This window comes from Streptococcus mitis (assembly GCF_002096845.1).
GTDB classification, from domain to species: domain Bacteria; phylum Bacillota; class Bacilli; order Lactobacillales; family Streptococcaceae; genus Streptococcus; species Streptococcus mitis_A.
Genome location: NZ_NCVK01000018.1, coordinates 115,344 through 164,048 on the forward strand (window position 1 = coordinate 115,344; position 48,705 = coordinate 164,048).

The 48,705-nt window shown below is 40.1% G+C and carries 44 protein-coding genes, 1 tRNA gene and 2 pseudogenes (1 of these 47 cut by a window edge); 6 read left to right on the top strand and 41 right to left on the bottom strand.

The window, feature by feature from the left end; all coding sequences use genetic code 11:
- Positions 1-265, bottom strand: partial view of an excinuclease ABC subunit UvrB gene (gene uvrB / locus B7695_RS05585; RefSeq protein ID WP_084890296.1) — the beginning only. The gene continues 1,724 nt to the left of window position 1, outside the view; the window shows 265 of its 1,989 coding nt (coding positions 1-265); the start codon lies at positions 263-265; the stop codon falls past the left edge of the window.
- Between the two features lie 76 nt (positions 266-341).
- Positions 342-1,295, bottom strand: a complete 954-nt coding sequence (locus B7695_RS05590; protein WP_084890299.1) for a CPBP family intramembrane glutamic endopeptidase — start codon at positions 1,293-1,295, stop codon at positions 342-344.
- A 171-nt stretch (positions 1,296-1,466) separates the two neighbouring features.
- On the opposite strand from B7695_RS05590, the gene B7695_RS05595 reads away from it, so the two are divergent.
- The 3 genes from B7695_RS05595 to zwf all read left to right on the top strand — a co-directional run bounded on the left by B7695_RS05595 (position 1,467) and on the right by zwf (position 6,011).
- Positions 1,467-3,632, top strand: a complete 2,166-nt coding sequence (locus B7695_RS05595; RefSeq protein ID WP_084890301.1) for an ABC transporter substrate-binding protein/permease — start codon at positions 1,467-1,469, stop codon at positions 3,630-3,632.
- Positions 3,632-4,372, top strand: coding sequence for an amino acid ABC transporter ATP-binding protein (locus tag B7695_RS05600; RefSeq protein ID WP_084887071.1), 741 nt, complete (start codon positions 3,632-3,634; stop codon positions 4,370-4,372). The genes B7695_RS05595 and B7695_RS05600 overlap by 1 nt, the downstream gene beginning before the upstream one ends.
- A 151-nt stretch (positions 4,373-4,523) precedes the next feature.
- On the top strand, positions 4,524-6,011 hold the full coding sequence (gene zwf, locus B7695_RS05605) for a glucose-6-phosphate dehydrogenase (RefSeq protein WP_084890303.1): 1,488 nt from the start codon (positions 4,524-4,526) through the stop codon (positions 6,009-6,011).
- A 42-nt stretch (positions 6,012-6,053) separates the two neighbouring features.
- Here zwf and ftsY read toward each other — a convergent pair whose 3' ends face one another.
- The 24 genes from ftsY to B7695_RS05730 all read right to left on the bottom strand — a co-directional run bounded on the left by ftsY (position 6,054) and on the right by B7695_RS05730 (position 30,168).
- The gene (ftsY, locus tag B7695_RS05610) at positions 6,054-7,343 is read right to left on the bottom strand and encodes a signal recognition particle-docking protein FtsY (RefSeq protein WP_084890305.1); all 1,290 of its coding nucleotides are present in this window, start codon (positions 7,341-7,343) and stop codon (positions 6,054-6,056) included.
- Between the two features lie 3 nt (positions 7,344-7,346).
- Positions 7,347-8,165 (bottom strand): Cof-type HAD-IIB family hydrolase, encoded by an 819-nt coding sequence (locus B7695_RS05615; protein WP_084890308.1) that lies wholly within the window; start codon positions 8,163-8,165, stop codon positions 7,347-7,349.
- Positions 8,165-8,959: a Cof-type HAD-IIB family hydrolase gene (locus B7695_RS05620; RefSeq protein ID WP_084890310.1), complete on the bottom strand. Its 795-nt coding sequence runs from the start codon at positions 8,957-8,959 to the stop codon at positions 8,165-8,167. Before B7695_RS05620 ends, B7695_RS05615 begins: the two co-directional genes overlap by 1 nt.
- Positions 8,956-12,495, bottom strand: a complete 3,540-nt coding sequence (gene smc / locus B7695_RS05625) for a chromosome segregation protein SMC (RefSeq protein ID WP_084890313.1) — start codon at positions 12,493-12,495, stop codon at positions 8,956-8,958. The genes B7695_RS05620 and smc overlap by 4 nt, the downstream gene beginning before the upstream one ends.
- Entirely contained in the window at positions 12,486-13,184 is a 699-nt protein-coding gene (gene rnc / locus B7695_RS05630) for a ribonuclease III (protein ID WP_084890315.1), read from the bottom strand. Before rnc ends, smc begins: the two co-directional genes overlap by 10 nt.
- Before the next feature lie 183 nt (positions 13,185-13,367).
- A tRNA-Arg gene (locus B7695_RS05635) sits at positions 13,368-13,439 on the bottom strand.
- Positions 13,440-13,505: 66 nt separating this feature from the next.
- Entirely contained in the window at positions 13,506-14,492 is a 987-nt protein-coding gene (locus B7695_RS05640; RefSeq protein WP_084890318.1) for a GMP reductase, read from the bottom strand.
- Between the two features lie 199 nt (positions 14,493-14,691).
- Positions 14,692-15,471: an L-threonylcarbamoyladenylate synthase gene (locus B7695_RS05645; RefSeq protein ID WP_084890320.1), complete on the bottom strand. Its 780-nt coding sequence runs from the start codon at positions 15,469-15,471 to the stop codon at positions 14,692-14,694.
- A gap of 27 nt (positions 15,472-15,498) precedes the next feature.
- Positions 15,499-16,092, bottom strand: a complete 594-nt coding sequence (gene leuD / locus B7695_RS05650) for a 3-isopropylmalate dehydratase small subunit (protein ID WP_084890322.1) — start codon at positions 16,090-16,092, stop codon at positions 15,499-15,501.
- A gap of 9 nt (positions 16,093-16,101) precedes the next feature.
- On the bottom strand, positions 16,102-17,484 hold the full coding sequence (gene leuC, locus B7695_RS05655; protein ID WP_084890324.1) for a 3-isopropylmalate dehydratase large subunit: 1,383 nt from the start codon (positions 17,482-17,484) through the stop codon (positions 16,102-16,104).
- A gap of 3 nt (positions 17,485-17,487) precedes the next feature.
- On the bottom strand, positions 17,488-17,757 hold the full coding sequence (locus tag B7695_RS05660) for a DUF1294 domain-containing protein (RefSeq protein WP_084890327.1): 270 nt from the start codon (positions 17,755-17,757) through the stop codon (positions 17,488-17,490).
- Positions 17,754-18,791, bottom strand: a complete 1,038-nt coding sequence (leuB, locus tag B7695_RS05665) for a 3-isopropylmalate dehydrogenase (protein ID WP_084890330.1) — start codon at positions 18,789-18,791, stop codon at positions 17,754-17,756. Before leuB ends, B7695_RS05660 begins: the two co-directional genes overlap by 4 nt.
- Before the next feature lie 11 nt (positions 18,792-18,802).
- Positions 18,803-20,365: a 2-isopropylmalate synthase gene (locus B7695_RS05670; RefSeq protein WP_084890332.1), complete on the bottom strand. Its 1,563-nt coding sequence runs from the start codon at positions 20,363-20,365 to the stop codon at positions 18,803-18,805.
- A gap of 313 nt (positions 20,366-20,678) precedes the next feature.
- Positions 20,679-21,335 carry an MmcQ/YjbR family DNA-binding protein gene (locus B7695_RS05675; protein WP_084890335.1) on the bottom strand — a complete coding sequence of 219 codons (657 nt, stop codon included), beginning with the start codon at positions 21,333-21,335 and terminating at the stop codon, positions 20,679-20,681.
- Positions 21,336-21,378: 43 nt separating this feature from the next.
- Positions 21,379-22,011 carry a copper homeostasis protein CutC gene (locus B7695_RS05680; RefSeq protein WP_084890338.1) on the bottom strand — a complete coding sequence of 211 codons (633 nt, stop codon included), beginning with the start codon at positions 22,009-22,011 and terminating at the stop codon, positions 21,379-21,381.
- 93 nt (positions 22,012-22,104) lie between these two features.
- On the bottom strand, positions 22,105-22,464 hold the full coding sequence (locus tag B7695_RS05685; protein ID WP_084890341.1) for a YbaN family protein: 360 nt from the start codon (positions 22,462-22,464) through the stop codon (positions 22,105-22,107).
- A 12-nt stretch (positions 22,465-22,476) separates the two neighbouring features.
- Positions 22,477-22,623: a hypothetical protein gene (locus B7695_RS11440; RefSeq protein ID WP_084890343.1), complete on the bottom strand. Its 147-nt coding sequence runs from the start codon at positions 22,621-22,623 to the stop codon at positions 22,477-22,479.
- A gap of 98 nt (positions 22,624-22,721) precedes the next feature.
- The gene (gene topA / locus B7695_RS05695; protein WP_084890345.1) at positions 22,722-24,809 is read right to left on the bottom strand and encodes a type I DNA topoisomerase; all 2,088 of its coding nucleotides are present in this window, start codon (positions 24,807-24,809) and stop codon (positions 22,722-22,724) included.
- 232 nt (positions 24,810-25,041) lie between these two features.
- Complete coding sequence (gene dprA, locus B7695_RS05705; RefSeq protein WP_084890347.1) at positions 25,042-25,890, bottom strand: DNA-processing protein DprA; 849 nt, start codon at positions 25,888-25,890, stop codon at positions 25,042-25,044.
- Positions 25,891-25,978: 88 nt separating this feature from the next.
- Positions 25,979-26,668: a sugar phosphate nucleotidyltransferase gene (locus tag B7695_RS05710; protein WP_000643959.1), complete on the bottom strand. Its 690-nt coding sequence runs from the start codon at positions 26,666-26,668 to the stop codon at positions 25,979-25,981.
- 11 nt (positions 26,669-26,679) lie between these two features.
- Positions 26,680-27,558: a DMT family transporter gene (locus B7695_RS05715; protein ID WP_084890349.1), complete on the bottom strand. Its 879-nt coding sequence runs from the start codon at positions 27,556-27,558 to the stop codon at positions 26,680-26,682.
- Positions 27,548-28,417: a phosphotransferase family protein gene (locus tag B7695_RS05720; protein WP_084890351.1), complete on the bottom strand. Its 870-nt coding sequence runs from the start codon at positions 28,415-28,417 to the stop codon at positions 27,548-27,550. The genes B7695_RS05715 and B7695_RS05720 overlap by 11 nt, the downstream gene beginning before the upstream one ends.
- Positions 28,418-28,433: 16 nt before the next feature.
- Positions 28,434-29,456 carry a ribitol-5-phosphate dehydrogenase gene (locus B7695_RS05725; protein WP_084890353.1) on the bottom strand — a complete coding sequence of 341 codons (1,023 nt, stop codon included), beginning with the start codon at positions 29,454-29,456 and terminating at the stop codon, positions 28,434-28,436.
- A 4-nt stretch (positions 29,457-29,460) separates the two neighbouring features.
- On the bottom strand, positions 29,461-30,168 hold the full coding sequence (locus tag B7695_RS05730; protein ID WP_084890355.1) for an IspD/TarI family cytidylyltransferase: 708 nt from the start codon (positions 30,166-30,168) through the stop codon (positions 29,461-29,463).
- A gap of 334 nt (positions 30,169-30,502) precedes the next feature.
- Between B7695_RS05730 and B7695_RS05735 the strand changes: the two are divergent.
- Positions 30,503-30,742 (top strand): annotated as a pseudogene (locus B7695_RS05735) (lipopolysaccharide biosynthesis protein); the annotation flags it as partial.
- A 55-nt stretch (positions 30,743-30,797) separates the two neighbouring features.
- Positions 30,798-32,145, top strand: a pseudogene (locus tag B7695_RS10815) (IS3 family transposase).
- A gap of 89 nt (positions 32,146-32,234) precedes the next feature.
- Here B7695_RS10815 and gla read toward each other — a convergent pair.
- The 5 genes from gla to B7695_RS05775 form a co-directional block, all read right to left on the bottom strand.
- On the bottom strand, positions 32,235-33,104 hold the full coding sequence (gla, locus tag B7695_RS05755) for an aquaglyceroporin Gla (protein ID WP_084890364.1): 870 nt from the start codon (positions 33,102-33,104) through the stop codon (positions 32,235-32,237).
- 263 nt (positions 33,105-33,367) lie between these two features.
- Positions 33,368-34,051, bottom strand: a complete 684-nt coding sequence (locus B7695_RS05760; protein ID WP_192855738.1) for an MgtC/SapB family protein — start codon at positions 34,049-34,051, stop codon at positions 33,368-33,370.
- A gap of 303 nt (positions 34,052-34,354) precedes the next feature.
- Positions 34,355-35,584 (bottom strand): tetratricopeptide repeat protein, encoded by a 1,230-nt coding sequence (locus B7695_RS05765; RefSeq protein ID WP_192855737.1) that lies wholly within the window; start codon positions 35,582-35,584, stop codon positions 34,355-34,357.
- The gene (locus B7695_RS05770) at positions 35,574-36,740 is read right to left on the bottom strand and encodes an AI-2E family transporter (RefSeq protein WP_084890369.1); all 1,167 of its coding nucleotides are present in this window, start codon (positions 36,738-36,740) and stop codon (positions 35,574-35,576) included. The genes B7695_RS05765 and B7695_RS05770 overlap by 11 nt, the downstream gene beginning before the upstream one ends.
- Before the next feature lie 113 nt (positions 36,741-36,853).
- Positions 36,854-38,836, bottom strand: coding sequence for a peptide ABC transporter substrate-binding protein (locus B7695_RS05775; protein ID WP_084890372.1), 1,983 nt, complete (start codon positions 38,834-38,836; stop codon positions 36,854-36,856).
- 170 nt (positions 38,837-39,006) lie between these two features.
- Here B7695_RS05775 and B7695_RS05780 point away from each other — a divergent pair, with 170 nt between their 5' ends.
- Positions 39,007-40,020, top strand: coding sequence for a lactonase family protein (locus B7695_RS05780; RefSeq protein WP_084890374.1), 1,014 nt, complete (start codon positions 39,007-39,009; stop codon positions 40,018-40,020).
- Between the two features lie 44 nt (positions 40,021-40,064).
- Here B7695_RS05780 and B7695_RS05785 read toward each other — a convergent pair whose 3' ends face one another.
- From B7695_RS05785 to B7695_RS05835, 10 genes are all read right to left on the bottom strand, one after another.
- Positions 40,065-40,484, bottom strand: coding sequence for a F0F1 ATP synthase subunit epsilon (locus tag B7695_RS05785; protein WP_000068043.1), 420 nt, complete (start codon positions 40,482-40,484; stop codon positions 40,065-40,067).
- A gap of 10 nt (positions 40,485-40,494) precedes the next feature.
- Positions 40,495-41,901: a F0F1 ATP synthase subunit beta gene (atpD, locus tag B7695_RS05790; RefSeq protein ID WP_000094357.1), complete on the bottom strand. Its 1,407-nt coding sequence runs from the start codon at positions 41,899-41,901 to the stop codon at positions 40,495-40,497.
- A 199-nt stretch (positions 41,902-42,100) separates the two neighbouring features.
- The gene (locus B7695_RS05800) at positions 42,101-42,979 is read right to left on the bottom strand and encodes a F0F1 ATP synthase subunit gamma (protein ID WP_000301220.1); all 879 of its coding nucleotides are present in this window, start codon (positions 42,977-42,979) and stop codon (positions 42,101-42,103) included.
- Between the two features lie 15 nt (positions 42,980-42,994).
- Positions 42,995-44,500, bottom strand: coding sequence for a F0F1 ATP synthase subunit alpha (atpA, locus tag B7695_RS05805; RefSeq protein ID WP_084890376.1), 1,506 nt, complete (start codon positions 44,498-44,500; stop codon positions 42,995-42,997).
- Between the two features lie 14 nt (positions 44,501-44,514).
- Entirely contained in the window at positions 44,515-45,051 is a 537-nt protein-coding gene (locus B7695_RS05810) for a F0F1 ATP synthase subunit delta (RefSeq protein ID WP_084890378.1), read from the bottom strand.
- The gene (atpF, locus tag B7695_RS05815) at positions 45,051-45,545 is read right to left on the bottom strand and encodes a F0F1 ATP synthase subunit B (protein WP_000558549.1); all 495 of its coding nucleotides are present in this window, start codon (positions 45,543-45,545) and stop codon (positions 45,051-45,053) included. The genes B7695_RS05810 and atpF overlap by 1 nt, the downstream gene beginning before the upstream one ends.
- Positions 45,546-45,558: 13 nt before the next feature.
- Positions 45,559-46,272: a F0F1 ATP synthase subunit A gene (gene atpB / locus B7695_RS05820; RefSeq protein WP_084890380.1), complete on the bottom strand. Its 714-nt coding sequence runs from the start codon at positions 46,270-46,272 to the stop codon at positions 45,559-45,561.
- A gap of 32 nt (positions 46,273-46,304) precedes the next feature.
- On the bottom strand, positions 46,305-46,505 hold the full coding sequence (locus B7695_RS05825; RefSeq protein WP_001054559.1) for a F0F1 ATP synthase subunit C: 201 nt from the start codon (positions 46,503-46,505) through the stop codon (positions 46,305-46,307).
- A gap of 346 nt (positions 46,506-46,851) precedes the next feature.
- Positions 46,852-47,163, bottom strand: a complete 312-nt coding sequence (locus B7695_RS05830; RefSeq protein ID WP_084890382.1) for a CHY zinc finger protein — start codon at positions 47,161-47,163, stop codon at positions 46,852-46,854.
- Positions 47,164-47,177: 14 nt separating this feature from the next.
- The gene (locus B7695_RS05835; RefSeq protein WP_049503610.1) at positions 47,178-48,464 is read right to left on the bottom strand and encodes a peptidase U32 family protein; all 1,287 of its coding nucleotides are present in this window, start codon (positions 48,462-48,464) and stop codon (positions 47,178-47,180) included.
- Positions 48,465-48,705: the final 241 nt, after the last annotated feature.

The window sequence follows — 48,705 nt, forward strand, 5'->3', positions numbered from 1 at the left end:
TTTCAGGGAAAAATTCTTTAAACTCCCCATAGAGCTGTCCTGCCAGAGTCTTATTGTGGGCGATGACCAGAGTTGGTTTATTGGCTTTGGAAATAACCTGACTCATGGTATAGGTCTTCCCTGTTCCAGTCGCCCCCATCAGAATCTGAGCTTTTTCTCCACCCTCGATATTATCAACCAACTGCTCAATAGCTTGAGGTTGGTCTCCTGATGGTTGATATTTTGATACTAGTTTAAATTGATTATCTGTAATGCGATTGATCATAAGAATCCTCTTTCGATGTGCTATTCCTATTTTAGCATACTTGTAGCATTTTCACGAAGAAAAGGACAGACCGAAGTCACATCCTTTCATTTTCTTTCTTAAATTGGTAAGCGAGATAGACAATCAGCAGTAGCAAGACCAGACTTGTCATGATAGATCCTTCTATCCCAAAAGAGCCACCTGATAGCCAGCCTTGATCGCCTTGTGGTAAAAAGGTCATTAGCGATGTTCCCGACGGCTGACCACTAACTAAAATCCCAAATAAATTTCCTTGAGCAAAATTCCAAGCCCCATGAATACCTGCAACACCCCAAACTGTATCGGTTTTGAGGAGGTAAAGTGACATGGCAACTCCGAATAAGAAGAGATTCACTAGAGATAGTGGTGTTAGACCAGAATTTCCCACATGAAGCAGGGTAAAAAGTACGCTAGATATGACAACAGCAAGTTTTAAATTGGTTCTTGAAGCCAACTGAGGAAGGAGCCATGCACGGGACACCACTTCTTCTGCTGTTCCCTGTAAAATCCAAAATGGGATAGTAAAGACAACAAAGGCAAGCGAATACGGATTCAAGTGAATGGACTCCAAACGATATTGCCCCAAGGCCACTAAACCTAACAAAGTAAGAAGAAAAAGTGCCAGACCTAGCCCAAATCCCTTAAGGAGATTACTGAGGAAATTTTCTCTATAAAATCCCAAGGTTCGAATAGGTCTTTTCTCAACTTTTCTAGTCCATCTGAACACAGTGTTGAGAATAAAACCAAAGGCCAGCAATTCTAAAATTAAACGAAAATCACCTGTTTTATCCGTCAAGCTCTGATGCAAGGTCTGCAAGTAGGTTGCAAGATTTTGACCAGCCTCTCCAAAATTTCTAGCAAGTCCGATGAGAGCTAAGAAACTAATACCATACAGAGTATAAGCCACAAACTCTCCTATGAAGACAAAAGCAAAGGCTAACAAGGGGCTTGTGTAAATGTTTAAACTCATTTTTGAAGCTTGGAAGTCTTTAAATATTCTTTTGTTCTTCATATCCTCGTCCTCTTTTCTTCTATATATACTATTATTATAGCACTTTTTAATAGCAATTCAAGAAAGAAAAGGAAAAACCAATGTTATATTTTCTGACACAAAAATATAAAAATTTGCCTTTTTTTAATTTTTCTGATATAATGGGAAAATATTCGGAAAAGGAGACTAAAAATGAAGAAAAAATTTCTAGCATTTTTGCTAATTTTATTCCCAATTTTCTCATTAGGTATTGCCAAAGCTGAAACGATTAAGATTGTTTCTGATACCGCCTATGCACCTTTTGAGTTTAAAGATTCAGATCAAACTTATAAAGGAATTGATGTTGACATTATCAACAAAGTCGCTGAGATTAAAGGGTGGAACATTCAGATGTCCTATCCTGGATTTGACGCAGCGGTCAATGCGGTTCAAGCTGGTCAAGCTGACGCTATCATGGCAGGGATGACAAAGACTAAAGAACGTGAAAAAGTCTTCACCATGTCTGATACTTACTATGATACAAAAGTTGTCATTGCAACTACAAAGGCACACAAGATTAGCAAGTACGACCAATTGTCTGGCAAAACTGTTGGTGTTAAAAACGGAACAGCCGCTCAACGTTTCCTAGAAACGATTAAAGATAAATACGGCTTTACTATTAAAACATTTGACACTAGTGATTTGATGAACAACAGCTTGAGTGCTGGTGCCATCGATGCCATGATGGATGACAAACCTGTTATCGAGTATGCCATTAACCAAGGGCAAGACCTTCATATTGAAATGGATGGGGAAGCTGTAGGTAGCTTTGCTTTCGGTGTTAAAAAAGGAAGCAAATACGAGCACCTAGTTACTGAATTTAACCAAGCCTTGGCTGAAATGAAAAAAGATGGTAGCCTTGATAAAATCATCAAGAAATGGACTGCTTCATCATCTTCAGCAGTGCCAACTACAACTACTCTAGCAGGATTAAAAGCCATTCCTGTTAAAGCTAAATACATTATTGCAAGTGATTCTTCTTTTGCACCTTTTGTTTTCCAAAATTCAAGCAACCAATTTACTGGTATTGATATGGAATTGATTAAGGCAATCGCTAAAGACCAAGGTTTTGAAATTGAAATCATCAACCCTGGTTTCGATGCCGCTATCAGTGCTGTTCAAGCTGGACAAGCTGATGGTATCATTGCTGGTATGTCTGTTACAGATGCTCGTAAGGCAACTTTTGACTTCTCAGAATCCTACTACACTGCTAATACTATCCTTGGTGTCAAAGAATCAAGTACCATTACTTCTTATGAAGATTTGAAAGGGAAGACAGTTGGTGTTAAAAACGGAACTGCTTCTCAAACCTTCCTAACAGAAAATCAAAGCAAATACGGCTATAAAATCAAAACCTTCGCTGATGGTTCTTCAATGTATGACAGTTTAAACACTGGTGCCATTGATGCCGTTATGGATGATGAACCTGTTCTCAAATATTCTATCAGCCAAGGTCAAAAATTGAAAACTCCAATCGCTGGAACTCCAATCGGTGAAACAGCCTTTGCCGTTAAAAAAGGAGCAAATCCAGAATTGATTGAAATGTTCAACAACGGACTTGCAAACCTTAAAGCAAACGGAGAATTCCAAAAGATTCTTGACAAATACCTAGCTAGCGAATCATCATCTACTTCAACAAGCACGGTTGATGAAACAACTATCTGGGGCTTGCTTCAAAACAACTACAACCAACTCCTTAGCGGACTTGGTATCACTCTTGCTCTAGCTCTTATCTCATTTGCTATTGCCATTGTTATCGGGATTATCTTCGGTATGTTTAGCGTTAGCCCATACAAATCTCTTCGCATCATCTCTGAGATTTTCGTTGACGTTATTCGTGGTATTCCATTGATGATTCTTGCAGCCTTCATCTTCTGGGGAATTCCAAACTTCATCGAGTCTATCACAGGCCAACAAAGCCCAATTAACGACTTCGTAGCTGGTACTATTGCCCTCTCACTCAATGCAGCGGCTTATATCGCTGAAATCGTTCGTGGTGGTATTCAGGCCGTTCCTGTTGGTCAAATGGAAGCCAGCCGAAGCTTGGGTATTTCTTATGGAAAAACCATGCGCAAGATTATCTTGCCACAAGCAACTAAATTGATGTTGCCAAACTTTGTCAACCAATTCGTTATCGCTCTTAAAGATACAACTATCGTATCTGCTATTGGTTTGGTTGAACTCTTCCAAACTGGTAAGATTATCATTGCCCGTAACTACCAAAGTTTCAAGATGTATGCAATCCTTGCTATCTTCTATCTTGTAATTATCACACTTTTGACTAAACTAGCGAAACGCTTAGAAAAGAGGATTCGTTAATGGCAAAATTAAAAATTGATGTAAATGATTTACACAAAAGCTACGGAAAAAATGAAGTTTTAAAAGGAATTACGACCAAGTTCTATGAAGGAGATGTTGTTTGTATCATCGGTCCTTCAGGTTCTGGTAAGTCAACCTTCCTTCGTAGCCTTAATCTTCTAGAAGAAGTTACGAGCGGTCACATCACTGTGAACGGTTATGACTTAACTGAAAAAACAACTAACGTTGACCACGTCCGTGAAAATATCGGGATGGTGTTCCAACACTTCAATCTCTTCCCACACATGTCTGTTTTGGACAACATCACCTTTGCTCCTATTGAGCACAAGTTGATGACTAAGGAAGAGGCTGAGAAATTGGGAATGGAGTTGCTTGAAAAGGTTGGACTAGCAGATAAAGCTAATGCCAACCCAGATAGCCTATCAGGTGGTCAAAAACAACGTGTGGCCATCGCTCGTGGACTAGCAATGAATCCAGACATCATGCTCTTTGATGAACCAACTTCTGCCCTTGACCCTGAAATGGTCGGAGACGTACTAAACGTTATGAAGGAATTGGCTGAACAAGGCATGACCATGATTATCGTGACCCATGAGATGGGATTTGCTCGTCAGGTTGCCAACCGTGTTATCTTTACTGCAGATGGCGAGTTCCTAGAAGACGGAACACCTGACCAAATCTTTGATAACCCTCAGCACCCTCGTCTGAAAGATTTCTTGGACAAGGTCTTAAACGTCTAATACTCAAACTGTAAGGATTTCCTTGCAGTTTTTTTCTATCTCGTATTGGATTTTTTGATTTTTAGGAAAATTATGTTAGAATTAAGTTTATGAAATGAGGTTTCCTCATACCTAGCAAGACTAGGAATAAAAATAGAAATTAGGTAGCTAGATGTCATCTAAGGTTATTGTTACAATTTTCGGTGCGAGTGGAGACCTGGCTAAACGCAAGCTCTACCCTTCCCTATTTAGACTATATAAATCCGGCAATCTTTCCAAGCACTTTGCAGTCATTGGAACTGCTCGTCGTCCTTGGAGCAAGGAATATTTTGAATCTGTTGTAGTCGAATCCATCCTTGATTTGGCAGATAGTACCGAACAGGCTCAAGAGTTCGCTAGCCACTTCTACTATCAAAGTCATGATGTCAATGATACAGAACACTACATTGCTCTACGTCAATTGCAGGCTGAACTAAATGACAAGTACCAAGCTGAACACAACAAGCTCTTCTTCTTGTCTATGGCACCTCAGTTCTTTGGAACTATCGCAAAACACCTCAAGTCTGAAAACATTGTGGATGGTAAAGGTTTTGAACGCTTAATCGTTGAAAAACCATTTGGTACAGATTACGCAACTGCAAGCAAGTTGAATGACGAGCTCCTAGCAACATTTGACGAAGAACAAATTTTCCGTATTGACCATTATCTTGGTAAGGAAATGATCCAAAGCATCTTTGCAGTCCGCTTTGCAAACTTGATTTTTGAAAACGTTTGGAACAAGGACTTTATCGACAATGTTCAAATTACCTTTGCGGAGCGCTTGGGTGTAGAAGAACGTGGTGGCTACTATGACCAATCTGGTGCCCTCCGCGACATGGTACAAAACCATACACTACAACTGCTTTCTCTCCTTGCCATGGACAAACCAGCAAGCTTCACAAAAGATGAAATTCGTGCTGAAAAGATTAAGGTCTTTAAAAACCTCTATCATCCAACTGATGAAGAGCTTAAAGAACACTTTATCCGTGGTCAATACCGCTCTGGTAAGATTGATGGTATGAAATATATCTCTTATCGTAGCGAGCCAAATGTCAATCCAGAATCTACAACAGAAACCTTTGCATCTGGTGCCTTCTTTGTAAACAGCGATCGCTTCAGTGGTGTTCCATTCTTCTTCCGTACTGGTAAACGACTGACTGAAAAAGGAACTCATGTCAACATCGTCTTTAAACAAATGGATTCTATCTTTGGAGAACCACTTGCTCCAAACATTTTGACCATCTATATCCAACCAACAGAAGGCTTCTCTCTTAGCCTAAATGGAAAGCAAGTAGGAGAAGAATTTAACTTAGCTCCGAACTCACTGGATTACCGTACAGATGCGACAGCAACTGGTGCTTCTCCAGAACCATACGAAAAATTAATTTATGATGTCCTAAACAACAACTCAACTAACTTTAGCCACTGGGATGAAGTTGGTGCGTCATGGAAATTGATTGACCGTATCGAAGAACTCTGGGCTGAAAATGGTGCCCCACTTCATGACTATAAAGCTGGAAGCATGGGACCTCAAGCAAGCTTTGACTTACTTGAAAAATTCGGTGCCAAATGGACTTGGCAACCAGATATCGCCTATCGTCAAGATGGTAGACTAGAATAAAAAATTTCCTGCAAGATAACCTTGCAGGATTTTTGCTTCTGATTAGATTAAGCCTTCCAAGAGACCTTTCATAAAGTTTTCTGAGTTAAATTCTCCAATATCATCGATTTTTTCACCAAAACCAATCAATTTTACAGGAATATTAAGTTCTTCACGGATGGCTAAAACAACACCACCTCGAGCAGTTCCGTCAATCTTAGTCAAGACAATTCCTGTTAAAGGAGTGATTTTTGAAAATTCTTTGGCCTGTACCAGGGCATTTTGACCTGTTGATGCATCAAGAGCCAAGAAGGTTTCATGCGGTGCTTCTGGCACCACACGTTTGATGATGCGACCAATCTTTTCCAATTCTGCCATTAAGTTTTCTTTGTTTTGCAAACGACCAGCAGTATCAATCATGAGAATATCGATACCTTCAGACACGGCACGTTCCATTCCATCAAAGACTACACTAGCTGGGTCAGCTTTTTCAGGTCCAGTCACAACTGGAACGTCAACACGACGGCCCCATTCAGCAAGCTGGGCTACTGCTCCTGCACGGAAGGTATCTGCCGCAACCAACATGATCTTCTTACCAGCTTGTTTGTAGCGGTGGGCTAGTTTCCCGATAGAGGTTGTTTTCCCAACACCATTAACCCCAACAAAGAGCATAACTGTCAATCCCTCTTGGAAGTGGATATTTTCATTGTAGTTGCCATCCTTTTCATAAAGCTCAACCAATTTCTCAATGATGACACGACGAAGTGCGTCAGGTTTCTTGGCGTTTTCAAGCTTGGCTTCGTAGCGTAACTCCTCTGTTAAGTTAGAAGCGACCTGTACACCAACGTCACTCATGATCAGCAACTCTTCCAGTTCCTCGAAGAATTCCTCGTCAACAGAACGGAAATTAGCAAAGAAGGCATTCAAGCGAGCTCCGAAGTCTGTACGAGTTTTCTTGAGACTGCGGTCATATTTTTCCTGAACACTTTCTTCTGCTTGAGACTTTTCTGCTTCAAGAACTTCAGAATTATTTTCGTTTGCAATCTCTTCAAGCTCAGGATTCTCTTCCTCTGGGACTTCTTGTGAGTTTGGCAATTCTTCTATTTCTTCTTGTTGAACTTCTACAGCTGGCTCTGAATCCTTATTTTCTTCAACTGTGTCTTGGATTTCCTCTTCTTGGAGCGCAACTTCTTCAGAACTTTCAATTTCTGCTTCTTCTTGAGAAACTTCCTCAGCTTCTGTAAGGGCAGGTTCAGTGTCTTCAGACAAATCAAGATTTTCCAGAGCTTCTTTTACAACTTCTTCGATTTTAGGTTCTTCTTTTTTTCCGAATAGACGGTCAAACAATCCCATATCTTAGTTCTCCTTTAGCACATATTCTTCGATAGCCCAGGCGACAGCTTCCTCATCATTGGTCATTGGAGTTACCACATTTGCGACTGCCTTGACTTCAGGAACAGCGTTTTGCATGGCAACACCGAGCCCTGCCCATTCAATCATAGAGAGGTCATTGGCCTCGTCACCACAAGCCATGACTTGGCTTTGGTCGATTCCAAGATGGCTGATTAGTTTTGCTAAACCTGTTGCTTTATGAACATTCTTTGGTGACCACTCTAGCAACATTTCACGTGATTTAAAGATTTCATATTGGTCAAACAATTCTGGAGAAATCTTCTGAATAGCTGCATCCAAGGGTTCTTGAGCAAAGGCAGTCACACATTTATTGTAAGTCATTTGACTAGACAAGTCTGCAAAGTCCACTGGAACAAAGGTCAAAGCTGGATTGAATTTGGCATAAAGACTTTCTTGGTCAGATTGGATTTGATAAACAGTTCCTTCTGAGATGGCGTCAAGAGGCAGTGATAATTTCTCTGTTTCCTCATACAAGCGTGCTACATCATCATATGAAAAGACTGTCTTATCAAGGATTTCACCTGTATTTTTCTGAACCAAACCACCATTAAAAGTAATCGTATACTCATCTTCGTGGCCGTCAGTCCCTAGCTCATGGAGAAAGAAAGCCATAGCTTTTAAAGGGCGACCAGTTGTCAATACGACCTTGATACCACGATCACGCGCAGCTTTCAAGGTTGCCTTGGTGCGATCCGTCAGCCTTTTATCAGTAGTCAGCAAGGTCCCATCCAAGTCCAATGCAATCAATTTTATATCTGCCATTATAAGCCCTCCATATAAGCTATAACCGACTGGTTCTTATGGTGACCAATCACAGTCTCTGCTAATTCTAAAATCTCTGGTCGTGCATTTTCAGGAGCCACAGGATGTCCCACAACCTGCATCATATGCAAGTCATTTAGATTGTCTCCAAAAGCCAGAACCTGATCCATTGTGATACCAAGTTTTTTAGCTAATTCAACAATGGCCACTCCCTTATCGACATAGTCCAGAACAATATCAATGGATTCAAAACCAGTTGTCATGGCCTTGACACCAGGAACATGTTCATTAACCCAAGCTTCTCCAGCTTCTAGCGTTTCTTCTGTGAAGTTGGTTGTAAATTTGAAAATGTCATCTGTGATATCTTCCAAACTCGCTACTTTTTGGATATTTTCATTATAGTGCTGACTCACTTTCAAATAGGTCTTATCAACCGTATCTAGCACATAAGATCCTTTTTTGCCCGTCAAGAGCAGTTTATTTATATCTACATAAGGTGACGTTTTCAGCTTTTCAAAAGTCGTCAAATAAAAATCACGAGACATGGTCGCTTCATACAAGTCCTGACCTCGATATTCTACCAAACTGCCATTTTCCGCAATGAAAATAATATCATCTCGAACATCAGCAAATAATTTTTCTAAAGACAGAAATCCACGCCCCGAAGCCACCGCAAAGTAAATCCCTTTTTCCTTGTAGGAAACCAAGAGAGACTTAAGGCGGTCCATATCAAAGTGCCCATTCCCATCTAGGAAGGTTCCGTCCATATCTGTTGCTACTAGTTTAATTGTCATCCTTCAATACTTTCTAAATCTTTTAACTTAACTGAAACAATTTTTGAGACACCTGATTCTTGCATAGTCACTCCATAGATAGAATCAGCCGCCGCCATGGTTCCCTTACGGTGGGTTACGACGATAAACTGGCTGTCCTTGTCAAAGCGGTTGAGGTAATCCCCAAAACGCTTAACATTAGCTTCATCCAGTGCAGCCTCTACCTCATCCAAGATAACAAACGGGATAGTCTTAACTCGAATGATAGAGAAGAGCAAAGCAAGAGCTGATAAGGCTTTTTCACCACCACTCATGAGGTTAAGCGACTGAATTTTCTTACCTGGTGGTTGGACTGAAATCTCAACCCCAGCTGTCAGCAAGTCTCCCTCAGTCAAAATCAGGTCTGCTTGACCTCCACCAAACATCTGCTTGAAGGTCACTTTAAAGGATTCACGAATAGCTTCAAAGGTTGATTTAAAGCGTTCCTTGACCTCATCATTCATCTCTGTAATGGTTTCAAGCAGCAAGTTTTTCGCTGATAAAATGTCATCTCGCTGACTATTGAGGAAATCCAGACGACTGTGAACTTCTTCGTACTGTTCAATAGCATCCAAATTGACAGGACCCAGTGAGCGAATAGCCTTCTCTAATTCCTGCACCTCTTGCTCCGCCAGATTGAGATTTTCCAACTCATGTGCTTTTTCTAGAGCTTCAGTATAGCTAATCTGATACTGGTCTGTTAATTGGCTTTGTAAATGGCGTAAGCGCTCGCTGACCTTTTCTTTCTTAGCTTCAGCACGTGTTTGCTTGCGAATCCACTCTTCATTCTGCTGACGTGCCTGGTCCAAATGACTGGAAATATCATCCAGCTGTCCTTCAATATCATCTAATTCAAACTGCTTGCGAATCAAACCTTGTTGAAGATTTGTTTTTTTCATTTTAGCTTCTTCGGCCTGCTGACTGAGCAAATCCGTATCAACTTTCTCAAGATTGTCAACCTTTTCTTGAAGAAGGCGCTGGATTTCCTCTTGCTCGATATCTAAATTGTCCAATTCCTTGCCTAAGCGCTCAATATCAGATACTTCATAACGTTTTTGCCCTTGCAGTTCTGTCTTAACCAAACGAGCTTGCGCTACCTCTTCCTGCAAGTTTTGATAGCGTTCTTGGATGGCGTTTTTGTTAGACTTAATCTCTTCAATCTCAGCTTCCAGATTTTGCTTGTCACTGGCGATTGTAGCAAGACGCTCTTGGCATTTTTCCTTATCTGCTTGCCAATCTCCCTCAGAAAGACGATTTAATTCCTCTTCTTGGAGTTTCCAAAGAGTTTCCAGTTCTTCAACTTGCTGACTGGTCTGCTGATAAGCGAGGGACAAGCCTTGCTCTTGAATACGTGCCTGCTCTCCTTGAGATTTAATAGCTTCTAATCTTTCTGTCAATCTAGCCATCTCCTCTTGCAAGGTCTTCAAACTCGCTTCTTCAGAACGCAAGCTTGCTTCTTCTTCAGCAATTTCTTTTTGCAATTGTTCCAGTTCTGGCTTGATGAAAATGCTGTTATTCTGGCGATTGGCACCACCTGCATAAGAACCACCTGTGCGCAACTCTGTGCCGTCCAAAGTGACCATACGAACCTGATAACGAACCTGGCGAGCAGCTGCACGCGCATGTTCTACTGTATCAAAAATCGCTGTCGTGGCTAGCAAGTTCTTGAAAATGGCTTCCAGTCTAGTATCGAAAGTAACTAACTCATCTGCCATGCCCAAAAATCCCGGACTTGCAGCAATAGCATCTTGGTTCTGGCTAGAAATCGTACGAGCCTTGATTGTTGTCAAAGGAAGGAAGGTTGCACGACCTGCTCTGTTTCGTTTGAGAAAATCAATCGCCTTGGTTGCCGACTCTTCATCTTCTACGATGATATGCTGACTGCTGGCTCCAAGCGCAATTTCTAGGGCAGTTTGATAATGCACATCAAAAGTCAGGTGCTCACTGACTGCACCAATAATCCCACCAAGACGGTCTTTTTCTTGGAGAACACTCTTAACACCTGCATAAAAGTTACTATGATTTCTCAGGATATTTTCCAAACTCTGAGCTCTGGCCTGCTTGTTTTTGAGATTATCCAGACGGTCAAAGAGTTGACTTTGTTGACCTTGATAGGAAGTTTTCTGCTCCTCTTGGTCCTTGGCAATAGCTTGATAGTCAGCCAATAATTTCTGAACCTGCTCCTTGGCAGTTTCAAGTTCAGCCTCTTGCTGACTCGCCTTTTCTTTAACTGTAGCCAGCTGTTCTTTCAGCTTTTCTAATTGATCTGCTTGTTTTTGAGAAAGCTGACGACTATTTTCCAACTCATTCTCGATACGGGTCAACTGGTTTGAAACATCGGCTTCTTCCTGTAAAAGCGCCACAAAGCGTTCACGTAATAGCTCAATCATCTGATCAGGATCATCTGAAAAAGCTAGTAATTCAGCCTCTAATCGATTGAGTTTTTTATTATTTTGGACTAGATTTTCATCTAACTGTGCCAAATTCGCTTCTTTTTCAGCTTTTTCCTTACTTAGAGACTTTCTCTTATCCTCTAAAGCAGCCAAACGGGCTTGTGCTTCCTGTTGATTCAGGGCTACTTGCTCAGATTCTAATTTCGATAAGGCTAATTTTCTCTCTAAATCACTAATCAGACTGGTCAAGTCCATCAAACTGCCTTGGTCTTTGGCCATTTCAGCCTGTAAATCTTGGCGTTGCTTTTTAAGAGTTTGATTTTCTTCTTCTAACTCTTCACGTTTTTGGTAATAACTAGTCAATAGTTCCTGAACCTGCGCCAACTCTTCTTCTGTAGAGTCTAGTTCAGCCTTATTTTCCTTGATTTGAGCAACCAATACATCCAAGTAAATAGTCTTACGTTGACCTTCCAAGTCTAGAAACTTACGGGCATTCTCAGCCTGCTTCTCAAGAGGCTTGATTTGATTGTCCAACTCGTAGATAATGTCCTCTAAGCGGTCTAGATTATCTTGAGTTTGCTGCAGCTTGCTCTCAGTTTCTTTTCTGCGAGTCTTGTATTTCAAAACTCCTGCAGCTTCTTCGAAAATAGCACGACGTTCTTCAGGCTTGGAATTGAAAATCTCCTCAACCTTCCCTTGGGAAATGATGGAGAAAGAATCTCGTCCCAAACCTGTGTCCAAAAAGAGGTCATGAATATCACGCAGACGGACTTTCTTGCCGTCAATCTTGTATTCGCTATCTCCACTACGATAGATATGGCGTTCCACCCTGATTTCTTGACCAGCATCCTTGATAAATCTGTCATGATTATCCAAAGTCACAACTACAGAAGCATAATTGAGCGGTTTGCGACTTTCAGTTCCAGCAAAGATGACATCTGGCATCTTGCCCCCACGGAGACTCTTAACACTTGATTCCCCCAAGGCCCAACGCAAACTTTCTGTAATATTCGACTTTCCAGATCCATTGGGTCCAACGACTGCCGTCACACCTTGATCAAAAACGACCTTGGTCTTGTCAGCAAAAGACTTGAATCCCTGAATTTCAATTTCCTTTAAATACATGAATCCAGCCCTTTCTCAACGGCATTTTTGGCAGCTTCCTGCTCTGCTAGTTTCTTAGAACGACCTTGACCTTGACCAATGCTCTTACCTTCGACAAGAACTTCCACATCAAAGACCTTATCATGGGCAGGACCCGTTTCAGAAATCACCTGATAACGGATAGCCACATCGCCATTGACCTGAAGTAACTCTTGGAGATGGGTTTTGTAGTCTGTAATCATCTCAAACTCGCCTGCTTCAACCTTAGGAATCATGACTTGATAGATAAATTCCTTGACCTTGGCCACATCCTTATCCAAAAGAAGGGCACCAAGAAAGGCTTCAAAGGCGTCACCAAGAATGGTGTCACGATTGCGACCACCAGATTTTTCTTCTCCCTTACCAAGTTTGATAAACTGATCAAACTGGCAATCACGCGCAAAACCAGCCAAACTCTCCTCGCGGACAATCATGGCACGGAGTTTAGACAGGTCACCCTCAGGCTTTTTAGGATATTTTTTATACAGATATTCTGAAATCAATAACTGTAGAACAGCGTCTCCTAAAAATTCCAAGCGCTCATTGTGTGAAATTTTTAAGAGGCGGTGCTCATTGGCATAACTCGTATGAGTAAAGGCAGTCTCCAGTAAATTTTTGTCTGCAAATTCGATTGCAAAACGGTTCTTTAGTACAGTTTGTAATTCTTTCATACCAACCTCTTTCTAACTGATAACAGTCCTTTTTATTATATCAAAAAAAGCCCCCTGAGTCACTTTAAAACGGGACTGGAGGAGATTTGGGCATTCTATAGAATATGATTTTCAGTTTTAGGTGCAAATTTGAGACGGTGGAAAGAAAAAAAACCTATTAAAGGCTTTTTTAGGCTATTTACATCCACCCTGAGGGAATCGAACCCCCATCTCAAGAACCGGAATCTTACGTGATATCCATTACACTAAGGGTGGAAACTTGTTTTATTATAACAGAAATTTGCTCTAATAACAAGTTTTTTTCTAGTGAGATAGGCCGTCTTAGTGGGAAGCATCCCCATTCCAGATGGAGTTTTTCACGATAACATAATCAACATGTTTAAGGTCAGCAACCTGACGTCCACCTGCATAAGAAATGGCACTTTGAAGGTCTTGTTCCATCTCAGTCAAAGTATCTTGCAAATGACCTTTGGCAGGAAGCAAGATACGTTTTCCTTCCACGTTTTTATAAGCTCCTTTTTGGTATTGTGAAGCTGAACCGTAGTACTCTTTGAACTGTTCACCATCAACTTCAATCGTTTTCCCTGGACTTTCGATGTGTCCTGCAAAGAGGGAACCAACCATAACCATACTGGCACCAAAACGGATAGACTTGGCAATATCACCGTGAGTACGGATTCCACCATCAGCGATAATTGGTTTACGCGCAGCCTTGGCACACCAGCGGAGAGCAGCCAACTGCCAACCACCTGTACCAAAACCAGTCTTGACCTTGGTGATACAAACCTTACCAGGACCGATTCCAACCTTAGTCGCATCCGCACCAGCATTTTCCAATTCACGCACAGCTTCTGGTGTTCCCACATTTCCAGCAATGACAAAGGTATCTGGCAATTCTTTCTTGATATGTTGAATCATAGAAATTACGCTATCCGCATGACCGTGGGCAATGTCAATCGTAATGTACTCAGGAGCATCAGCCTTGAGCTGGCTAACAAAATCATACTCATAGTCCTTAACACCTACAGAGATAGAAGCAATGAGACCTTGCTCATGCATTCGTTTAATAAAAGGAATGCGTCCTGCCTCATCAAAACGATGCATAATGTAGAAGTAACCACCTTTAGCCAGTTGCTCTGCTACATTTTCATCCAAAATCGTCTGCATATTAGCTGGCACAACAGGTAGTTTAAAGGTGTGCTTTCCTAAAGTGACACTTGTATCCGCTTCTGCACGGCTTTTAATCACACATTTATTTGGAATCAATTGAATATCTTCGTAATCAAAAATTGGAAATTCATTTAACATATCGATGTCTCGTTTCTTTTGTAATGACCTACCTATGCTTGCGCATCCCTACGTCTTTTCTGACGTTTCCTTAATTAATTATAAATCAAAGTACAGTTTTTGTCAAATAATTTTATAAATTAAAATATATCGTTCGTGTTTTACTTTTGTTAAAAACAAAAGAAAGGAGAGATTATTTTCTCCCCAGTTCTTCTACATTCTAATAATACTCGCCCTGACGGTAGTCCCATGAGTTAAAGGTGTCTGACAGGTGAATCATAATCTTATCAATGTCAAGCCCTTTGCGGATTACAACTGGAGCTGGTGAAGTTGAACGTGCTCCTCCTTGTTCTGGGATGAGTTTGCCGTCTTTATCAACCATAGAGACCATCACACCTTGCTCATAGCGAGTTTCAATCGTTTTGTCTGGTTGGATAGAAGCAACATAGTCGTCTGCTTCAATGACAAGGTCCACTGCTCCTTCGATACGTTCTCCAATACCTTCAACCTTACCACGGTTTCCTTTACCAGATGGGTTAGCAGATGAGGCATAAACCATCTTGCCTTCTCCCCAAAGTTTAGCAGCTAATTGTTCACCAGCTTTCCCGAATTTGATAACAAAACAGCTAGTACCACGCACGTCAGTCATGAGTTCTTCACGGCCATCACCGTATGCTTTCAGTTGTTCAAAGGCTTCTGGTTTCCAAGGAAGGATACAACCAAGAAGAATATCTTCGTCCCAATGTTTTTGGTAGAAGGCTTCAATTTCTGAATTGAGTTGTGCTAAAGCACGAAGCTCATCCATGCTACCGCAGAGAACAACACCTGGTTTGTTACGGTTACGCTCTTTAGCTGCGAACTTACGCTCAAGTCCTGCCTTATCGCTAGTCATGATGATGTAACCAACTTTAGTAGGGCAAACGATACATCCGCCCTCACCTTTTAAAATATCATAGCCTTCTTGTGAAAGTGTTCCGTTCCATTGAATGTGTTTTGTCATAGTTATATTTCCTTTTCTATTTTTCTTCTAATCCTGCCAGTAGGCTGGTCGTTGTTTTTCATAAGCAGCAATCAAATCTTCATACTGCAAGGTAATACCGATATCATCCAAACCATTTAAGAGCTTGTGTTTCCACTCGCTATCGATTTCAAAAGTGAATTCTCCAACTGCTGAGATGATTTTTTGTTGTTCCAAGTCCACAGTTACCTGGTCACTTGGTTTTAGCTGGGCTAGTTTCTCTCTAACCTCTCTGGGCTGAACAATAGGTAACATGCCATTATTGAGTTCATTATTGTAATGAATATCCCCAAAAGACCCTGCAATCACAACCTTAAAACCATAGTCTGCTAAGGCCCAAGCTGCGTGTTCCCTCGAAGACCCTGCCCCAAAGTTATCCCCTGAGATGAGAATACTAGCTTTCCGATATTCAGGTCGGTTAAAGACAAAGTCTGGATCCTCAGTATACTTGTCATCTAGATAACGCCAAGCATACATAAGGTACTTACCAAAGCCTTTTTTATCAATTAACTTGAGAAACTGCTTGGGTAGGATTTGGTCGGTGTCGATATTATCATTCATAAGAGGAACGGTCGTTCCCGTATAAACTGTAAATTTCTCCATATCCTCTCCTTACTGGGCTTCTGGCATTTGTCGAACATCTACAAAGCGTCCTGCAATAGCTGCTGCTGCTGCCATGGCTGGACTGCAGAGGTGGGTCTTAGCACCAAAGCCCTGTCTGTCTTCAAAGTTGCGGTTGCTTGTTGAAGCGCAGTGGACACCATCAGGAACCTTGTCCGGATTCATTCCTAGGCACATAGAACAACCTGGGTCTCTCCACTCAAAGCCAGCATCTAGAAAGACCTTGTCCAAGCCCAACTTCTCAGCAGCTCGTTTGACAGGACGAGAGCCTGGGACTACGATTGCTGTTAGATTGGGAGCAATTTTCTTCCCTTTGACAAATCGCGCAGCCAGTTGCAAGTCGCTGAGACGAGCATTGGTACAAGAACCGATAAAGATATAGCCTAGTTCAATATCCGCTGGTTTTTGACCAGGCTCCAAACCCATATAATTATAGGCTCTCTCATCATTCATGTCCTTAATTTCTGGGAAGCTACTGTCAAAGTCAACCCCCATAGCAGGGTTGGTTCCCCAGGTAACCATAGGAGCAAGGTCTGAGACATCCATCTGGATAACCTTATCGTAAACAGCATTATCATCACTGACAATTGTTTTCCAATCAGCCACAGCCTCTTCAAAGTCCTCTGGAATACACTCGCGACCCTTGAGATAATCATAGGTGGTTTGGTCCGGATTCATGATTCCCATCTTAGAACCAAACTCGATGGACATATTGCAGATGGTCATGCGTTCTTCCATACTCAGTTCATCAATCGCTTGCCCACGATATTCCACAACATAGCCAACACCGCAAGCAACACCGTACTTGGCAATCAGGGCGAGAATGTAATCCTTAGAATAAACTCCTTTTTGAGGAACACCAGTGAATTCCACCAGCATTTTCTTGGGTTTGACCTGCCAGAGGGTCTGTGTCGCAAAGACATGTTCGACCTCACTGGTCCCAATTCCAAAAGCGATCGCTCCGAAAGCCCCGTGGGTTGCTGTATGGCTATCCCCACAGACGATAAATTTCCCTGGTTGGGTTCGTCCTGTCTCTGGACCCACCATGTGAACGATCCCCTGTTTTTCAGAACCGTGGGCCGCATGTTCAATCCCAAACTCCTCAACATTTTCAGCCAGCTTATCAATTTGCGCCTTGGAAATTACATCTCGAATATCGTAGATATTGACTGTCGGGACATTGTGGTCAAAGGTTCCAAATGTCAAGTCTGGTCGTCTCAATCTGCGACCTGCATCTCGTAGTCCTTGAAATGCTTGAGGGCTGGTCACTTCATGAATATAGTGCTGGTCCACATACATGAGTTGGGGCTGCCCCTCTTCTCCTGCGATGACATGACGGTCCCATAATTTATCAAAAATTGATTTTCCTGCCATCCATTACCTCCAAATAATATATAAGGCTACTAGTGTGGTCACCATCCCAAGAAACCAAACTGTTTTAAAATACCATTTTCGAGTCTTGTGGTGAAAGATGATTCCTGCTAACCAGGCCCCAAAACCACCACAAGTAAAGGCTAAAATAAATAAGATTTTCTCAGGGATGCGCCAAACTCTTCTCCTTGCCTTGGATTTGTCAATACCATAAATCAAGAAAACCATGACATTCCAAATCAAAAGGACTAGAGTAATTTTTTCGTCTAACTTCATAACCTTGCGATAATAGCTTCCGTCATTTCCTTAGTCGAAGCTTGTCCTCCTATATCTCTCGTTAAAATTCCAGATGCCAAACTTGCCTCAACAGCATGCTCGATACGCTCTGCATCCTCATAACGTCCAAAACTGTCTCTCAACATCATGGCCACTGATAAAATCATGGAAATAGGATTGGCAATTCCTTGACCAGCAATATCAGGTGCTGAACCGTGAATAGGTTCATAGAGACTTGGTCCATTTTCAGAATGACTGGCTGATGGCATAACTCCAAGTGTGCCAGATAGAACGCTTGATTCATCCGAGAGAATATCTCCGAAAAGATTTTCTGTCACGATGACATCAAACTTAGCAGGATTAGTAATCATGAGCATGGCAGCTGAGTCCACCAACTGGTGTTCCAAGGTCACATCTGGGAAATCCTGTGCGACCTCCTCAGCTACTTTCCGCCAGAGTTTTGAGGTCGCTAGAACATTTTGCTTATCAATACTAGTAACGATTTTTCTCCGACTTCTTGCGATTTCAAAGGCTTTGCGAATAATCCGCTCCACTTCCTCGTAGCTATAGTCGTTGATATCACGCGCTTTGCTCTCTTCAAGGATATGATCTCCAAAGTAAATCCCGCCTGTCAACTCACGCACCACGACAAAGTCTACACCAGCAATTCGTTCCGGTTTGAGTGGTGACAAATGCTTGAGACTGTCAAAGATTTTTACAGGGCGAATATTAGCGTAAAGATTGAGTTCCTTACGGAGAGATAGCAAGCCTTGTTCAGGCCGAACCGCTGCTCCATCATACTGAGGACTACCGATGGCCGCTAGGAGAATGGCATCTGCTTCTCTACATGCCTTGAGGGTTTCATCAGGTAAGGGATGCCCTGCTGCATCAATACCTGCACCTCCGAAGGGTCGTCTGTCAACCTCATAGTCAAAATCTGTTTTTTCAGCTAGAGCCTCCAGAACTTCTAAACCAGCCTCCATGATTTCTGGGCCAATTCCGTCCCCTGCTAGAGCTACTATTTTCTTTGTCATAGCCTTCTCCTTTACACACTAGGCATATCGCGGTAGGAAACGCTACGTCCCATCTCACCAGCATTCTCTTTTTGAATAAAGGTATTAGCATTGATGTAGGCAATAGCCGAAGCCTTCAACACATCGAAATCAAGACCTGCTGCGTTAAAGATGGTTTCTGTATCTCTGTTTTCAACAGTGACCAAGACCCGAGCCTGGGCATCAATTCCATCTGTCACAGCATCAATGGTATAGGACACCAAGCGGACAGATTGGTTAAAGAACTTGTCGATAGCGTTAAAGATTGCTTCAACAGAACCTTGCCCTATCGCATTAAATTCGACCTTCTCACCATCCATATTAGCCAGACTAACAAGCGCTTCAATGTCATTATCTGCATGAGTTTGCAGTTGTAAATCATCAAAATGGAAGCCTTCTGGATTTTCAACCATGGTTCCAGCTACCAGCGCACGAATATCTGCATCTGTGATTTCTTGTTTCTTATCGGCCAGTGCCTTGAACTTAGCGAAGAGTGGTTTGATGTCCTCTTCTGTAAAGTCTAGGGCCAATTCTCTTAGTTTTTCAACAAAGGCATGGCGACCAGACAATTTTCCAAGTGGAAGACTATTACTCTTAACACCGACTAATTCAGGGGTGATGATTTCATAGGTAAGAGGATTTTTAAGGACTCCGTCTTGGTGAATACCAGATTCGTGAGAAAAGGCATTGCCACCGACCACAGCCTTGTTTTTAGGAACTGGAATACCAGAGAAGCGAGAAACCATTTCTGACGTATTCATTGTTTCATTCAAAACAATATCACTAGTTACTTGGAAGAAATCCTCACGAATCTTCAAAGCAACAGCTACTTCCTCAAGAGCAACATTACCTGCGCGTTCACCGATACCATTAATAGTTCCCTGGACACGTCCAGCACCGTGTTTAATTGCTGTCAAAGTATTTGCAGTTGCCATACCGAGATCATCGTGACAGTGGACACCAAAGACAACTTTATGATCTGATTTAACATTTTCAGTCAAGTGATCAAAGATGCGTGCAAACTCTTCTGGAGTCGTAAAGCCAACTGTGTCAGGGATATTTATATAAGATGCACCCGCATCGACCGCTGTTTGAACAACTTGCAGGAGGAAATCCAACTCTGTTCTAGTCGCATCTTCTGGAGAGAATTCAACCACTTCGAACTTAGAACGTGCATAAGAAACATGCTCCTTAATAGCTTCTAAAATCTCTTCCTTGCTCTTATTGAGCTTGTACTTGCGGTGAATCGGACTGGTAGCGATAAAGACATGAATCTGTGGATACTTGGCATCCTTAAGTGCCTCATAACAAGCATCAATATCAGATTTTACAGAACGAGCTAATCCTGTCACTGCTGTTTTTTTCATAGCTTTAGCAATTTCTTGAACGGCTATAAATGAATCTGGACTAGCAGCCGGAAAACCAGCTTCAATTACAGAAATTCCCCATTTCTCCAGCTGTCTTGCAATGGAAACTTTTTCCTTTATTGAGAAGTTAACACCAGGTGTTTGTTCTCCATCCCGAAGACTTGTATCAAAAAATTCAACTTTACGCATAAAATTTCCCCTTTTCCAAATATGGTTTTAAAAAAACATCTCGCTTAGAAGTCCAAGCGAGATGCTGATTCACTCCCGCTTGGTAAGCCAAACAGGACTAATGCTTTTTGCACTAGCCCGAGTACCTCAACAACAAAGCAAATTGATTAAACTTAGCTGTTTTCATGTTTGACTTTCTCCTTCGTTTGATATCTTGTTTAGTATTTTAGCATAGGCAAAAGCACTTGTCAAGAAAAAATCCAATATTTTCTGAAAATTTCTTCAGTAAAGAATATTTAGCTAATTGAAAGCTCTTGAAAGTCTTTGAAATGTTTCATTTTTTAGAGGTTAAGTTCCAACTTTTTTCTATCAATTCCAGTACCTCTTCATCCTGCAAGGTATCATCAAAAGCCACACTAATCCAGTAGCGCTTGTTCATGTGAAAGGCTGGATAAATGCCCTTTTTTAAAAGCAAGTCAGCTACTTGATCGTGTTTGAGGTTAACTGCTTCCACTTGTCCTTCTCTGCCCTTTTCCAGCTTATCCCAAGAGATTCTCATCAAAACAGCATACCACTTTTGATTGCCTTCATGTCTTAACACTGCCGTATCAGGCGATTTTTCCCACAGAAACTCCAACTGATTCCCATACTTTTCCTGAACTTGAGTCATGATTCGTTTAGTCTGAGGGAAGATGAAATCCTGAACATCAAAACAAGTCTTCCGTATCTGGTAAAGAATCTCCAAACAAGCCTCACGGACACTTCCTACAAAACTTCCCCTCATGCTTTCCATATGGACTTGAGGATAGAGATCGCCCGTTTCCTGGTCAAAGACCTGAAAACTCACATTATCAGTAGTGATAGAGACTGTCATGATAAAGTCACCCTGCAAAATCATGCAGCTATAAGTCCAAACTCCACCATTTTCTATAAAACCAAAAGGACGAGCCTTTTCTTGATTAAACTGATAGGATTTAAAAATTTCAAACATAAGTGAAAACTGCTACCCAAAGCTAGCAGTTCCTTTCTATTTTTTAAAAGACAACCTTGGTTCCATGCAATTGTGTCACACCTAGCTGGTCGATAAAGGTTTGACGATTGTCCAAGTCAATCCCCCCACCTGGTAGAATTTCAATTTTACCTTTAGCATATTCTAAAATTCTATGATAGTGAGCAAAACGTTTCTCTAATGAGTCACTAGACACACCAGCACGAGTCAGGATACGAGTGACACCGGCTTGGCTGAGCCAGTCAATAGCTTCTAACTGGTCTTCTTCGCTCAATTCATCAAAGGCCATATGAAAGACAATTTCCATTCCTTTTGACACAGCTATCAACTTTTCAATATTAGGCTTATCCAACTTCTTATCAGCAGTTAAAGCACCAAATACAACTCCTTGACTTCCAGCCTGAGCAGTCAATCGAATGTCTTCTAGCATAATTGCAATTTCTAGGTCATTATAGACAAAGTCACCACCACGTGGACGAATCATAGTCATGATGGTCGTATCGTAGTTAGCTGCCAGTTCAACTGCTGCCTTGGTCACTCCATAGCTGGGAGTTGTCCCACCAACTGCTAGATTATCACAGAGTTCGATTCGACGAGCCCCAGCCTGCATCGCTTTTTCAAGCAAGGTCACATTTTCAGCACAAAATTCGTAAATCATTTGATTCTCCTTGAGTATTACTTTGAATTTATTATATCATATTGTTGTGAATATGCTTTCATTTTTATCAAGGGAAATAGTTACAAATTTTACTTATTCTTTGTCTGGAATGACCTTGAAGAGATAATAAGTGATAAAGATGGTCAAGGCTCCCAGACCGATTTTGACTGGTAAGAGAGGGGCAAAGTAAATAGAAATTCCCATCAAGATGTAGATAGATAAGATGATTTTTTTCTTTCGTTCACGCGCAATAGACTTAGTCTCGCGAAAATCAGCTACATATGCTTGATAGAGCTTGGTATGATAAAGCCAATCTTCGAAGCGCTTGGAACTTCTTGAGAAACAAGCAATAGACAACAAAAGAAAAGGCGTTGTAGGCAGCAAGGGCAAAACAACCCCAATAATAGCCAAGGCCAGTGATAAAAAACCAATAATTAGATAAACAATACGCATAACTTCTCCTAGTTAATACTCTTCGAAAATCTCTTCAAACCGCGTCAACGTCGCCTTACCGTAGATATGGTTCCTGACTTCGTCAGTCTTATCTGCAACCTCAAAGCAGTGCTTTGAGCAACCTGCGGCTAGTTTCCTAGTTTGCTCTTTGATTTTCATTGAGTATAAAATAATCTTCTTCTAGTTTCGCATACAATGATGAATTTTGTCAAGCTCCAACCCAAAAGAGCCTGAAATTCACTTTCAGGACTCTCCTCTTATTTAATCTTTTCTTCTTCGTAGTCGCCTTTACTACAAATAACCTGCTTGCCACCACCACGGACCTTTTTCTCCATGAGGAAGTTGCCACATTTTGGACAGTCGCGACCAACAGGCTTGTCCCAAGAGGTAAATTCACATTCTGGATAGCGATTGCAACCATAGAAAAGACGATTGCGTTTGGTTTTACGCTCAATGATTTGTCCCTGATGACAACTTGGACACTCAACTCCGATTTCCTTAACGATTGCTTGGGTATGGCGGCAATCTGGGAAATTGCTACAAGCGTAAAACTTACCAAAACGACCAAGTTTAATAACCATTGGACTGCCACACACTTCACAATCAAATCCAGCTGGTTCATCCTTGATCTGGATTTTTTCCATTTCTTCTTCAGCCTTGGCAACCTCTTTAGAGAATGGTTTGTAAAAGGCGTCTATAACACGTTGCCACTGCTCTTTTCCGACTTCGACATCATCCAGTTTGCCTTCCATTTCAGCTGTAAAGGTCACGTTTACGATATCTGGGAAATATTCAACGATGAGCTTGTTAACAATTTCTCCCAACTCTGTTGGTTCAAAACGTTTGGCTGCAAGGCGAACATAATAACGTTTCTGAATGGTTTCAATGGTTGGCGCGTAGGTTGACGGACGTCCAACCCCATTTTCCTCCAAGGTCTTGATCAGGGTCGCTTCAGAATAACGAGCAGGCGGTTGAGTGAAATGTTGCTCTGGTTTACTATTCACCTGCTTAACCACATCTCCAACAGCCATATCTGGTAACATCTTATTCTTGTCAGAATCATTATAAATGGCAAGATAACCATCAAACTTAACCTGACTACCATTGGCAGCAAATTGAACCCCATTTTGAGACAATTTAACAGCCATGGTATCAAAGACAGCAGCTGTCATCTGGCTAGCCACAAAACGATTCCAGATAAGAGTATAAAGCTTGAGCTGATCCTTGTCCAGATATTTAGCAATACTTTCCGGTGTATTAAAAACGCTAGACGGACGAATAGCCTCATGGGCATCCTGAGCACCTGATGCATTTTTTACCTTGCTACCATGCTTAGAATACTTGCTACCAAAACGGTCCGTAATGAAACTTGCTGCTTCGTTCTGCGCTACTGGACTGATACGAGTCGAATCGGTACGCATATAAGTAATCAAACCTTGAACACCAGAACCGATATTAATTCCTTCATAGAGCTGTTGGGCAACCATCATAGTCTTTCGAGTACGGAAATTAATTTTATTGGCAGCATCCATCTGCATAGATGAAGTGGTATAGGGTAATGGAGCATTGCGTTTGCGCTCTTTCTTATCTACCTGATCTACTGAAAAGTCTTTACTAGTCAGACGAGACAAAACTTCCTTGACCTCGTCATTACTAGTCAGTTTCAACTTTTTGCCATCTACTCCATAGAAGGATGCCTGAAATTGCTTGGTTCCCTTTTTAAAGACAGCATCAATGGTCCAGTATTCCTCTGGCTGAAAGGCATTGATTTCATTTTCACGGTCAATGATGAGTTTAAGGGCAATGGACTGTACGCGACCTGCTGACAAGCCCTTCTTGACCTTCTTCCACAAAATAGGCGAAATCGAATAGCCTACCAAGCGGTCCAAGACACGACGAGCCTGTTGGGCATCAACCAAGTCCATATCAATCTTGCGAGGTTCTTTGAAAGCATTTTTGACCGCATCCTTGGTGATTTCATTAAAGACAACACGGTTGGCATCATTTTCATCCAAGTTGAGAATATGGGCCAAATGCCAAGAAATCGCTTCTCCTTCACGGTCCGGGTCACTCGCCAGAAAGACTTTATTAGCTTTTTTGGCTTCTTTTTTCAAGTCATTGATGAGAGGACCTTTTCCTCGGATATTGATATATTGCGGTTCATAATTATTTTCAATATCGACTGACATACTGGATTTCTTCAAATCTCGAATATGCCCAACACTGGCTAAAACCTTGTAGTTTCTGCCGAGATATTTTTCAATCGTCTTGGCCTTAGCAGGCGACTCCACGATTACTAGATTTTTTTTAACTGTTAATTTTTTCTTTTTTGTTGCCGTAGCCACAGTATCACACCTTTTCAAAGTAATAAACTTTATAAAGTGTAAACCATTTTTTGAACCCTGTCAAGACTTAGCTCCAATATATAGAAGAAAAGTTTGTCTAGTAAGCGGACTTTCTTCTTATACTCAATGAAAATCAAAGAGCAAACTAGGAAGCTAGCCGCAGGTTGCTCAAAACACTGTTTTGAGGTTGCAGATGGAAGCTGACGTGGTTTGAAGAGATTTTCGAAGAGTATTAAAATTCAAATTCCGCAAGAACATCCTTCCCACTTGTAACCAATTTTGCACCTTCTTGAATCAAATGATGGCAACCGTCTGATAGTCCATCTAAAATGCTACCAGGTATAGCAAAGACATCGCGCCCTTCTTCCATCGCTCTCTCACAGGTAATGAGACTACCTGAACGCATCTTAGCCTCTGCTACAATCACACCACGACAAAGTCCAGCAATGATGCGATTACGGGCAGGAAAATGAAATTTCAGAGGTTGTTCACCAGGTCCATATTCACTTATAACCAGATGGTCATTGCTGATATAGTCTTGCAAGCGTTTATTGGCTTTAGGATAAAACACATCCAGACCTGTTCCAATCACTGCAATGGTTTTTCCGCCATTCTGCAGAGCTGCCATATGGGCTGCTGTGTCAATCCCCTTGGCTAATCCACTGACAATAACCAGTTCATTTTCCAAGCCTTGAATGACTTTTTCAACTGACTTAGCTCCCTGTTTGCTACAAGCACGACTGCCCACGACTGCTACCTTAGGAAATTTCAAGAGGTCAAGATTTCCCTTGTAAAATAAAAGTACAGGTGCATCGTATATTTCACTCAAATCCCAAGGATAACAGTCATCTAAAATAGAGAAAGATGGAAATTTTTGAAACTCCTTCTCCAAATGCGCATCGTCTATCTGAAAATAACGTTCCATAAAAACAGCTGGATTTCGGCAACCTGATATTTCTGCAATATCACCCAACAAAAGTTCTTGATCGACATTTTCACCGTATTCTAGAACTGCCAAAACCTGTTGATTGGTCAAACCTGATTTTTTCAATTTATAGATTTCATAGTTTGTGATTTTCATAAATAACTCCATTTCTTTTTCTACTCATCTATTTATTCGTTAAAAAATCAAAAAAACATCCGACTATTTTAGCCAGATGTTGGAATCTTTAATTTTCGTTTTTAAGAATTTCTTCTAATTTATGATAATCTTGGACACTATCGATTTCATAGATGCTATTGCCTTCTAGTTCTTCAACATAGACATCTAGCTCTTTGATGTTATCCTTAACCATATTGTCCCAGTAGAGATCAACAAATTCGCCACTTGCATAAGCTTTATCGATAAAGCTGACAATCTTTTCTGCAGTTGGAGCATCCCAGAAGGATACACCACTAAGGATGCGACCTGCCTTACTATCAACAGTAATATCTTGAACCTTGTAGTCATCTCCATAGACCAAGAACCATTCATTGGTACAATCTTCACGATAAACACTAAAATAAGTCGAACGAGTCAAATCATTGCGGAACATATTTTTAAAAAGATAATTGTCAGCATCAATAACATAGCTGTTTGCCAATTCTTCTTTTACAAGATAGAGAGAGTAAAAGTTATTGTAGTCAGCGTATTTATCATTGAAAACGAGTCGAACACCGTATTTTTCTTTTAAGTAATCGAATTGTTCTTTAAGATAACCAACAATGATGATGATATCATGGATACCTTTTTCTTTTAGAAACTCAATTTGGTATTCAATCAAAGGTTTTTGATTAACCTGAACCAAGGCTTTAGGGGTATTTTCAGTCATAGGACGCAAGCGAGTTCCCAATCCCGCTGCTAAGATAATGGCTTTCACACGAATCTCCTTTATTCTTTAATAATAATATAAACTCCAGCAATAACGACAAGTGACGTAATAATTGTCAGCATATCTAGCGGTGCACCCAAGAAAACAACTGCGAACAAGACTGTCCATACTACATAGCTCACGTTCAAGCCTGTAGCCTTGGCTGGTTGCAAGCGATTGATAGCGATATAATAAGCCAAATAGGAAATCATATCAAAGGCTGCAAAGACAATCATAAGACCTAACAATTGCCCATTGGCTACTTCTGCAAATGATTGATGAGAGAAGAGCACAATCACAAGATATGATAAGAATGAAGTCACTTGACGGATTAAGAGGGCTTCTATTTCACTCAATTCACTTTCCATAGCAAAAGAGCTAAGAACACTCTCACTTCCCCATGCAATAGCACAAACCAAAGCACAGAGAATACCAATGTAGAAGGAATTAACCTGTTCAACCTTATAAGTTTGAGCAATAATCCCTCCAATAATCAAGACAATCCCAAATATAGTATTCTTAGAAATCTTGTGCTTCAAGAAAAAGAAAGCCAATAAAACTGAAACTGCAGGGTAGATAGCAGATACCGATGAAGCCAAGGAACTTCCGATATACTTAACTGCATAAAGATTGGCCTGCATACCGATAGGACCTGCTAGCAAGGCTCCGATGATCACACTAACATTGCGAATATTTAAGAAAATTGAGAGACGCACTTTTCCTTCTTTTACCAACAGAAAAGCTAGTAAGATAAAGATACTCAAGAAATCATGAGCAGCGGCCACCACAAAGGGCGACAAATCTGTAAAAATCGAAAAGATATAAGCACTAATCGTTAGACCTAAACCCCAGAAAATACCTGAGAGTAGACCAAAAGAAACTCCATTTTTATTTTTCATCAGAACCTCCATAATAAGCCAAACCTTTAACAGCTCTTTGGTAACGACTCACACCATAGTCACCAAAATCTGCACCTTGCTCTTCTTTGTAGACTGTCCATAGACTCCAAATAGCATCTTGTAAAATTTTATAAATGGCAATCTTTTCACGAGAGACAGGTGTTTGCTCACTCTCATAGTGAGATAAGAAGGCTTCTTCCTCTTGACGAGTGAATTCAGATTCTAAAAAGAGAGCAGCCAAATCCCACATTGGATCGTTCATTGATGAATATTCCCAGTCAATCAGATATAGACGTCCTTGAGGTGATTCGATAAAGTTTTCAGGCACCAAATCGATATGACAAGATTTTCTGTCAACACCTAAGTCAGCCAGTCTTTTCTCTAAGGAGAAGACTTCTTCTCGAACAGCTTCATAATTAGCATAAGGGATTTTTTCTTCAATCAAAGATTCGTATTTTTTGATTTCTTCAAAAGGAGCAAATTCTCCTCTTAATTCCTTGCCAGAAGCATGAATAGTTTGTAATATTGGAGCAATTTTATCAAATTTGGTCTTGATTGTAGTTGAATCAAGCGTGATTGCAGATTCGATATACTCATTTACTTTGATACCAGATTCAATATCAAAAAGATAATTTTTTACATCTAAGTCTAAATCCTTTAGTAGTTCAAGATTGTACTTTTCATCTTGACGATTGATCAGTTTTTCTGTCCCTTTACCAAAGAACTTAACAATGTATTGCTTATTTGTTGTTTTGACCAAATAGTTTTGATTGGTCATTCCCCCCAGTTGTTCAACACTGAGGACTTCCTCTTCTGCACTAAGTAAGGAAGAAATTTTTTCTTTAATGATTTTCTCCACAATTAACCTCCAGCACTTATACTTCCCACTTAAACACGGTTTTAAAGGCTGTGTTTAAATCGGTTGCAAAGACACGGTGAATATCTTTAATTTCTCTTACAGGTTCTTCTAGATAAAGGATATTTTTAAGACGATTGGCAAATTTCTTGACTTCCATCATTTGGATGGCATTTTCAAAATCAATGCGACCAGAACGAGAGGACCCAACCAAGAGCAAGCCTTTTTCTAAGGCGTCGCGTGTATTGAGATTGACTTTATACTCGCTAACACCCATCATGAGAATCGTTCCCTGAGGACGAATATAGCGAATCAAGTCATTAATGGCTGGTCCAGTACCATCACCACCACAACACTCAAAAGCATGGTCAAAGGCCAAATCTTCAGGAATATTGTCAGTAATATAGCATTCTTTGGCAAATGAGAAAAGTTCCAATTTTTCCCAATGACGACCAATAACTACAATCTCTACTTCTGGCAAAGTATAATTGATAATATTGGCAACTACAAAAGCTAAACTTCCATCTCCGATAACGGCGATTCGGTCCCGCTTGCTATGAGCAAGGGTCAATAGACGATTCATAGCGTGCATACCGACACTGACAAACTCTGTAATGGCTGCAACCGTATCTTCAATAGCATCATAAGCCACCACGCGATCTTTAGGGAGAGAAACAAACTCTCTCATAAAGCCATCAAAACCACTAGACAAGAAATGGGTCCCTGTCATGTAGTTCTCATAGAATTCTTCATCGCTCTGCATAGGAGGCTGATTCGGAATCATGACAACTTTTTGACCAACCTCGTAGGTTCCTGTCGGGTCAGAAATGACGGTTCCACATGACTCGTGAATCATTGCCATTGGAAGCTTTTTATTCAAAATCTTCGGATCACGTTTTCCCTGATAGTAACGCTGATCCGCATGACAGACAGCCATATAGTTAGGGCGGATGAGGATATGATTTTCTTGGTCAATAGCCTCTTCCTGGTATTTGACATTGATAAACTTAGGCTTAGTTAGTTGATAAATTTGATTAATCATTTTACTAGTCTTTCTCAATCATACTTTTTGCAATCTTCAGATCTGTTACTGTAGTAATTTTCAGATTTGAATATTCACCTTTAGCCAAGGCTACATCTTTTCCTTTGATCACAAAGATTTTACATGCATCTGTCAAGATTTCCTTCTCTTCAGCAGAGAGGGAACCGTAAAGATCCATGAAGTCCTTGCAACGGAATGTTTGAGGTGTTTGTCCTTGATAGAGGTGAGCACGATTTGGAATATCTGTAATGAATTGACCGTTAGTGCTTTCAACGATAGTATCAACCGCTTCTACCACTGTGTCCACTGCGTCATGATTTTGGGCAAGTTTGATATTGTCTTGAATCATGCGAAGTGTAATAAATGGACGAACAGAATCATGGGTAACAACGATATCCTCTGGAGTAAGCGGACGATAAGCATCGATAGCTTCAATGATTTTCTCAATACTCGTATTACGGTCAGCACCACCTTTTGTAATGATGATACGTTCCTTATGAAGAGGAAGATATTTATCTACAAGATCTTCTGCATGAGAAACCCAGTCTCCATGAACCCCAACAACAATTTTTTCAATACTTGGTTCCAAGACAAATTTTTCAATTGTATGAACCAAGATAGGTCGATCACCTAGCTCTAAAAATTGTTTTGGCAAGTTACTGATTCCCATACGTGTGCCAGTTCCACCAGCAAGAATTCCTGCATAAATCATCTATTTTCTCCTTTGTCTTACTAAAAAAACTTATTCTCTCTATTATACCACAATCTAGTCCTATCATGAAAGAAATACCGACCCTCCCGTTCTAGAATAGAAGGATTAAGGAGTTCCATTCTTCAAAGAAACTAGTCCATTTCTAGTAATGACTAGGAATTCTGTAGTCATTACCAATAAATGACTGTGAAATTTTAGAGTTCTTCAGAATAATATAGTTTCCTTAAAGAAAACTTAAAATAAAACTTTGAGACTTCAAAGTGATCGCTTGACTTACTGCCTTTCATTTCTTATTAGCTAGCTTTATGATAGAACGAAAAACGAGGTAAATTGAATGAAAAGTATAAAATTAAATGCTCTATCTTACATGGGAATTCGTGTCTTGAATATTATTTTTCCCATCCTAACTGGAACCTATGTAGCGCGTATCTTGGACCGAACTGACTATGGTTACTTCAACTCAGTCAACATTATTTTGTCATTTTTCTTGCCCTTTGTGACTTATGGGGTCTATAACTACGGTGTACGGACCATCAGTAATGTCAAGGATAACAAAAAAGATCTTAATAGAACCTGAACTGCACCCCAAAAGTTAGACATAAAAATCTAACTTTTGGGGTGTTTTTATTATGAAATTAACTTATGAAGATAAAGTTCAAATATATGAATTAAGAAAGAAAGGAGAGAGCTTTAGACAACTTTCAAATCAATTTGGGATAAACATTTCTAATCTTCAGTACATGATTAAATCGATTAATCGTTATGGAATAGAAATCGTCAAAAAAGGAAAGAATTGTTACTATTCTCCTGAACTAAAACAAGAGATCATTGATAAAGTTCTTCTTGAGGGGCATTCACAAATTAGGGCGTCTCTGGATTATGCTCTTCCAAGTAGTGGATACTTTCGAATTGGCTGGCACAATATAAGAAAAACGGGTATACTATTGTTGAGAGAACAAGAGGGAGAGCACCTAAAATGGGACGTAAGCCAAAGAAAAGATTTGAAGATATGACAGAATTAGAACGTCTTCAAGCAGAAAATGAGTACTTGAGAGCGGAGAATGCCATTCTAAAAAAGTTGAGAGAACTCCGATTGAGGGACGAAAAGGAGCAAGAAGAAAAACGGAAATTGTTCAAGGACTGGTAACAGAGTTTTCTTTAGATATCCTTCTAAAGATTATTAAGTTTGCCCGTTCAACCTATTATTACCACTTAAAACAGCTAGATCAAAACGATAAAGATTATGATATTAAAGCTGAAATTCAGTCAATTTATACTGAGCATAAAGGAAATTACGGCTATCGTCGCATGACTCTAGAATTACGAAATCGTGGCTTCGTAGTGAACCATAAGAAGGTGCAGCGTCTGATGAAAGTACTTGGTTTAAGTGCTCGAATTCGCCGTAAACGAAAGTATTCTTCCTACCAAAGAGAGATTGGCAATAAAGCAGAGAATCTCATTCAACGCCAATTTGAAGCAACCAAACCAATGCAAAAGTGCTACACAGATGTGACAGAATTTGCCATTCCAGCAAGTAGCTAAAAGCTTTATTTATCACCAGTTTTAGATGGCTTTAACAGCGAAATTATCTCCTACAATCTTTCTACTTCGCCGAACTTAGTACAAATGAAAGCTATGCTAGAACAAGCCTTTACAGAGAACCATTACGAAAATACAATTCTCCATAGTGACCAAGGAGGGCAATACCAACACGATTTCTATCATCATTTTTTTAAGAATAAGGGAATCCAACCATCTATGTCACGTAAGGGAAATAGCCCAGATAACGGTATGATGGAATCTTTCTTTGGCATTCTTAAGTCTGAAATGTTTTATGGTTATGAGAAGTCATTTCAGTCGCTTAAGCAATTGGAACAAGCCATTGTAGACTATATTGATTACTACAACAACAAACGAATTAAGGTAAAACTAAAAGGACTTAGCCCTGTACAATACAGAACTAAATCCTTTGCTTAAATTAATTGTCTAACTTTTTGGGGTCAGCACAATATTATGCGTTTTTATTTTTTCTTCAATCCATTACAATAGATTGAGAACTAAATTTCTTATAGGTAAAGGAATTTGAAGATAGCTACTGCCGCAATCGCTGCTGCGATAGGCGCTACTACTGGTACCCAAGAATACCACCATTTTGAATCGCCTTTGTGCTCACCAAGAACTGATTTTGGAAGGAAAGCATGAAGGAGACGTGGTCCCAAGTCACGAGCTGGGTTCAAGGCAGGTCCTGTAGGTCCACCAAGTGATGTTACCAAGGCCATAACAAGGAATCCAAGTGCCAAGTGAGCTACTGAAAGTCCTGAAGCAGTATGTGGTGCTACTTGGGCTTTGATTGCTAAATCAGAAAAGTCAACATTTTGACCTGCTTGACTAGCCATTTGTTTCATGTATTGAAGCACTTCAGAACCAAAGAAGTTTTTAGTCAATCCAAGGGCTGCAAAGAAAAGAACAAATGAACCAACAAACTCATTTACAAAACCATTAACAGTTGCTGCGAAATGTGATTCTTTTGACCCATTATCCAAACTTGAAATTGTTGAGAAAGTACCCAAGATGTTGTTTGGATTTTCAGTTTTCAAGTAGTATGGGCGGTGTGTTGCCACAACCAAGGCTTGACCAAAGATAGCACCCAAAACTTGTGCGATGATATAAGGCGCAACTTGTGCCCAAGGGAAGAGACCGCTGATCGCAAGTCCAAGAGTGAAGGCTGGGTTGATGTGGTTTCCAGATACGTTACCAAACATCAAGGCTGGGATCATAACCCCCATACCATAACCAACAGCGATAACGATCCAGCCACTTTGGTGACCTTTCGTACCTTTAAGTTCAACGTTGGCAACTGCACCATTTCCAAGAATGATCAAAATAGCAGTTCCCAAAAATTCAGTGGCATATTTAATTGCCCATGTGAAATCCATTTGATAGATTCTCCTTAAAATTTTTTAGACAATCCTTATTCTATCAATTTTTACATCTTTTAGCAACTACTTTCCCGAAAGATTGTGATGGAAAACGGTTCCAAAACTTATAAACTAATCTTTGTTTTCAAGATATTCCCAGTTCATTATGTTATCTGCGCTAATCTGATGCTTTTATGTCAATTCCTCCTGATACATAGTATAGGGAATAAAAAGTATCTTTCCCCATTCACCAATAAGAGTTTTGCTATGAACACAAAACTCTATCCTTCCAATGAAACAATCTTAACCTGATTTATATAAAAATTCTCGTCACATTGCCATAAAACCTCAGCCATATTTTTGTAAGAAATGGATTTATCGTTATCTGCTCTAATCGTAAGATTATAACCACTTTCATTCCTATCCATGTCAATATTTAGATTGTAAAATCCCTTCTGTTCAATGAGAATATCCAAGGTATCTATTGAAGGTTTATTGGTTACAAATCCAGTCATTCTTATATGATAATGAGTATCGCTTTTCAAAAATTTGGAGCTACTTTTCTGAACAAGGACAACAATTAGACTACAAAATAAACCTAGAAAAGCAAAACCTGCCCCAATTGCCATCCCAATACCTGCAGTTGCCCAAATACCAGCTGCTGTGGTGATACCACTGATTTTTTTATCCCTCATGAAAATAATACCACCACCAATGAAACTAATTCCACTGACAATTTGGGTCGCAACCCTAGAAGTATCATAATTAGGCGTATCCAAGAAGGCTTCTTTTGATAAAATCATCATTAAAGTTGCAGTTAAGGCAACCAAAATATAAGTCTTTCTCCCGGCCTGCTTGTGCTTAGACTTTCTTTCATAGCCAATGATAAAACCAGAAAAACAAGACAATAAAATGAGAATAAGGTGTCGGACTTCAATAGGTAGAGCTATCGTATCAAGTATTATTTCCCTCCTATGTCACTCATAATTTTATATTATAATCCTAGTTATAACTTTTTTCAAGAGAATATATTATACTCTTCGAAAATCAAATTCAAACCACGTCAACGTCGCCTTGCCATATATATGTGACTGACTTCGTCAGTCTTATCTACAACCTCAAAACAGTGTTTTGAGCAGCCTGTGGCTAGTTTTCTATTTTACTCTTTGATTTTCATTGAGTATTAGTTAAAAACAATACATTTTAAAAACAAAAAACCGCAGTTATCCTCTAGTAATAACTTGCAGTTTTCTGTAACTAATGGATTCTTACAATGTCTCAAACAATTCTTGCATTTGCACATCATCTGGAACTAGTTTTAAGTAAGCTTGGGCATTGACTTTGGCTTCCTCAAAGTAGCCCAATTCACGCAAGAGATAGATATAGTGTTCCAGAAACTCTGGATTGTCCTTTAAATCTCCTGCCAACTCTTGGTAAAGCTCATAGGCAGTATCCAAATCGTCCATTTCCTGATAGGAACGAGCAATCATCCACTTGGTCAAGAGATTTTCTGGCTCCTCACTTTGCAAGTCTAGAATGTCCTCATAACGTTCCTGTTCTAGATAAATAGTTGCTAGACGGAGTAAGATTTCTTCCGTATCCTCAGCATCTTCTTTAGCAATAAGGAGGTAGTTCTCTGCACCACTAGCATCATGCAATTCATAAGAAAATTGTGAAGCAGCCAGTAAGAGACGAGTTTCAAAAGGATTTTTCTCTAAGCCTTGCTTAGCGATACGCAGGGCTTCTTGAACTTGATGTTCCTTATGCAAGGCCTGACTATAACCATACTCATAGCCTTCAAAGTCAGGAGAAATGGTATCAAGCTGCTTAAAGTAGAGGACAGCCTTTTGGTATTCTTCTCGATCAAAGTAAAGACTAGCCAACTCAAAAGCTGTTAGGTCATCGTATTCTAACTCCAAGGCTTTTTCTAAAAACTCTGTGGCCGTTTCAAATTTCCCCAACTGTGCATAGGCAAAGCCAATCCGCTGATAGGTAGAAATGCCTGTTTGCTCATAAATAGTACGATTATCTAACTGGGCATAGCCTTGAATAGCTTCTTGGTAATTTTCCAACTCACTATCCAACTCTGCTAAACCCAATATCAAGAGAGGATCCTCTGAGTAGGTCAAAGCCTCCAGCAGTTTCTCACGCGCTACATCTGTCAAACCTTCCATCTGGTAAAGGTCTGCCTTAAGAGCCAAAGCCGAAACATACCAGTCACTGTCAGCTTGGATTTCCTCAAGATAAGCAAAGGCTTCTTCGATTTGACCATCCTCGCTAGCAATAGCTGCTAGATTAAGATTAACCTCTGGGAAATCCCCTACAATTTTCAGGTAAATTTCCTTGGCCTGAGGATAAAAACCAATCCCTTCAAGATAAGTTGCCAACTCATACAGAAGGTCATTTGGATCATTTTCTAAAGCTTTAACGAAATAGTGCTCTGCCTTAACTAAATCTTGCTCTTCCAAAGCCTGTAACATCTGTTGACTATTGTTCACTCTTGACTTCCTCTCCCTCTAGTTCATATAGGCCACTAACTACCTTATACCATTCAAAAATCGCTGAAATGACAACTTTTGCAGAGGCATAAACCGGAATACCGAGCAAGACTCCCCAGATACCAAACATGGATCCTGAAGTTAACAAAACAAAGAGAACATTAATGGGATGGATGTTTAATTGGCTTCCCAAAATCAGTGGCGAAACAAAACGGCCTTCAATAGTTTGTTCTACGATAAAGACAATCACCACTTTCAAAAGCATGACTGGCCCAGCAATCAAGCCCAATACTAAGGCAGGAAGCATGGCTAGGAAACTACCAAGATAAGGAACCAGATTTAAAATACCAGCAGTAACACCCAGCGTAACCGCATAACGTAGACCGATAATCTTGAAGAATATGATAAACATTACTGCTACAATAATAGCTACTGTTACTTGCCCTCTAACATAGTTGGACAACTGTTGATTCACATCTGACAAAACCTGTCCTACAGGTTCCTTCAATTTCGTCGGCATGAATTGGGTCAAATAGTTTCGCAAGCCTTTCCCATCACGCAAGAGATAAAAGAGCATGAAAGGAACGATAATCAAAGCAACAATCACTTGAGAAGTTCCGCTAATAAAGGCGCTCACCCAGTTGACTGCCTGAGAAGAAACTTTACTTGCCCAAACTGTAGCCTGACTAGAGAAGTTTGTCAAAACTTGTTCTAACTGAAGCCTGAAATCATCTGGTAAATGCTTGGTTACCAAATCATTAATAACCCTGTCAGCATCTTCTAGGTAGATTGGTACATTTCTTGCAAATGTTAAGACCTGACGTTGCAGATTTGGAATAGCTACTGCCAAGCCCCAAATGATAAAGAGAGCGATGATGACAAAGACAATAGTGATAGCTATAACACGATTAACCTTATTCTTCTCCATCCAATCAACAATAGGATTCAACAAATAATATAGCAGACCAGACAGAATGACTGGTAACATCACAACTGCCAAAAAGTCCAAAACAGGTGAAAATAGAAAACTAATCTTACTTAAAATAAAAAGATTCAGTCCCAATAACAAGGTTACTAAGAATACCGTAATGGCCTTGTTATCCAAAAACCACTTGAAAAACCAAGATAGGCTAAAATGTTTCTCTTTTTGCTCCATAAATACTTCCTTTCTTTTGTCCTTCCATTATATCATTTTCAAATAAAAATAACTCTTTTTTAAAGTGCTTACATAAAGTTTAAACAAAAATCCCCTCAAAAGAGGAGATTCAATTATTCTTGAATATGACGGTCTAAGTTCTTCTGATAATCAGCGTTTGATTTGGCTTTTTCATCAGCAAATTTCTTGCGGAACTCATCCATTTCTTTAGTAGTGACAATCTTATCTTGGAGTTTAAGATATTTATAGCTAAGTTCACCGGTCTTATCACCTACCCAACCATAGGCACCTGTTCCAAGAACTTTCTTCGTTACGAGCATTTGGGCACCGTTTGATTGTACAGGAATAACCAAGGCATTATCTGTTAACCAAGCTTGAGCTTTGGCATATTTGGCATATCGTTTTTCAAGATTTGTTTTCTCACTATTAGCATCAGTAATTAACTCTTTAAACTTATCTAAGCCAACAGCTTTGATTACTGAACTGTCTTTACCTGGTGTTACACCTAAGGAACTAAGAAGATTTGGTCCAGATGTTGGATCAAATATATCTAGATAAGTTGAAGGATCTGCGTAATCAGGTGACCATCCACTATTTACATTAATATCCCAGTCAGTATTAGTATTAGAAGTAGCTAGAACTGTCATACTTGACAATTCATCGTCAGAAACTTGTTGAATATCAACTACAACATTGTCTACTCCAATAGCTTCCTCGATGGATTGTTTATAAGATTGAGCTTGACGCACAAAATCTGGACGAGTAGAAGATACTGGAATATCTAAATGAATAGGGAACTGTACTCCATCAGCTTGAAGAGTTTTCTTAGCAGCTTCCAATTTAGCTTTAGCCTTATCTACATTATGAAGTGAATCCTGGGCATCATCAAGACTAACATCTTTCCAGACATTATCCAATTTATCCAATTCTGTCTTAGTAACTTGACCAAATGTTTGATCCCCTACTTGTACAAAGGTTGGAGGAGTGAAACTTGTCCGTAACTTACGAGGTGCTACTTCGTCCCCAAATACTTGAGAGATTCCTGCTTTACGATCTATAGCAAAAGCCAAGGATTGACGGAAATCTTTGTTCAGCAAAGCCTTCTTAGTAGATGATTTTTCTGCATCACTTGTTTTAGCGGTGTGATTGTAGGCAACACGGTCAATATTCGTCGAAATATAGAAAGTCGTTCCTTGTTGTTGACTATAAATAATGTTATCTTTGTATTTTTCTTTTAGCCGTTCATAGTTAGCAGAGTTTTTAAAGAGAGGTGCTGCAGGATAATTTCCTTCATCAAAACCACGTCCAAGAGAGTCTGCGTCCTGACCATCAAAGTAAGACAACTTAATATCATCAATAAAGACATTTTGTTTATCCCAATAGTTTTGGTTTTTAGTCATTTCAATAGAAGATTTAGATGTAAGACCTTTTAGAAGATAAGCCCCATTGTATAGAATGCTTGTTACATCAGTCGCCTTACCAAAGTCATCTCCTTTAGAAGCTAAAAAGTTTTCGCTAACAGGAGCAAGAACTCCCATTGTTGTCTTCGAATTCCAGAAAGATTCTGGATTGTTTAAAGTATAGACTACAGTATAATCGTCTGTTGCTTTTACACCAACAGTAGAAAAATCCGTTGTTTTCCCATTTACATAGTCATCCAATCCTTTGATAGAATCCTGTACAAGATAAAGTGCTTCTGATTTCTTGTCAGCTGCGTGTTTTAAACCAGTTACAAAGTCTTGAGCCTTAACTTCTCCATACTCTTCTCCTTCATTGGTATACCACTTGATACCCTTACGAATTTTATAGGTATAGGTCAAACCATCTTTGGAAACAGTCCAATCTTCTGCAACTGATGGTACTAGATTCCCGTATTGATCATTTTCTAGTAGTCCATCAATGACATTACCAGTAATCTGTTTTGTAGAATTTTTCCCCGAAACTGTATAATCCAGAGTCGCAGGATCTGATGAAAATACATAGGAATAAGTAACTGGTTTAGTTGCTTCTTTATTCCCATTACCAGATGAACAAGCTGCTAGAACAGCTGCTGAGAGTACAGCAACTCCAGCTGCTAAGAAAACACGTTTTTTCATAAAAAACTCCTTTGCAATTTGTATAGGATTATTATAGCACTTTTCAAAAGGAAAGCAATACAAAATCAGATTAAATTTGATATTTTATTATATGCATTTATATGTTATAGAGTTCCTCCAACTACAATTTTTGTGATATAATAGTCTTATCTTTATGTAGAGGTAAAGTTATGAAAGAAACTGTTTATTTTGGAACTTATACACGTCGTACTTCCCAAGGGATTTACAAGGCAGACTTCGATACAGAAACTGGTCAGCTTTCAAATCTAGAACTCTTTGCACCTGAACCAAGTCCGACCTATCTTGCCTTTGACCAAGACCAACATCTATATACAGTTGGTAGTCAAGAAGATAAGGGAGGAATTGCAGCCTATCAAACTGACGGGACTTTATTAAATCATGTCGTGGAAGAAGGAGCTCCCCACTGTTATGTTGCCGTTGATGAAAAGCGTGATTTGGTCTATGCAGCCAACTACCATAAAGGACAGGTCCTTGTTTATAAACGTCAGGAAGATGGTCGTCTTCTACTTAGTGATATAGATCAACATAATGGCCAAGGTCCACATGAAAACCAAGCTTCGCCCCATGTTCACTTTACAGACTTAACACCTGACCACTATCTAGTGACCTGCGACTTAGGTACTGACCAAGTCATCACTTATGATCTTGATTCAGAAGGAAAATTATCTAAGCTCTATACCTATCATAGCCAGCCAGGAGCAGGCTCACGCCATATCATTTTCCATAACCACTATAAAATCGCTTATCTGATTTGTGAACTCAATAGCACTATCGAGGTTCTAATCTACGATGGTGTTGGCGAATTTGAACGCATGCAAGTCATTTCAACTCTACCAGATGGTTATGAAGGCTTTAATGGTACTGCTGCTATTCGTCTCTCTAAAGACGGTAAATACCTCTACGCTTCTAACCGTGGCCATGATTCTATCGCAGTATATACAATCCTTGCGGACGGTAGCTTAGAGTTGTTAGAAATCGTTCCGACACATGGTCAGACTCCACGTGATTTTGATTTGACACCAGACCAAGAATTTGTCATTGCTGTCCATCAAGACTCTGACAATGCAACCGTTTTTAAACGCAATCCTGAAACTGGTCGTCTAGCAGAACTTTCCAACGACTTCCATGTTCCAGAAGCGGTCTGCATCAGTTTTGCCCCTTAAGAAAAAATAAAAAATGAACTTGGTAACTCAAGTTCATTTTTTTCTTATAGTCTTTTTCCGACATTAATCCGGTTAATGGCACGTTGCAAAGCAATCTTAGCACGACGTTCTTGGTCAATCAAGTTTTTATCTTGTGCTTCTTCAATTTCACGCTCTGCTCGAAGCTTGGCACGTTCTGCACGACTGATATCGATATCACGAGCACGTTCTGCAGAATCCGCAACGATTGTGATGGTATTATTGGCAATTTCAATAACGCCTCCGTTTACTGCAATCCAGTTCACGTGATCTTCATCATCAATACGCTTTACCTTTACTTCATCAACTGCTAAAACCGCAATCATATTTTCATGTCGTGGCAAGATCCCCATCTCACCATCCAGAGTTCGAACCGATACATAGCTGGCATGGTGATCATAGACGAGACCATCTGGTGTCACGATCTGGACAGTTAACTGAGCCATAGATCACCTCTTAAAATCCCATTTTTTCAGCTTTTGCAATCACATCTTCGATAGAACCTACACCACGGAAGGCATCTTCTGGCAAGTGGTCATGTTTACCATCAAGGATTTCCTTAAAGCCACGTACAGTTTCAGCAACTGGAACATAAGAACCTGGCTGACCAGTAAATTGTTCCGCAACGTTGAAGTTTTGTGACAAGAAGAACTGGATACGACGGGCACGAGCAACCAAGGTCTTTTCTTCATCAGAAAGCTCATCCATACCAAGGATAGCAATGATATCTTGCAATTCATGGTAACGTTGAAGGACACGTTTTACTTCAGCAGCAACTGCATAGTGCTCTTCTCCAACGATTTCAGGTGCCAAGGCACGTGAGCTTGAAGCAAGTGGGTCAACGGCTGGGTAGATACCCAATTGTACCAGCTTACGTTCCAAGTTTGTTGTTGAATCCAAGTGAGCGAAGGCTGTTGCTGGCGCTGGGTCAGTATAGTCATCCGCTGGCACATAGATAGCCTGGATAGAGGTTACAGAACCTTTCTTGGTTGATGTGATACGTTCTTGCAATTGACCCATTTCCGTAGCAAGTGTTGGTTGGTAACCAACGGCTGATGGCATACGACCCAAAAGGGCAGATACTTCTGAACCAGCCTGAGTGAAACGGAAGATATTATCGATAAAGAGAAGCACGTCTTGGCCTTCTACATCACGGAAGTATTCAGCGATTGTCAAACCAGTAAGGGCAACACGCATACGTGCTCCTGGCGGCTCATTCATCTGACCAAATACCATGGCTGTTTTCTCGATAACACCTGATTCTTTCATTTCCCAGTATAGGTCATTCCCCTCACGAGTACGTTCCCCAACACCAGTAAATACTGAAATACCACCGTGTTCTTGGGCAATGTTGTGAATCAATTCTTGAATCAAGACGGTTTTACCAACTCCGGCACCACCGAAAAGTCCAACCTTACCACCTTTAAGGTAAGGGGCAAGAAGGTCGATAACCTTAATCCCTGTTTCAAGGATTTCAGAAGAGGTAGACAACTCATCAAAAGTTGGAGCTTTTTTATGAATTGGCTGACGCTCTGCGTCTTCTGTGAAAGGAGCTTCCAAGTCAATGGTATCTCCCAAAACGTTGAAGACACGTCCCAAAGTTTCTTTACCTACTGGTACAGAGATTGGACGACCTGTGTCCAATACTTCCATTCCACGAGTCAACCCATCTGTTGATTCCATGGCGATAGTACGGACCATACCATCTCCCAACTCCAAGGCTACTTCAAGGACGATTTTTGTTTTTCTTTCGTCATTTTTGTAGACGACAAGTGCATTGTTAATCTCAGGAAGTTTTTCCCCTGCTGCAAACAAGACGTCTACAACGGGACCGATAACCTGAGCAATTTTACCTGAACTCATCTCCTTCTCCTATTCTATATAAGATACTGTCGGTTCCTAGCTCAACTAGGTCCTAATACTCTTCGAAAATCTCTTCAAACCACGTCAGCTCTATCTGCAACCTCAAAACAATGTTTTGAGCAGCCTGCGGCTAGCTTCCTAGTTTGCTCTTTGATTTTCATTGAGTATAAGTTCATTTTCATACGAGCTGGACTAGAGCCTATTCTAAGGCACTAGCTCCTGCTACGATTTCTGTAATTTCTTGTGTAATCGCCGCCTGTCTGGCACGGTTATACTGAATTGTCAAATCATTGATGACTTTCTTAGCATTATCTGTCGCTGTTTGCATGGCTGTCATACCGGCAGCATTTTCAGCTGTCTTGGCATCGATAATAGCCCCGTAAATCATACTTTCTGCAAACTGAGGCAACAACTGCTCCAAAATTTCTTCTCGGCCTGTCTCCAATTCAAAAGTCAAGCTGTAGTCTTCATCCGCTTCATTTGGATCCAAGTCAACAATCGGAAGCATTTGTTCCACACGCATTTGACTGGTTAGTGTGTTGACATGGTGGTTGTAACAGACATAGAGCTCATCAAAAAGTTCATTTTGATACATTTCAACAGTTTTTGAAATAATCTTACGAACTTCATCAAAGCTAGGTTGGTCTGCCAAGCCACGTAGTTCATAAAGTGGTTGAATACCACGAGCTTTAAAGAAATCAGCTCCCATTCCACCAATACAGATCATTTCAAAACCTGTACCATCTGGATGGTATTCTTCCTTCAACTCCATAACAGCTTTCAAAATAGAAGAATTATAACCTCCAACCAAACCGCGGTCTGAAGTAATGACGATATAGCCTGTCTTCTTAACTGGACGGCTAATCAACATCGGATTGGTTGAGCCACCAGCTCCATTACCATGAAGGATATCTGTCAAGAGCTTGCGAACTTTTTGAGCGTATACTTGGAAGTTACGAGCTGCTTCTTCAGAGCGACCTAGCTTAGCAGCCGATACCATTTGCATGGCATTAGTGATTTGACTCGTATTTTTTGTTGAGGCGATTTTTGTTTTAATATCATTTAGAGATACTGCCATCTGACACCTCTATTCTTATTGGAAGCTGGTTTGATTGAGAAACTCTGTAATCGCAGCATCCAAGACTGCTTCTTCTGGCAAGTCTTTTGTATCACGAATGGTTTCCAAAATCTCAGGATGTTGAGCATCAAAGAAGGCATGGAACTCTTCCTCGAAACGAACAATATCATCTACTGGAACAGTATCCAAGAAACCATGTGTCAAAGCATAAAGAATGGTTACTTGTTTCTCAACAGGCAATGGTTTGTGAACAGGTTGTTTCAAGACTTCAACTGTACGACGTCCACGGTTCAATTTAGCCTGTGTTGCTGCATCCAAGTCAGAACCAAACTTAGTGAAGGCTTCCAACTCACGGTATGAAGCAAGGTCGATACGAAGTGTACCAGCAACCTTCTTCATGGCTTTGATTTGTGCAGAACCACCTACACGTGATACAGATGAACCCGCATCGATGGCTGGACGAATACCCGCATTGAAGAGACCATCTCCAAGGAAGATTTGTCCGTCAGTGATAGAAATCACATTGGTTGCGATATAGGCAGAGATATCTCCTGCTTGTGTCTCGATAAATGGCAGGGCAGTAATTGAACCACCACCAAGTTCATCAGAAACTTTAGCTGAGCGCTCAAGCAAACGGCTGTGAAGATAGAAAACATCCCCTGGGAAAGCTTCACGACCTGGAGGACGACGAAGCAAGAGAGACAGTTCACGATAAGCTACCGCTTGTTTTGATAAATCATCATAAACGATCAAAACATGTTTTCCTTGGTACATAAATTCTTCTGCCATGGCAACCCCAGCATAAGGAGCTAGGAAAAGCAATGGAGATGGTTGTGAAGCAGAGGCAGTCACAACGATTGTGTAGTCCAAGGCACCGTACTGACGTAGTGTTTCTACTTGCGTACGAACTGTTGATTCTTTTTGTCCAATCGCTACGTAGATACAGATCATATCTTGACCTTTTTGGTTCAAGATTGTATCAATCGCAATGGTTGTTTTCCCTGTCTGACGGTCACCGATAATCAACTCACGTTGACCACGACCAATCGGTACAAGGGCGTCAATAGCTTTCAAACCAGTTTGCAATGGTTCTGATACAGACTTACGTTGCATAACACCAGGAGCTGGTGCTTCTACTGGACGAGTTTTATCAGTGTGGGTTTCTCCAAGACCGTCAACCGGACGACCAAGCGGATCCACAACACGACCAATCAGACTTTCACCTACTGGGACTTCCATGATTTTACCTGTACGGCGGATTGTATCGCCTTCACGGATATCTGTAAAGTCACCTAGGATGATAATACCAACGTCTGTTGACTCCAAGTTTTGAGCCATACCATAAGAGCCGTTTTCAAAAATCAACAACTCTCCACTCATAGCATTTTCAAGACCGTGAGCACGCGCGATACCATCCCCGATATAGGTTACAACACCTGTTTCAGCCACATCAAAATTGGGTTTGAAATTTTCAATTTGTTGCTTAATTAAAGCGCTGATTTCTTGTGCGTTAATTGCCAAAAGAACACCACTTTCTATTTCAAATTTTCTTTAACAACTTTAAGTTGTTGTTTAATACTCACATCAATTGTCTTGTGATTGGCAAAAATGACAAAACCACCAATGAGACTTTCATCGATTTGTTCTTTTACACTCCTTACTTTCAGAGACATTTTTTTCTCAATCAAAGGGAGCAAGCGACTCTTTTGTTCATCTGTTAAAGGATGAGCTGAAGCAATCGTCACTTCAAATCGATTTGTTTCTTTTTCAAGTCGGTTCAAGCAAGCTACAAGCACATCATAAAAAAGATTTGCTCTGTGATTGTATGCCAGAACCTGGATCAAGTTTTGCAATAAAGGTGACACAGAGTCTTGGAAGAAAGCAATTGTTTTTTCCTTATCCGACTCGTCTACTGCCACTTTTTTTAAAAAAGAAGGTAAACCTGTTTCTTCAGCAACTTGCTTGATTTGAGTCAAGTCTGAAAAGATGCGGTCTTCTTCTCCTTTTTCAAGTACCAATTGGACAAAAGGCATGCTGTATTTTTCAATTACCTTTACTGTTTTCTTGTCCATTAAGCTTCTCCTAGCTGATCGATATACTGATCAATGAGTTCTTTATGGGCATGACCGTCAAGGTTTTGTGAGATGATTTTACCAGCCAAGCTGATTGTCAAATCTGCTACCTCACCCTTAACGCTTTGTAAAGCTTCAGCTTTGTTTTGAGCAATTTCTTGGTTTGCTTTTTCTTTTAAGCGTCCTGCTTCTAGTTTAGCATCTGCTAAAATACTAGCCTTACTTTTCTCAGCTGTTTCTTTCGCATTCTCAATGATTGTCTTAGCTTCTTTACGGCTACCAGCCAATTCATCTTCGCGTTTTTGAGCCAATACTTCTGCTTTTTGACGTGCTTCTTCAGCTCTGTCAATATCTGAAGCAATTTTTTCAGCTCTTTCTTCGAAAATGCCTGTAATATTAGACCATGCAAATTTTTTAATCAAGACTAGCAAAAGGATAAAAGAGCCAGCGATTAAAATAAAATTACCAATTAATTCACCTACTGTTACGTGCATCAGTTACTCCTTTCTACTCTTCATCATTAATTTTATTTCCTAGGTACATAGAGGATAATAGTGTAAAGACATAGGCCTGTACACAAGAAATGAACACGGAAAATGCAGTCCAAACTAAGTTTGTCCCAAATGCGATTGGATACCAAAAAATAGCCTGATGTGAAAGTAAGAGAAGCAAGCTTGTCATTACTTCACCTGCAAAGATATTCCCAAAAATCCGCAAAGCAAGAGAAAGGAAATTCGTGACTTCTTCAAGTAGATTCATCGGTGTCATAAATGCAGGAGTTACAAAACCTTTTAGGTATTGTTTAATCCCACGACGACGAATCCCCTCAATATGCGCCATCACAATAATACAGAAAGACAAGACAAGGTCAAATGAAAGATTTGCAGTTGGCGATGTCCAAAGGTTTGTTCCATCTGTTGTTTGAAGTTTAGCCATCAAACCAAGATTATTGGCGATGACCATAAAAAGAAATAAACATAAGTAAAAGAGTGAGTAATCTTTCATGTAGTGGGAACCAAGGTTAGGTTCTGTAAATCCAATTACAAAATCATAGAGATACTCTAGTACATTTTGTTTACCTTTGGGTTTCAAGGTCATATTCCGACTTGCCCAATAGATAAATGTAAAAATCAGAAACACAGACAGCAAAGTCAAGGCTGTCAAAGTTAAATCAAAGGTAACAGGACCAATATTGATGGTTGGATTGATACTTTCTTCCATCTAACATTCTCCCTTCTCCAATTTATATTTCGTTATTTAATAATAAATGAGAAGACAAGAGTTACGAAGAAAGTTCCTTCAATAAAGGCAACCCCTAAAAACATCAAACTACGAAACTCAGCGATAATATCTGGTTGGCGAGCTACTGATTTCAACAAACCATTCATCAACATACCCTCACCAAGAGACACACCCATACAGGCAAGACATAGACCGAAAAATGTTAAATTCATGACGAATTCTCCTTTTAATTAAAATTTACTTACTTAGTTTAGTCCTAAAAATTGGATTTGTCAACTTTTTACTAACATTGAAAGCGTTTAATGAAAATTATTTACAATTTCACTATTTTTGAGTCTATTATATAGAAAACTTTGGAAAAAATTTGTAATAAATACAACTTTTATCAAGACCTTTCTGAAAAATATTGAAAAGATGCTGGGTAAAAAGGCTTGAAAATCAAAAAACTGTATAGTATAAAGTATTGAAAAACTTGATACTATACAGTTTATTATAAGAATATTTACTTCATTTTCTCTTGGAATTGAGTTTTAGACTACTTCAAAACTAGATGATTTGCTATTTAAAATAGCGTTCCTTATGATTTTGGCAACCTGGATTAAAGCGAGAAAAACAAAAGGGGCAACTTAAGCTTTCTTTATATTGCTTATATGTTAGTAGTTTTAGACAAACACCACATAAAATAGGCTTATCCTGTATCAAAGATAAGGGATAGGGCTCAAAAGGGTGATTTTCTAATGAATCATGACACCGATAACAAGCATAGTACTTTTTACAGTCATAGCATTGTAAAGCAATAATATCCAACTTGCTATGATAATGAATACATCTTGTTTGCTTATCTACTAAGAAACCCTGTGCCTCTGTCATTTACTTTTCCTTTCCTAAGCTCGAACTGTGACACTGGTTCCATCTTCTTTGTAGAGATTGATGAGTCCTTCTTTTAATGCACGAACCATGTCTCCTGCTTGAACAGGTTGAGGCACCTTGATTGTCAAGAGTTCCATTGGATTTGGAGCGCGGTCGATTTTATTGCCTTTGGCATCATGTAAATCTTCGATATAAGTTTCAAAATGACGGAAACCTGGGCCATAAAACTCAACTTGGTCCCCTTCGTTAATGACGTTCCGTTGACGAATAGTTGCTGTTTGTGTCGCATCATCATAAGAAACTACTTCAGCAACAAACTTGTACTCAGGAATTTTACGACGAGCACCGAATAACTGCTCATTTTCAGATGGTGTACCATAGTAGAAACCTGTTGCCAATTCACGTTGGGCAACCTTCCACATCTCATCAATCAAGTCTTGCTTGATAGCTTCAAATTTTTCTGGACTTTCTAAATAAGCATCAACAGCTGCCTTATAGCAGTTGGTTACTGTTGAAACATAGTGAATAGACTTCATACGTCCTTCAATCTTCAGACTGTCCACACCATTTTCAATCATATCTGGAATATGGTCAATCATAGACATATCAACGGCTGACATTGAAAATTCTTCAGGAATTTCACCCTTCAGACTCTTACGTTCTTTCCCAAATGGCATATCGTAAAGGTCGTACTTCCAACGGCAAGACTGAGAACATCCACCACGGTTGGCATCACGCATACTCATGTGATTTGAAAGAGTACAACGACCAGAGTAAGAAATACACATGGCACCATGTACAAAGGCTTCAATCTCAACATCTGTACGTTTGCGAATTTCTGCCAATTCTTCCATCGAAACCTCACGTGCCAAAACGACACGTGTTAAGCCCAGTTCTTTCCAGAACTCAAGAGTTTCATAGTTAGTTGCACTGGCTTGAGTTGAAAGGTGAATTTCAAGGCCTGGCGCTTCTGTCGCTGCAATCATAATCAATGCTGGGTCAGATACGATAACTGCTGCAATCCCGATATCACGCAGTTTACGGAACCACTCACCAGCCCCCTCTTCATTTCCTTCGTGCATAACCATGTTGGCAGCTACATAGACCTTTGCACCGTACTTGGCAGCAAACTGGACACCTTCTTCCATTTGTTCAAAGGTAAAGTTACCTGCACGGCTACGAAGACCATAGGCCTGACCACCGATAAAGACAGCATCTGCTCCATATTGAACAGCTACCTTTAGCTTCTCTAAAGTCCCTGCAGGCGATAAAACCTCAGGACGTTTTAATGTTTTTGTCATGTTTTCTCCTATTTGCAATATAAAAGTTTGACGTTTTTCCTTCTCATTTTATAGTAAATAAGCCATAAAATCAAGCCTAGACAGATTGTTTTGACAATTCTAATATTTTAGGTAACTTCTCAAAGTAACTTCCACTTACCTAACCGAAGTGGAAATTAGTCTAAAACGGATTTTTATGGTGGAATTAAGTATGAGACGTTTGAGTTAGAAATGAGATTCACTATGACAAAACATAAACACC

What these genes read in the sequence shown, in the direction of transcription:
- B7695_RS11440 (WP_084890343.1), bottom strand. Translation starts at nt 22,623, where the DNA reads ATGAAAATCAAAGAGCAAACTAGGAAACTAGCCGCAGGTTGCTCAAAG.
- atpD (WP_000094357.1), bottom strand. Translation starts at nt 41,901, where the DNA reads ATGAGTTCAGGTAAAATTGCTCAGGTTATCGGTCCCGTTGTAGACGTC.
- B7695_RS05800 (WP_000301220.1), bottom strand. Translation starts at nt 42,979, where the DNA reads ATGGCAGTATCTCTAAATGATATTAAAACAAAAATCGCCTCAACAAAA.
- B7695_RS05785 (WP_000068043.1), bottom strand. Translation starts at nt 40,484, where the DNA reads ATGGCTCAGTTAACTGTCCAGATCGTGACACCAGATGGTCTCGTCTAT.
- ftsY (WP_084890305.1), bottom strand. Translation starts at nt 7,343, where the DNA reads ATGGGATTGTTTGACCGTCTATTCGGAAAAAAAGAAGAACCTAAAATC.
- rnc (WP_084890315.1), bottom strand. Translation starts at nt 13,184, where the DNA reads ATGAAAGAATTACAAACTGTACTAAAGAACCGTTTTGCAATCGAATTT.
- B7695_RS05835 (WP_049503610.1), bottom strand. Translation starts at nt 48,464, where the DNA reads ATGACAAAAACATTAAAACGTCCTGAGGTTTTATCGCCTGCAGGGACT.
- atpB (WP_084890380.1), bottom strand. Translation starts at nt 46,272, where the DNA reads ATGGAAGAAAGTATCAATCCAACCATCAATATTGGTCCTGTTACCTTT.
- B7695_RS05775 (WP_084890372.1), bottom strand. Translation starts at nt 38,836, where the DNA reads ATGAAAAAACGTGTTTTCTTAGCAGCTGGAGTTGCTGTACTCTCAGCA.
- smc (WP_084890313.1), bottom strand. Translation starts at nt 12,495, where the DNA reads ATGTATTTAAAGGAAATTGAAATTCAGGGATTCAAGTCTTTTGCTGAC.
- B7695_RS05670 (WP_084890332.1), bottom strand. Translation starts at nt 20,365, where the DNA reads ATGCGTAAAGTTGAATTTTTTGATACAAGTCTTCGGGATGGAGAACAA.
- B7695_RS05620 (WP_084890310.1), bottom strand. Translation starts at nt 8,959, where the DNA reads ATGACAATTAAACTAGTAGCAACAGATATGGACGGAACCTTCCTAGAT.
- B7695_RS05810 (WP_084890378.1), bottom strand. Translation starts at nt 45,051, where the DNA reads ATGGACAAGAAAACAGTAAAGGTAATTGAAAAATACAGCATGCCTTTT.
- B7695_RS05595 (WP_084890301.1), top strand. Translation starts at nt 1,467, where the DNA reads ATGAAGAAAAAATTTCTAGCATTTTTGCTAATTTTATTCCCAATTTTC.
- B7695_RS05615 (WP_084890308.1), bottom strand. Translation starts at nt 8,165, where the DNA reads ATGGCAGATATAAAATTGATTGCATTGGACTTGGATGGGACCTTGCTG.
- B7695_RS05675 (WP_084890335.1), bottom strand. Translation starts at nt 21,335, where the DNA reads ATGTTTGAAATTTTTAAATCCTATCAGTTTAATCAAGAAAAGGCTCGT.
- B7695_RS05660 (WP_084890327.1), bottom strand. Translation starts at nt 17,757, where the DNA reads ATGAAGTTAGACGAAAAAATTACTCTAGTCCTTTTGATTTGGAATGTC.
- B7695_RS05825 (WP_001054559.1), bottom strand. Translation starts at nt 46,505, where the DNA reads ATGAATTTAACATTTTTCGGTCTATGTCTTGCCTGTATGGGTGTGTCT.
- B7695_RS05685 (WP_084890341.1), bottom strand. Translation starts at nt 22,464, where the DNA reads ATGCGTATTGTTTATCTAATTATTGGTTTTTTATCACTGGCCTTGGCT.
- B7695_RS05640 (WP_084890318.1), bottom strand. Translation starts at nt 14,492, where the DNA reads ATGTTAAATGAATTTCCAATTTTTGATTACGAAGATATTCAATTGATT.
- leuD (WP_084890322.1), bottom strand. Translation starts at nt 16,092, where the DNA reads ATGGAGAAATTTACAGTTTATACGGGAACGACCGTTCCTCTTATGAAT.
- leuB (WP_084890330.1), bottom strand. Translation starts at nt 18,791, where the DNA reads ATGACAAAGAAAATAGTAGCTCTAGCAGGGGACGGAATTGGCCCAGAA.
- gla (WP_084890364.1), bottom strand. Translation starts at nt 33,104, where the DNA reads ATGGATTTCACATGGGCAATTAAATATGCCACTGAATTTTTGGGAACT.
- dprA (WP_084890347.1), bottom strand. Translation starts at nt 25,890, where the DNA reads ATGAAAATCACAAACTATGAAATCTATAAATTGAAAAAATCAGGTTTG.
- B7695_RS05600 (WP_084887071.1), top strand. Translation starts at nt 3,632, where the DNA reads ATGGCAAAATTAAAAATTGATGTAAATGATTTACACAAAAGCTACGGA.
- leuC (WP_084890324.1), bottom strand. Translation starts at nt 17,484, where the DNA reads ATGGCAGGAAAATCAATTTTTGATAAATTATGGGACCGTCATGTCATC.
- zwf (WP_084890303.1), top strand. Translation starts at nt 4,524, where the DNA reads ATGTCATCTAAGGTTATTGTTACAATTTTCGGTGCGAGTGGAGACCTG.
- B7695_RS05680 (WP_084890338.1), bottom strand. Translation starts at nt 22,011, where the DNA reads ATGATTTACGAATTTTGTGCTGAAAATGTGACCTTGCTTGAAAAAGCG.
- B7695_RS05770 (WP_084890369.1), bottom strand. Translation starts at nt 36,740, where the DNA reads ATGGAGCAAAAAGAGAAACATTTTAGCCTATCTTGGTTTTTCAAGTGG.
- B7695_RS05725 (WP_084890353.1), bottom strand. Translation starts at nt 29,456, where the DNA reads ATGATTAATCAAATTTATCAACTAACTAAGCCTAAGTTTATCAATGTC.
- B7695_RS05590 (WP_084890299.1), bottom strand. Translation starts at nt 1,295, where the DNA reads ATGAAGAACAAAAGAATATTTAAAGACTTCCAAGCTTCAAAAATGAGT.
- B7695_RS05730 (WP_084890355.1), bottom strand. Translation starts at nt 30,168, where the DNA reads ATGATTTATGCAGGAATTCTTGCTGGTGGAACTGGCACACGTATGGGA.
- atpF (WP_000558549.1), bottom strand. Translation starts at nt 45,545, where the DNA reads ATGCACGTAACAGTAGGTGAATTAATTGGTAATTTTATTTTAATCGCT.
- B7695_RS05645 (WP_084890320.1), bottom strand. Translation starts at nt 15,471, where the DNA reads ATGACAAAACACATTCAATGGAACGGAACACTTTCACAAGAAGGCTAT.
- B7695_RS05830 (WP_084890382.1), bottom strand. Translation starts at nt 47,163, where the DNA reads ATGACAGAGGCACAGGGTTTCTTAGTAGATAAGCAAACAAGATGTATT.
- B7695_RS05715 (WP_084890349.1), bottom strand. Translation starts at nt 27,558, where the DNA reads ATGAAAAATAAAAATGGAGTTTCTTTTGGTCTACTCTCAGGTATTTTC.
- B7695_RS05780 (WP_084890374.1), top strand. Translation starts at nt 39,007, where the DNA reads ATGAAAGAAACTGTTTATTTTGGAACTTATACACGTCGTACTTCCCAA.